Below are 50,470 nucleotides of genomic sequence, written 5' to 3'. Positions count from 1 at the left end.
ACCCGGATCGTCACCGACCTGGCCGTGATCGACGTGACCGGGGACGGGCTCGAGCTGGTCGAGACCGCCCCCGGCGTCAGCGCGGACGAGGTCCGTGAGAAGACCGGGGCACCGCTGCACTGACTGCCGCAGCACTGACGCGGCGTGTGTGCGGTTCGGCGGGCCACGGACCGCCGAACCGGTTCACCGGGCCGCGGGTCCCGCGACGACGGGCATGCTCGTGAGCCCGCGGACCAGGCTCGACTCCCGGTAGGTCAGCTCCTCCGGGGCCACGGCCAGCGCCAGCTCCGGCCGCTGCTCGAGCAGCATCCCGATCGCCGCGCGGCCCTCGTTCCGGGCGAGCTGGGCCCCGAGGCAGAAGTGGATGCCGTGGCCGAAGAACACCCCGGCCGAAGAGTCCCGCCCGAGGTCCAGCTCCTCCGGACGCTCGGCCCACTCCGGGTCCCGGTTGGCCGCGGCCAGCCCGAGCATGACGGTCGACCCGGCCGGGATCGTCACGCCCGAGTAGGTCACGTCCTCGCTCGTGAACCGCATCGGGGCGTTCGACACCGGCGACTCGAACCGCAGGAACTCCTCGACCGCCGACGTGATCAGCGACGGATCGGCCGCCAGCTGCGCACGCTGCTCGGGATGGGTCAGCAGGGCGAGCACGCCGTTGCCGATGAGGTTCACCGTCGTCTCGTGCCCGGCGATCAGCAGCAGCATCGCCATCGCGACCAGCTCCTCGGACGAGAGCCGGTCACCGTCCTCGTCGCTGACCGCGAGCAGCGACGACAGCAGCGCCTCGTCGGGCTCGGTGCGCTTGCGCTCCAGCAGCTCGGTCAGGTAGCCGTGCAGCTTCCCCATCGCCGCGAACTTCTCCTCGGCCGGTGACTCGTCGACCATCACCGACGACCACGCCGAGAAGTCGTCCCGGTCCTCGGCCGGCACGCCGAGCAGCTCGCAGATCACCAGCACCGGGACCTGGAAGGCGTACTCGCGCATCAGGTCGACGGTGCCCTCGGACGGCAGCCGGTCCAGCAGCTCCTGGGCGATCTCCTCGACCCGCGGCCGCAGCTCGTTCATCCGGCGGACGGTGAACGACCGGCTCACCAGCTTGCGCAGCCGCGTGTGGTCCGGCGGGTCCATCAGGATCATCATCGGGGTGGGCGCGGCCGGCTGCCCCGCCCGCTGGTCCTCGGGCAGCGTGTAGCGCCAGTCCTTGCTGAGTCGCGGGTCGACGAACGCCTCGCGGACGTCGGCGTAGCGGGTGATCAGCCACGCCTCGCCGTCCGGCAGCGCGACCTTGCGCACCGGCTCCTCGTCGCGCAGCGCGGTGTACGCGGGGTGGGGGTCCTGCCAGAACGCACCCGAGAACAGGTCGTGCTGTTCGGTGCCGGTGGTGGTCAGCGCCATGCCCCCATGGTGCCAGCGCCGGGTAAGCGCTCGCTTACATCACCCGAATCGTGTGACCGAGCACACGGCGGGGTCCACCGCGACATCGCCGGGGGTCGCCCGCCCGAGGATCACCGACGCGGCCAGCGCGGCCAGCGCGGGCGCCGACTCGATACCGGACCCGCCCTGTCCCGCGACGAAATGGAACCCGGGATGGTCCGGCCACTCCCCCAGGACGGGTGCGCGGTCCGGGGCGAACGTCCGCAGGCCCGCCCAGGCGGTGCGCACCGACCGCAGCCCGAGCGTGGTGGCCTCGCCGACCCGGTCGAGGGCGAGCGCCACGTCGAGCTCGTCGGGCCGGGCGTCGCCGGGGTCCTGCGGGGTCTCGTCCGCCGGGGACACCAGGACGGTGTCGGCCTCGGGCTTGAGGTACCAGCGCTCGGCCGCGTCGGCGATCATCGGCAGCGGGGCGCCCCCGGGCGTCAGCACCGACGGGTCCGGCGCCGGGCAGGCGGCGATCGTCCGCCGGTACGGGGTGAGCCCCGCCCGCGGGACGCCCGCGAGCGCGGCGATCTCGTCGGCCCACGCCCCCGCGGCGTCGACGACGGCGCCGGCCCGGACGACGTGACCGGCGTCCGTCCGGACCACCCAGCCGGCGCCGTCGCGGGCCGGCTCGCACACCCGGGCCCCGCGCAGCACCGTCCCGCCACGGGCACGCAGGCCCCGGCGGTAGCCGTCGTGCAGGGCGGTGGCGTCGACGTCGGCCGCGTCGGCGACCCAGGCCGACGCACGCGGCGCCCGGCGCAGGACGGGTGCGCGCCGGAGCGCCTCCGCCGGCTCCAGCCCGACGGGGGCGCCCGGCTCGCCGCGCTGCTCGTCGAGCATGGCCTCGATCCCGGCCACGCCCGCGTCGTCGTCACCGAGGTGCAGCACCGGCCGCGGGGCGAGCAGCGGGGGCGTGCCGAGCTCCGCCTGCAGGCGGGCGAACCGCGGCCCGGAGGCGTCGATCAGCGCGCGGAACGGGCCCGCGCCGTGCCCGGGGATGTAGGTGGCCGCGGACCGTGCGGTCGAGTGCACCGGCATGTCGGACTCGGCCTCGAGCAGCACCACCGCGGCGTGCGCAGCCAGCTCGTAGGCCACCGAGACGCCGGCGATCCCGCCGCCGACGACCACCAGATCCGTCCCGTACTCGCGCTCGTCCACCACCCGGACGGTAGCCGCGGGAAAATCGGTGGCGGCCGGTGGCGGTGCTTCCTATCCTCGTCGCCATGCTGATCCGGTTCCTCTAGAGCGCCGCGGAGCACACTCCGCGTTCCTCGCCGCCGGCCCGTGACGTCGACCTCCGGGCCCGGAACCGATCCTGCGCGCGGTCGCGCGCCCGTTCCGGAACACGTCACCGGCCCCTCGTGTCCCCGACGACCCGCACCCGTCGCGGGTGCTTCATCCACACAGGAGGCCCGTATGCGCACCACCAGCCCGCTTTCCACCCGGCCGGAGCACACCGGCGACACGGTGGTCCGTCCCGCCCCGGCCGGCACCGACGCAGCGCAGGCCGCAGGCCCCGTCGCCGGGGGCGGTGCCACGCCGCGACCGGCGAACCGTGCCGAGCGCCGCGCGGCGCGGCGCGGCCGCAGCACGGCGACCGACACCGGCCCGGCGGCTCCGCGCCACGCCGGGCCGGCGCCGCACGCGAAACCCGCGCACGTCCGCACGGACTTCGCGGCCCGCCGGACCGGCTGATCCCCTTCCGGGACCGTGCCCGTGGTCGACGCCCGGGTACGGTCCCGGCCGGGTACACCGCGTGCGAGGCTGGACGGCGTGACCGTCACCGTCTGGTGGGCCGCCCCGACCGATCCGGTGTCCCGGCCCGACCTCGTCGCCCTGCTCGACGAGCACGAGCGCACGCGGATGGCCGCGTTCCGCCGCGCGGAGGATCGCGCCCGCTACCTGGCCGCGCACGCGCTCACCCGCCTGGTGCTGGCCTCGCACCTCGACCTCGACATCGACCCTGCCGCCCTCGACCTGGACCGCACCTGCGACTGCGGCAAGCCGCACGGCAAGCCGCGGCTGGCCGGGCGGCCCGACGACCCGGGCTTCTCGCTCACCCACTCCGGCGGGCTGGTCGGGGTCGCACTCGGGGCCGGCCCGGTCGGGGTGGACGTCGAGCGGCACCGCCCGCTCTCCGATCTGGACGGCCTCGCCCGGCACGCGCTCTCCGCGGCCGAGCGGGACGCCGCGCTGCCCGGCGCCGAGGGCTTCCTGATCACCTGGACCCGCAAGGAAGCCCTGCTCAAGGCGACCGGGACCGGGCTGGCGAGCCCGATGGACGCGATCACCCTGTCCGCCCCGGGCACGCCCGCCCAGGTGCTGGACTGGCCGGACGCCGGTGGCCCCTGGTGGGTGGCCGACGTCGCCACCCCGCACGACGATCACCCCGGCGCGGTCGCGGGCGCCGGGCCGGTCGCCCCGGTGATCACGGTCGCGGACGGCGACGCCGTCCTGTCGGTGGTCCGGGGCACCATGAGCCGGTGACCCGGCCCGAGCGCAGCACCGGCGGGACGAGCCTCGACACCACCACGGCGGGCTCGGCCCGCTGGGTCCTGCACCTGGACATGGACGCGTTCTTCGCGTCCGTCGAGCAGCTCACCCGCCCGACGCTGGCCGACCGCCCGGTGCTCGTCGGCGGTGCCGGCCCGCGGGGCGTCGTCGCGGGCGCCAGCTACCAGGCACGCGTGTTCGGGGCGCGGTCGGCGATGCCGATGGGCCAGGCCCGGCGCCGCTGCCCGCACGCGACCGTGCTGCCGCCGCGGTTCCCGTTGTACAAGGCGATCTCGGACGAGGTCATGGGTGTGCTCGCCGAGTTCTCCCCGGTGCTGGAACCGGTGTCGGTGGACGAGGCGTTCATCGAGCCGCCGGCGCTGGCCGGCGCGTCACCGTCGGATGTCGAGGAGTTCGGGACGGCCCTGCGCGCGGCCGTGCGGGACCGCACCGGGCTGCCGGCATCGGTCGGGGCCGGCTCGGGCAAGCAGATCGCCAAGATCGCCTCCGAGCTGGCCAAGCCGGACGGCCTGCGGGTGGTCGCCCACGCCGAGCAGGACGACGTGCTCGCCCCGCTGCCGGTGCGGTCGCTGTGGGGCATCGGGCCGGTGTCCGGCGAGGCTCTGCGGAAGATCGGGATCGAGACGATCGGGCAGCTCGCCGCGATGGACGGGCGCGAGGTCGCCGGCGTCCTCGGCACCGCGATGGGTACCGAGCTGCACCGCCTGGCCCGCGGGATCGACGACCGCCCGGTCGCCCCGCGCGGAGCGGCCAAGCAGATCAGTGCGGAGACGACGTTCGACACCGACCTGACGACGATGACCGCGGTGCACGAGGCCGTGGAGTCGATCTGCGTGGCGGTGCACCGGCGGCTGGTCGCCGACGGCCGGGCCGCCCGCACCGTGACCGTCAAGGCCCGGACCGGGGACTTCCAGACCCACACCCGGTCCGAGACGACGCCGTTCCCCAGCCGCGAGCTGTCCACGCTGTCGGCGGTGGCGCGGCGGCTCGCCGACGCGGCCGTCGGCGAGGGCGGGGTGCGGCTGCTCGGGGTGTCGGTGTCCGGCTTCGGCGAGGAGCCGCCGCTGGCGCTGTTCGACGCGGTGCCCTCCGACGAGGGCTGGACGGCGGCACCCGCACCACCGGACGACACGGGGCTCGCCGGCACTGAGCCCGGCGCCCCAGCACCCGGCGACCCAGCACTCGACGAACCAGCACTCGGGGACCCGGCACCCGGCGGCGCAGCACCCGGTGATCCGGCACTCGATGACCTGGCGCTCGACAGCACGGGCCTCGACGATCCGGCCCCCGGCAGCACAGCGCTCGACGACCCGGCACCCGGTGGCGGCACAGCACTCGGCGGCACAGCACTCGGTGATCCGGCGCCCGGTGATCCGGCACTCGGCGGCACGGACCTCGCCGGGACCGCGCCCGGCGGCCCGGCACCCGACGGCCGGACCGTCGTCACCGCCACCCCGGTCGCCCCCGCCGCACCGGAGATCGGCCCCGGCCCCACCCGCTGGTACCGGGACCCGGATCCGGAGCGTCCGTGGCGGGCAGGCGACGACGCCCACCACCGCGAGCACGGGCACGGCTGGGTGCAGGGCGCGGGCCACGGCCGCGTCACCGTGCGCTTCGAGACGGTGTGGACCGGTCCCGGGCGCACGCGCACGCTCGACGCCGCCGACCCGGACCTCACCCGGGCGGACCCGCTGCACAGCTGGCGCCCCGCCCCCTGACCGGCGCGAACCGGGCGGTGCGGGCGCCGGTCAGCCCAGCGGGCTGCGGCGGGGCGGCGCCACCCGGGTGCCGGCGCGGACGCGGACCTCCAGGCCGGGTGCCGTACGGCCGAGCCCGTCGAGCACCGCGCCCAGCGCGACGTCCCTCGACGGGTCCCCCGCCACCAGCAACACGCCGGTGCCCGCCGGATCGGAGGTCGCCCACGCGGTGACGCGGGAGACACCGTCGCGGGGTGTGATCCGCTCGACCCGCCACGCCTCGGCGTAGAACAGGGCCACCGACTCGGGCCCGTGCGGGAAGGCGAAGACGGTGTCGGCGTCGGCGAGCAGATTCTCGACACCCTGCCCGGCCGGCACGCTCCCGTCGGCCGGCTCGGTACCGAGCACGATCAGGACGGGGTGCACGTCGTCACGCATCGCAGGCCTCCTCGAGGGTCCTCGCCCTCACCAGTGGGAACTCCGCGACGACGGCCAGTATCCTGGCTCACGGATCGACGCGCGTCCCCGGCCTTCCCGCCCGTGCGGGGCCGTGGCCGTGGGGTGGGGACGCGCTCCCCGATGACAGTGGCGGGACCGCGCCGGACTCGCACCGGCTTCCTGCACCGTCGTCGTCGGTCAGCCCATCACGCGGCGGTCCAGGGGTCAACCGGAGCTGTCCGAGGCCACATCCGGGCCACCGACGGGCGCCTCGAGACCGGCGACCGGACCGATCACGATGATCGCCGGCGGGCTGATCCCCTCGCGGTCGGCGACCTCCTCGGCGGTCTCCAGGGTGGCGCGGACGCTGCGCTCGATGCGGGTGGTGCCGTCCTGCACGATCAGCACCGGTGTCTCCGGCGGGCGGCCGTGGGTGATCAGGACGTCGGCGAACCGGCCGAGCCGCTCGACGGCCATCATGAGCACGATCGTGCCGCTCATCCGGCCCAGCGCGGCCCAGTCGGTGAGGCTGCGCGGGTCCCCCGGCGCGACGTGCCCGGACACGACGACGATCTCGTGGGCGACCCCGCGGTGACTGACCGGCGTCCCGGCGACCGCGGGCGCGGCGAACGCGCTGGTGATGCCCGGGACGACGGTGACCGGCACCCCGGCCGCCGCGCACGCCTGGACCTCCTCGAAGCCACGGCCGTAGACGAACGGGTCGCCGCCCTTCAGCCGGACGACGAACCGCCCCGCCCGCGCGTGCTCGATCAGCAGCTCGTTGATCTTCTCCTGGGCCATCGCACGGCCGTAGGGGATCTTGGAGGCGTCGATGACCTCGACGTCCGCCGAGAGCTCGTCCATCAGGTCGCGCGGCCCGAGCCGGTCGGCGACGACGACCTGGGCCCGCGACAGCATCCGGCGGCCGCGCACGGTGATCAGCTCGGGGTCCCCGGGCCCGCCGCCCACCAGGGCGACGCCGGGCGCCGGGGCCTCGGCGTCCTCGTCGACCACGCCCGCCTGCAGCGCCTCGACCAGCGCGGTCCGCACCGCGGCCGAACGACGGTGCGCGCCCCGGGCGAGGACGGCGACGGTGAGCCCGTCGTACGCACCGGTGGCCGGGGTGGCGGCCGTGCCGCGAGACCCGTCGTCGGCGCGGACGCAGAAGACCCGGTTCCGCTCGGCCTCCACGAGGATCGCCTCGTTGACCGCCGGGTCGTCGGTGGCGGCGATGGCGTACCAGGCGCCCTCGAGATCACCGTCGGTGTAGCGGCGGGCGGTCCAGGTGATCTCCCCGGCCGAGGCCATGCCCTCGACGGCCGGGGTGACCTCCGGCGAGACGACCTCGACGACCGCTCCGGCGGCGATCAGGCGGGCGACGCGGCGCTGGGCGACCCGCCCCCCGCCGACGACGACCACCCGCCGGCCGGACAGGTCCAGGCCGACCAGGTACTGCTCGTGCTGCGCGCTCAACGGCGTTCCTTCCCCGGGGGTCCGCGCCCGGCCGTGGTTCGTCGCGCCGGCGGCGAGGTCCGGCTCCCGCGCCCACGGGCGCGGTCACGGTGGCGGGACCGCCCCGGACTCGCACCGGGTTCCCACGCGACGGCGACGACCGAGGATAGCCAGCAGGGCATGCGTGTCCGAGGGATCGGAGGTCTTCCCCACACCCGAACGTCCCCCTCGGTCCGGTTCGCCCGGTTCCGATCACCCTCCCGGGTGCGGCGGAAAGGGGCGCGCCGGTCCGGGACGCCGGCGGGCGACGGCGACCGTGACGCCGTCGCCGGCGGTCTTGGGGACCACCAGCTCCGCGCCCGGCCCGGCGGCGAGCAGGGCGGCGGCCTCGGCGACGGCCGGTGTCCCCGTGGCGGCCGTGACCCGATCGTCCGGGGTCGGGACCGCGACGGCGGCGAGCTCCGCGGGCGGGTAGCCGCGCGGGGTCCGGGGCGCGACGGCCGCAACCAGCCCCGGCTCGGACGTCCGCCGGTCCAGGGTGGCGACGACCGCGTCGTCCAGGTCCAGGCCGTGCTCCCCGGCGACCCGCCGCAGCAGCTCACGGACCGCACACTCCGGCCGGCCGGGCCGCAGCCCGATCCCGACGGCGAGGGCCGCCCCCGCCGGCGCAGCGCTCACCGGCCGGGGGTCGGAGCGTGCGGCAGCCGAGTCCGGGCCTCCGCAGCCGGTGATCACCCGGCGGCCGCGGCGAACCGCGCCACGGCACCGGGCACGCCGGCCGGGTGGGTGTGCAGGAACGACGCGTGCACCCCGCCCGCGACGTGGCCCTCGGGCTCGCCACCGCGCCACGCCCACGCCGGCGCCGCCCCGGCCCGCGGGGTCACCGCGCACCGGTGGAACTCGTGCGCGGCCACCCGGGCGCCGGCCGGGAACAGCGGTGATCCGGAGACGGCGACCGCCTCGCGGTAGCCGAGGGTGAGCCGCGGCGTCATGGCGGCGGTGGCATCGAGGACCCCGCACATCGGTGTGCCGTCCAGCTCGCGGCACAGGTAGAGCAGCCCGCCGCACTCGGCGTGCACCGGCGCCCCGGACGCGGCCAGCCGCGCCACCTCCGCCCGCAGCGCGGCGTTCTCGCCGAGCGCGCCGACGTGCTCCTCGGGGAACCCGCCGGGCAGCACGAGCGCGGCCGTCCGCTCCGGCAACGCGGTGTCCCGCAACGGATCGAAGGTGACGACCTCGGCGCCGGCCGCGGCGAGCAGCTCCGCGTGCTCGGCGTACCCGAACCCGAACGCGGGCCCGCCGGCGAGCGCGACGACCGGCCGGCCCCGGGCGCCGTCCCGCGCCCCGGCAGCCGATACCCCGCCGCCCGGTGTCCTGACGTCCGGTGCCCCGACGCCTCCCCCGGCACCCTCCGATGCCCCGAGGGGCCCCCTGGTGGCGCTCGGCGCCCCGAGGGTGCCCCCGGGAGCACCCGGGCCGGGACCGGGGCCGGGGCCGGGAGCGAGGCCCGGTGCCCCGAGGGTGCCCCTGGGGGCGGTAGGCGCGGTGGCGAGCTCCCCGGAGGCAGCGGCGATCTCGGCGACGGGGTCCCAGGCCGGGCCGTCCGGGAGCGGCCGGGCGAGCGCCCGCACCGCGTCCAGGTCGACGTGCGCGGCGACCAGATCGGCCATCGCGTCCACCGCGGCGATCGCGGCGGCGCCGTGCTCGGCGGCGGTGACCAGGCCCAGGTGCCGGGACGGCACGGCCAGCTCGGCCCGGCGCGGCAGCGCCCCGAGCACCGGCAGCCCGACCTCCTCGGCTGCGGCCCGGCACACCTCGGTGTGCCGCTCGGAGCCGACCCGGTTCAGGATCACGCCCGCGACCTGCACGCGCCCGGGCACGCCCGGGTCGAACGAGCGGAACCCGTGCAGCAGCGCGGCGAGCGAGCGGGACTGGCCGCGGACGTCGACCACCAGCACCACCGGTGCGCCCAGCTCGGCCGCGACCTGCGCGGTGGACCCGGCACCGTCGGCGACCCGGCCGTCGAACAGCCCCATCACACCCTCGACGACGGCGATGTCGGCCCCGGCGGCACCGTGCCGGGCCAGCGGCGCGATCCGGTCGGGGCCCTGCAGCACGACGTCGAGGTTCCGGCCCGGACGCCCGGTGGCCAGGCCGTGGTAACCGGGGTCGATGTAGTCCGGGCCGACCTTGAACGGGGCGACCCGGGTGCCGCGCCGGTGCAGCGCCGCCATGAGCCCGGTGGCCACGGTGGTCTTGCCGCTGCCCGAGGCGGGCGCGGCGATCACGACCGAGCGGGCCGTCACCGCGCCCACCCGCTCACCACTCGATCCCCCGCTGCCCCTTCTGCCCGGCGTCCATCGGGTGCTTGATCTTCGAGGTCTCCATCACGAGGTCGGCGGCGTCGATCAGCGCCTGCGGGGCGTCCCGGCCGGTGATGATCACGTGCTGGTGGCCGGGCCGGTTCGTCAGCGCCTCCACGACCTCGTCGACGTCGATCCAGCCCCACTTCAGCGGGTAGGTGAACTCGTCGAGCACGTAGACGCCGTGGCGCTCGTCGGCCAGCCGGCGGCGGATCTCGGCCCAGCCCTCGCGGGCGTCGTCGGCGTGGTCGGTCTCGTCGCCCTTCTTCCGCGACCAGGACCAGCCCGAACCCATCTTGTGCCACTCGACGGGCCCGCCCTGCCCGGTCTGCTCGTGCACCGTCCCGAGCGCGCGGAACGCCTCCTCCTCGCCGACCTTCCACTTGGCCGACTTCACGAACTGGAACACGCCGATCGACCAGCCCTGGTTCCAGCCGCGCAGCGCCATCCCGAACGCCGCCGTCGACTTCCCCTTCATCACGCCGGTGTGCACCACCAGCAGCGGCCGGTTGCGGCGCTGGCGGGTGGTCAGCCCGTCGTCCGGGGTGACGCTCACCTGTCCCTGTGGCACGGCTCGTTCTCCCTTCAGGCCGCGACGGCGGACCGTGCGGTGCGCACGACGTCCCCCACGCTGTCGGCGGTCAGCTCGTCGAGGGTCACGCGGTCCCCGCCGGCCGCGGCGGCCAGCGGTGCGGCCAGGCCGAGCCGGACGTGTCCGCTCTCGCAGTCGACGACGACGGTGTGCACCCCGTCGGCGGCCAGCAGCCCGGCGGCGCGACGCGCGTCGGCCACCGCGTCCCCGCCCTCGCGGGCCGCGACCGTGGCCCGGCCGTCGGTGAGCAGGACCAGCAGCGGGCGGCGCCGCGGGTCGCGCCGGCGCTCGGCGGTGAGCACGGCCCGCGCCTTGAGCAGGCCCTCGGCCAGCGGGGTGCGCCCGCCGGTGCGCAGCTTCGCCAGGCGTTGCTGCGCGGTCGGGACCGACGACGTCGGCGGCAGTGCCAGCTCCGCGGCCCGGCCCCGGAACGTCACCAGCCCGACCTTGTCGCGGCGCTGGTAGGCGTCGCGGAGCAGGCCGAGGACGGCGCCGGACACGGCCGTCATCCGCTTGCGGACGGCCATCGACCCGGACGCGTCGACGACGAACAGCACCAGGTTCCCCTCGCGCCCCTCGCGCTGGGCGCGGCGCAGGTCGGTGCGGTGTACCAGCAGGCCGGGCCCGTTGCGCCCGCGTTCGGCCTGGTGCGGGGCGGCGGCGAGCACGGTCGCCGGGAGGTGCAGGTCCGCGGCCCGGGTCGCGCCGGAGCCCGCGGGGCGCACGACGCGGCCGGTGTCGGTGCGGGCCCGCGAGCGCCGCCCGGGTGCGCCCGCGCCCAGTCCCGGAACGGTGAACCTGCGGACCGTGGCGCGGTGCAGCCGGGCCGTGTCCCCGAGGACGACGGCACGGCCCTCGCCCCCGTCGCCCCCGGCCCGCGGGTCACTGTCGGCGGTGTCGGGTGCCTCCGGCACGTCCGGTGCCTCGGGGGCGTCCCCGTCCGGTGCCTCCGGGGGGTCGTTCGTGGCGTCCTGCGCCCCGGGGGTGCCCCTCGGGGCACTCCCGTCGGAGTCGGCGGCCCCGGAGGCCCCGGGGGCCCCGGAGTTCTCGGGGGGCTCGGCGTCCCCGGACTCGTCGGCGTCGGAGGACGCGTCCGGGGAACCGGGGTCCGAGCCCCCGTCCGGGCCGGAGCCGTCGGGGCCGGGGTCGTCGGGGCCGTCCGGGCCGTCGTCAGGATCCTCCGGGCCCAGGTCCTCCTCGGCGTCGCGCAGGGCCTCCTCGAGATCCTTCTCGTCGAGACCCGGCTCGTCGAACGGGTCCCGACGGCGCCGGTGCGGCAGTGCGAGGCGGGCGGCGACACGGACGTCGTCCTCGGTGACCGCGCTGCGGCCCGCCCACGCGGCGTGCGCCGCGGCCGCCCGCGAGATGACCAGGTCGGCGCGCATGCCGTCGACGTCGAACCGGGCACAGACGAACGCGATCCGGCGCAGCTCGCGGTCGGACACCCGCACCGAGCCGACCCGCGCGCGGGCGTCCCGCAGCCGTGCGGCGGTGTCGGCCTCGGCACCGGCGAAGCGCGCGGCGAACCCGGCCGGGTCGTCCTCGAACTCCATCCGGCGGCGGGTGACCTCGACCCGGGTGCCGACGTCGCGCGAGGCCCGCACCTCCACGGTCAGCCCGAACCGGTCGAGCAGCTGCGGGCGCAGCTCCCCCTCCTCCGGGTTCATCGTCCCGACCAGCAGGAACCGGGCCGCGTGCGACACCGAGACGCCGTCGCGCTCGACGTGGGCGCGGCCCATCGCCGCCGCGTCCAGCAGCAGGTCGACCAGGTGGTCGTGCAGCAGGTTGACCTCGTCGACGTAGAGCACGCCGCGGTGCGCGTCGGCGAGCAGGCCGGGCTGGTAGGCACGCCTGCCCTCGGACAGCGCGCGTTCCAGGTCCAGCGAGCCGACCAGCCGGTCCTCGGTCGCGCCGACCGGCAGCTCGACCAGCGTCGCCGGCCGCGCCCCCGACGCGGCCCCCGCCGGGTGCGGCCCGTCCGGGCAGTCCGGGTCCGGGGCCGCCGGGTCGCAGCCGAAGCGGCAGCCGTCGACGACGTCGAGATCGGGCAGCAGCGCGGCCAGCGCCCGCACGGCCGTCGACTTCGCGGTGCCCTTCTCGCCGCGGACCAGGACGCCACCGACCCCCGGGTGGACGGCGTTGAGCAGCAGCGCCAGTCGCAGGTCGTCGTGCCCGACGACGGCGGAGAACGGGAACCTCGGGGAGCTCACGGAAGTGCGCACCCGGGCGAGGCTGCCAGACCGGAGGCCAGCACCGGGAGGTCCGCCGCAGGACCGTGTCCGATCACATGTTCAAGTGTCGACGTATCGAGATGATGTTCGACCAGGTCGGCCAGCAGATCCAGCTGACGGGTCCGTTCGTCCGCGAACGACGTGTCCTCCGCCACCCGGAACCCGGTCCGGCCAGCCTCGGCCGCGAGCCGGCTCAGCAGCAGGCGGCGGAACCCGTCGTTCTCGGCGATCCCGTGCCAGTGCGTGCCGAGGACGTTCCCGCGGTCGCTGCCCTCCTCGCCCACGAACCCCGGGTCCCCGGACCGGCGCACCCGGCCGTGATGGATCTCGTAGCCGGTCACCGGCTCGCCCCAGGCCGTGGCCGCCGGGGTGGCGAGCTGCTTGACCGGGTCGAACGCGATCTCCAGGTCCAGCAGGCCGAGACCGTCGACCCGGGTCCCGGGCTCGGCCTCGGCGCCGTCGGGGTCGCTGATCGAGCGGCCCAGCATCTGGTAGCCGCCGCAGATGCCCAGCACCGGCCGGCCGGTCGCGGCGTGGGCCAGGACGGCGTCGGCCATCCCGGACGAGCGCAGCCAGGCCAGGTCGGTGACGGTGGACTTCGACCCGGGTAGCACGACGACGTCGGTGTCGGCGATCCGGGACGGTTCGGTCACGTAGCGCACGGCCACCCCCGGCTCGCAGGCCAGCGCCTCGGCGTCGGTGGCGTTGGAGATTCGCGGGAAGCGGACGACCGACACCCGAAGCCACTGCTCCCCACGCGGCGGGGCGGGGCGGCCGAGGACGCCGTCGGCGACCGCCGAGAGCGAGTCCTCGGCATCGAGCCAGAGTCCCTCGGCGAACGGGAGCACGCCCAGGGTCGGCCGTCCGGTCAGCGCCCGCAGCTGCTCCAGGCCGGGGTCGAGCAGACGCGGGTCTCCCCGGAACTTGTTGATCACGAAGCCGGTGATCAGGGCCTGGTCGGCGGGCTCGAGGACGGCGAGGGTCCCGAACAGGTGCGCGAGCACGCCGCCGCGGTCGATGTCACCGACGACGAGCACCGGCATCCCGGCGCGCCGGGCGAGGCCCATGTTGGCCAGGTCGGTGGACCGCAGGTTGATCTCGGCGGGCGACCCGGCGCCCTCGCAGACGACGACGTCGTAGCGGCGCCGCAGCCCGGCCAGCGAGTCCGCGACGACCTCGGCCAGCGCGGCCGTCCGGTGCCGGTAGGACAGCGCCGATACCTGCCCGTCGGCCCGGCCCCGCACCACGACCTGCGAGGTCCGGTCGCCGCCCGGCTTGAGCAGCACCGGGTTGAGGTCGACGCCGGGCGTGATCCCGCACGCGTGGGCCTGCATGGCCTGGGCCCGCCCGATCTCGCCACCGTCCGGCGTGACCACGGAGTTGTTGCTCATGTTCTGCGCCTTGAACGGCGCCACCGACACCCCGCGCCGGTGCAGCCACCGGCAGATCCCGGCGACGACGGCGCTCTTGCCCGCGTCCGACGTCGTCCCGGCGACCAGCACCGCTCCACGCACCACCACGGCGCCCAGTATCGCCACCGGGATCGCGGGCGGACCGGCCGGGACGGCGCGGCTACCCTGGTGGCGTGCGTTTCCTGCTGCGTCCCGGATGGATGGCCGCTGTCGTGGCGGTGCTGGCGTTCGTGGTGCTCTGCTACACGTTGCTCGCGCCGTGGCAGTTCGGCCGTGAGGCCGAGCGGGAGGCGCAGAACCAGGCCATCGCCACGGCCGACGCGACGCCGGCGGTGCCGTTCGCCGAGCTCGTCCCCGCGGGGACGGCGATCTCCGAGGACGACGTCTGGCGCCGCGTCACCCTCACCGGCACCTTCGAGCCGGGCGCGGAGACGCTGGTCCGGCTGCGCGTCGTCGACGGTGCCCCGGCCTACGAGGTGCTGACCCCGCTGCGCCTGACCGACGGGCGCCTGGTCGTGGTCAACCGCGGGTCGGTCGGTGCCGACCAGGGTGACGCCGTCCCGGAGTACGCGCCCGCCCCGTCCGGGCAGGTGAGCGTGGAGGGCCGGCTGCGGCTCAACGAGACCGACCCGCAGGACCGCGCCCCGCTCACGGAGGGCGACACCACCCAGATCTACGCCGCCGACTCCCGCGCGGTCGCGGACGCGACCGGCGCGACCCCGGTCGAGGGCGTCGTCGCGCTGGAGGAGGGGCAGGCCGGTGTGCTGAACCCGATCCCGATCGCGCCCCCCGGCGGCGGGGCGCCGTTCAGCAACTTCTCCTACGCGCTGCAGTGGCTGACCTTCGGCGTCGTCGCCCTGGTGGCGATGGGCCTGTTCATCCGGCTGGAGCTGCTGCAGCGGCGCGGGAGCCGGTCGCGCGCGGGCAGCCTGCGCGACCAGCTCTCCGGCCGGGACGGCTACGGGACGGACACGAGCACGGACACATCGGCAACGGACGCACCGGGCAGCACCGGCCGGGAGCCCGGCGGGTCGGGCAAGCAGGACTCGCTCACTTCCTGAGCGATCCCGGCGGGGTCACACGAGCAGGGCGAACAGGCCGCCCCCGACCACCGCGCCGAGGACGGCGCCCACGACGACCTGGCCGGGCGTGTGGTCGCGGACCTGCACCCGCGACCACCCGACGCCCGCGACGAGCAGCAGCGACACCCACCACAGCGGCCCGTAGGTGACGACGAGGACCACCGCGGCGCCGCTGCACACCGCGGCGTGCATCGACACCTTCCACCGGAGGGTGACCGCGCCGGTGACGCACAGCGTCGCCAGCATGATCAGATCGAGTGCGATCACGGGCCACGGGGCGCCGAGCACGACCAGGAGCCCGAGGCCGACCAGGCTCAGCACGATCAGCACGAGGAACGGCACCAGCCGTCCTTCGCGGTTGCGCACGTGCCGGCCGTCCCAGCGGCCGGAACGGGCGCCCCGGACGATGACCACCATCGGCAGGATGCTGCTGGTCAGAGCCACGAGCAGCCCCCAGCCCACGGTCGGCAGCACGGTCCGCGTGGCGGCCCAGGCCACCGCGAGCGGGAGCAACGTCACCACCACCGAGGGGGCGAGCGCCTCGGTGAACAGGCGCGCCGCTCGCGCCGACCACGGGGATCCGGTGTCCATCGCGCGGAGAGGTTACCGAGCGGTCCGGCGTTCGCCCCCCGCCGCGGCGACACCCACCGCGAGCACCCCGCTCACCCCCGCGACCAGCCGTGACAGCCGGGCCGCCCGGTGCAGGTCCGCGAGCCCGGGTGCGCGGCCGTCGCCCAGGGACGGCCGCTCCTCCGCCCCGTGGGCGTAGGTCGTGGTGCCGCCCAGCCGCAGTCCGAGCGCGCCGGCGGCGGTGGCCTCGACCGGGCCGGCGTTCGGGCTGGGGTGCCCGGCCGCGTCGCGCCGCCAGGCCCGCACGGCGTCCCGCGGCGCGCCGCCGACCAGTGGCGCGACGGCCACGGTCACCGCCGCGGCCAGCCGGGCCGGGACCAGGTTGGCCAGGTCGTCGAGCCGGGCGGCCGCCCAGCCGAACCGGGCGTGGCGCGGCGAGCGGTAGCCGACCATCGCGTCCAGGGTGTTCACCGCGCGGTACCCGAGCAGTCCGGGCACCCCGGCGACGGCGCCCCAGACCAGCGGCCCCGTGACGGCGTCGGAGGTGTTCTCGGCCAGCGACTCGACCCCGGCGCGGACCATCCCCGCGGTGTCGAGCAGCTCGGGGTCGCGGGCGCACAGGCTCGGGATGCGGGCCCGCGCGGCCGCCCGGTCCCCGGCGTCGAGGGCCTCCGCGAGCGCCTCCCCCTCCCGCACCAGCGACGTCCCGCCCAGCACGGCCCACGTCGACACCGCGGTCAGCGCGGCCCGGGCCACCGGCCGCCCGGCGAGCGCGCGCTCGGCGAGCGCACCGGCCAGCACGACACCGCCGGTGAGGATCGCCGCGTACGCCGCACCGGCGCCGCGGGAGTCGCGGTACAGCCGTCGTTCCAGCCGGCCGGCGAGCGTGCCGAACCCGGCCACCGGGTGCCCGCGGCGCGGGTCGCCCAGCGCCGCGTCGGCCACGATCCCGATCATCAACCCGGCCGCCCGGGCACCGTCGCGCATGAGCACCGACCGTAGGGGGCAGGATCGGGGCCATGCGCACGGACCTGAAACCGGAGGAGCTGGGCTCCGGCCCGTTCTACAAGCTGCTGACCAGCGTCGTCGTCCCCCGGCCGATCGCCTGGGTCTCGACCCGCTCCGCCGAGGGCGTCGACAACCTGGCCCCGCACTCGTTCTTCACGGTGTCCTGCGTCGACCCGCCGATGATCCAGTTCACCTCGGTCGGGAAGAAGGACTCGCTGCGCAACGTGTCGCAGACCCGGGAGTTCGTCGTCTGCCTGGCCGGCGAGCCGATGTTCGAGAAGATCAACGCGACGGGCACCGACTTCCCCGCCGAGATCAGCGAGTTCGCCTCCGTCGGCCTGACCCCGGAGCCCAGCGCCACCGTCGCGCCGTACCGGGTCGCCGAGTCGCCGGTCGCGCTCGAGTGCGTGCTGCACGCGAGCATCGAGCTCGGCAACTCGACGGTGGTGATCGGCCGGGTGACGCACGCCTCGATCGACTCCGACGTGTTCGTCACCGACGCTCGCGGCAACTCGCTGCCCGACGTCCACCGGCTGGCCCCGCTGGCCCGGCTCGGCCGCAACGAGTGGTCCCGCCTCGGCGAGGTCATCGAGATCACCCGCATCCCCTACAAGGACTGGCCGGGACACTACGAGCCGTGAGTGGAAAGCACGGCCGGGACCGTGCTTTCCACTCACGGGCGCGGAGCGCCTACAACGTGTACTCCGTCGGGGGCTGGGCCTGCGGGTCGGCGTGCAGCTCGCCCTCCCGGCCGCGCAGCTCCACCCGGCGGATCTTGCCGGAGATCGTCTTCGGCAGGTCGAAGAACTCGAGCCGGCGGATCCGCTTGTAGGGCGCGAGGTTGTCGTAGGCGAAGCGCAGGATCTCCTGCGCGGTCTCCTCGTTCGGCTCGTAGCCCGTGGCGAGCACCACGTAGGCCTTCGGGACGGCGAGCCGCAGCGGGTCCGGCGACGGCACGATCGCGGCCTCCGCGACCGCCGGGTGCTCGATCAGCACGCTCTCCAGCTCGAACGGGCTGATCCGGTAGTCGCTGGCCTTGAACACGTCGTCGGCACGGCCGACGTAGGTGATGTAGCCGTTCTCGTCGCGGGAGCCGACGTCGCCGGTGTGGTAGTAGCCCCCGGCCATCGCCTCGGCGTTGCGCTCGGGGTCGTCGGCGTAGCCGACCATCAGCCCGGTCGGGCGGTGGTTCAGGTCCAGGCAGATCTCGCCCTCCTCGGCGAGCTGCCCGGTCGCCGGGTCGACGAGCGCGACGACGAAGCCGGGGATGGCCCGCCCCATCGACCCGGGCTTGACCGGCTGCCCGGGCGGGTTGCCGATCTGCAGCGAGGTCTCGGTCTGCCCGAACCCGTCCCGGATCCGCCGGCCCCACGCCTTCTCGACCTGCTCGATGATCTCCGGGTTGAGCGGCTCGCCCGCACCGACGACCTTGCTCGGCGGGTTCGCCAGGGTGGTGAGGTCGGCCTGGATGAGCATCCGCCACACCGTCGGCGGCGCGCAGAAGCTGGTCACGCCGCAGTCGGCGAGCACGGAGAACACCGACTCGGCGTCGAACTTGGCGTAGTTCATGACCAGCACCGTCGACTCGGCGATCCACGGCGCGAACACGTTGGACCAGGCGTGCTTGGCCCAGCCGGGCGAGGAGATGTTGAGGTGCACGTCGCCGGGCTCCAGCCCGATCCAGTACATCGTGGACATGTGTCCGACCGGGTACGACGTGTGGGTGTGCTCCACCAGCTTCGGCTTCGCCGTGGTGCCCGAGGTGAAGTAGAGCAGCAGCGTGTCCGACGCCCGGGTGACACCGTCCGGTGCGAACCCGGGATCGGCGTCGTAGGCCTCGCCGGAGTAGTCGCGCCAGCCCTGCACCGCGCCCCGGACGGCGATCCGGGTGTAGTCGCCCTCGACGCCGTCGAACTTGCCGGCGTCACCCGCACCGACCACGACGTGCTTCGCGTTGCCCCGGTCCACCCGGTCCTGCAGGTCCGACGGGGTGAGCAGGGTGGTCGCCGGGATCACGACGGCGCCCAGCTTCATCGCCGCCAGCAGCGTCTCCCACAGCTCCAGCTGGTTGCCCAGCATCAGGATGATCCGGTCGCCGCGGGCCACGCCCTGGGCCCGCAGCCAGTTCGCGACCCGGTTGGAGCGCTCGGACAGCTCGGCATAGGTCCAGTGCGCCTGCGAGCCGTCCTGCTCGACGATCCACAGTGCACGGCGGGCGCCGCGCTCCGGGTCGGCGGCGACGACGTCGAAGTGGTCGAGCGCGAAGTTGAACTCGTCGAGCTCCGGCCAGCGGAAGTCGCGGTAGGCGGTGTCGTAGTCCTCGCGGTGGGCGAGCAGGAAGTCGCGGGCGGCGAGGAACTTCTCCGTCGCCGCCGTCCCTGCAGCACCGGTGGCCGATGTCATGTGCATGCACCTCGTCGGGCTCGTCGGTCGTGCGTGCGGGGAGCGAGCGGTCCCCGGCGGGGACACTAGCGCTCCGGAAACGGCCGGGCCGTGGACCCGCGCCGGAATCCGTCACCGGAACGTGGTCGTGGCGCCGGCCACTCTGCACGGGTCGAAGATCGTAGGGTGCCCGGGTGACCGCGCCGAACCTGCCGAGGGTGACGCCGTCCGCCGCGCCGTCCGGCCCGGGCGCCGCGCGGCGCGGCTGGTCGTCGCACGTCCGCGTCGGCCGCTACGGGCCGCGGCTGCTGCTGCGCTGCGCGTTCGTCGGGCTGGCGCTGGTGGTGCTGGTGCTCCTGCTGACCGGGTGCGGCAACGGCGAGCTCCCCGCGTCCTGGCAGACGCCGGTGCCGCCGTCGTCGTCGGCGGCACCGACGACGTCGTCGAGCCCGACCCCGTCCCCGACGCCCGCGCCGACGACCACCCGCGAGTCCCCGTCCCCGACCGCGACCCCGGACAGCACCGCACCGAGCGCGAGCCAGGCGCCGCGCACCGACGGCGGTGACGGCACCGGCGGGAGCGGCGGCGGGCAGGCGCAGCGCAACGGCGCCGGCACACCGATCTGGCCGGCCGCCGACTCCGCGGCCGCCCAGCGGATGCAGCAGCAGGCCGACCGCGGCGGCGACCCGTGGCTGCTCGACCCCGAGGAGGTCACGATCTCCTACGTCGGCGCGGAGCTGGGGTTCCGCGACCCGTCGCTGTCCCGGCTCGCCCCGGGGACCTACGCCGTGTCCGACGGCCGCTCCCCCGCCCGCGCGACGGTGACGCTGGAGCAGACGGTCCGCCAGGGCCCCGGCGGCATCTGGCTGGTCACCCACGTCGACCGCAGCTGACCTGCGGCGCAGCCGTTCCGCTGGGCCACGTGAGGCGGGCAACACCTGCGCGAACGGGTGAATCCGGGCCCGGAGTGCAGCGCGCGGGGGGTTGCGGACGATGTTCCGGATGAGGCCGCCACGCACCGGCGGCCAGGGGCGGGGTCCAGGAGGGCGAGCACGATGACCAGCGAGTCGATCCAGCAGGACGTCTTCACCGTGTTGCACGGGCAGGCGTCGCCGATCGTCAGCCGCTGGGCGTACCGCGCCTCCGATCCGTTCGCGATCTCGTTCTCGGTGCGCCGCTCGACCGACCGCTGGATCGAGTGGCTGGTCGCCCGCGACCTGGTGATCGAGGGCCTGACCGCCCCTACCGGCATCGGCGACATCCGGATGGCGCCCCGGCGGGTGGACGGCTACGACGTCGTCGAGATCGAGATCCGTTCGGACGGCGGTTCGGCGGTCCTCGAGGTCGACCGGGACCTGCTGGCGCAGTTCGTCGACGCCACCCTGGAGATCGTCGACCTCGGCGAGGAGACCGACCACCTCGACATCGACACCGCGATCGCCCGGCTGACCAGCGCGGCCTGATCGGACTGGGCGCGGCGCGTGACGGCGCCGCGCCGGCCCCGGGGGAACGCGGCGGGGCCCCGGACCGGTGGCCGGGTCCGGGGCCCCGCCGCGGCCGGTGTCACGCCGGATCGGTGTCACGCCGGATCGGTGTCGGCGTCCCACTCGGCGTCGGCGGCGGCCTCGTCGGCCCGGTCGGCGTCCTCGGCCAGCTGGGCGCTGACCTCGGGGTCCTCGGCCGGGGAGTCGTCGGCGACCGGGGTGATGCCCACCTCGACGTCGTGCACCGCGGCCTCCTCGGCGCCGGCCGCGCCCCCGTCGACACCGACATCGGCGGCGTCGTCGCTCTCCGGTCCGTCGGTGACCAGCCGCCCGGAGCGGTCGCTGTCGTCGATCGGCAGCTCGTCGGGCATCTCCCGGGCCAGCCGGTCGTCGAGGGTCTCCCCCGCGCGCTCGCCCGCCGGGGTGGTCGCGGTGTCGTCGACGCCGTACGGCCGGTCCGGCGGGATGTACCCGGAGTCCAGCGGGTCGGCGTCCGAGGGGCCGGTCAGCGCCTCGTCGGTGTCCAGCTGCAGCGCGGAGGCCATGTCGGGTGCCTCCGGCTGGGACTCGTTCCTGTCGCCTGCGGCCATGGGAAGCGTGTCTCCTCGGGTCTCGTTCGCGTACTCGCCGGGGAGGTACCCCGCCGTGCGGACGCTCATGCGCCGTCCCCGGTGCCGCGGGCGCTACGGTCGCCTACGCCGGATCCACCGGCCCGTCCGGACCGACCGAACTGCCCGAGGGGAGTCGAGGTGTGAGTGAGGCCACCCGCCGCGCGCTGCTCACCGCCGCCGGGGAGCTGTTCACCGAGCACGGCTACGACCGGACGTCGGTGCGGTCCATCGCCGACCGGGCCGGGGTCAACCAGGCCCTGCTGTTCCGCCATTTCGGCAGCAAGGACGCGCTCTACGCCCGGGTCGCGGCCGAGCGCGCGCTGAGCGTGCTGCACGGCGGGCCGCCCGGGGAGCTGCTGGAACGGCTCCTGCGCTCCATTCTCGACCGCGGCTCCGGCCCGGAGAACGACCTGTTCGGGTCGGTGGTCCGTTCGGCGGGCACCTCGGAGGCGGCCGCCGCGGTGCGCGCGGAGCTGGCCGGGGCGTTCACCGCCGCCTTCGCCGCGCGGGCCACCGGCGCCGCGGACCGGCGTGACGCGGAGCTGCGTGCGGAGCTGCTGCTGGCCTGGCTGCTCGGGCTGAGCCTGGTGCACCCGCTGCTGCCCGACGGCGCGGTGGGCCGGGCCGACCAGGCCGACGTGCACGCCCACGTCGGGCGCGCCGCCGCGGCGCTGCTGGAGGAACCGCTCAGCCGGTGAGCGCGTCGCGGACCGCGTCCAGGTTGCGTGCCATCCCGGTCCGCCACTCCTCGAGCCGGCCGGCGACGATCCGCTCCTCCTTCTCGGGCCGGTGGGCGATCGCCCCGCTCAGCCCGGACGGCCCCGGCCCCATCCGGGCCCACTGCCGCAGCCGGGTGCCGGCCCCGTCCGGGGTCAGCTCGAACCGCCAGACCGCGGCCGGGCCGCCGTCCTGGTCCGGCTCGACCGTCCACTCGAAGATCCGGCCGGGTTCCCACCCGGTGACGGTGGCCGTGGTGCGCCAGGTGCCGACCGCCTCGTGCCGGTGCTCGCCGTGGATCCGGGCCCCCGGGCCGGGCGCCGTGCCGTCGGCCCACTCGGCGTGCTGCATCTCGGTCGAGACCCGGGCCAGGAACCCGAGATCGGTGACCAGCGCCCAGACGTCCCCGGGCGCGGCCTCCACCCGGATCTCGGCCTCGGTCGTCGGTCCGTCGGCGTAGCGCATGGGCGATCTCCTCGGGTGTCCCTGGGGTGTCCCTGGGGGTGTGTCACTGTCCGGTCAGCGCTCGTCGGCGCCCCGGCGCAGCAGGTAGGTGTCCATGATCCAGCCCATCCGCTCGCGGGCCGCCGCGCGCACCGCGAGGATCTCCTCGCGCACCTCGTCCAGCGGCCCCGCGACCAGCAGCTCGTCCGGCGTGCCCAGGTAGGCGCCCCAGTAGATGTGCAGCTCGGCGCGCTGCTGCGCCGGCAGGGTCGCGAAGGCCGTGCGGCCGTCGAGCATGACGACCACGTCGTCGACGTCCGCGGGGATCCCGTCGGCGATCCGGCGGCCGGTGGTGATCAGGATCGGCCGGCCGACGCGGTTGAGGATCAGCCGGTGCGCCGCGGCGAGGGCGGCGACGCTGGAGATGCCGGCGATCGACTCGACCGCCCACTCCCCCTCGATGCCGTCGAGGACCCGGTCGAGCAGCCGGAGCGTGCCGTCGTAGAGCGACGGGTCCCCCCACACCAGGAAGGCGCCGGTCGCGCCCTCGGCGAGCTCGGTCGTGAGCATCTCGCGGTACAGATCGGCCCGGCGGTCCTGCCAGTCGACGACGACGTCGCGGTAGCGCCCGGCGTCGCGGGCGACCTCCGCGCCGCGGTCGCGGTCGACCTCGGGCGCGGTGACCAGCCGGTAGCCGCCGTCGGGACGGTGGCGCTGCAGGATCTGCGTGCGCAGCGCGAGCAGGTCGTCGCGCGCCTCCCCCTTGTCGATGACGAACACCACGTCGGCCCGCTGCAGCGCGGCCACCGCCTGGAGGGTCATGTGGTCCGGATCGCCGGCCCCGATCCCGATCACCAACACCGTGCGCACAGCGGTGACCGTAGTGGACCCACCCGGCCCAGGGCCGCCGCGGGCGATGCCACGTCCGTCACGGACCGTCGTCACTCGGTAGTGTCTCGGGAACCGCCGACCGACGTCACCGCTGCACTTCCGGGAGGCCGAAGCTGTGAAGATCGGACATCTCGTCGAGTCCCTCGACGACCGGGGCGCCGCCGCCGCACTCGCCGACCTGGCCGGGGCCGCCCCGGCCGCCGGTTTCGAGGTCGTGGTCGTGGCCCTGACCCCCTCCGGGCACTCCGACGCCGCCACCCGGCTCGGCCGGGCCGGCGCGGCGCCGGTGGAGCTCAACGTCGCGCCGTGGGACCCGCGCGCCGTGTTCAAGGTCGTCGGGGCGCTGCGCGCGCACGGCGTCGACCTGGTCCACACCCACGGGACCCGGCCCGACGTCGTCGGCTCGGCCGCGGCGGCCCGGCTGCGGGTGCCCGCGGTCTCGACGCTGCACCACATCCACGCCGAGCCCGCCGACCGCGTCGACCACCTGCGCCGCACGGCGAAGACCCTCGCCCGCAAGCGGTTCATGACCCGCACGATCGCCACGTCGGCGCTGCAGCGCGACTGGTACCGGCGCGTCGCCGGGTCGGTGGCCGGGCTCTCGGTCATCCCCGACGGCGCCGCCGACCCGGGCACCGGCTCCCCGGAGGAGGTGCTGCGGCTGCGCCGCGGGCTCGGTGTCGACGACGACGAGGTCGTCGCCGTCTCGGTGGCGCCGATGCGCCGCGGGCAGGGGCAGGACATGCTGCTCGACGCGATCGCGGAGCTGCCGCCGGAGGAGCCGCTCACCGTGGTGCTCGGCGGCGACGGGCCGTTGCGCCGCTGGCTGGAGTCGCGGGTGGCCGGCGACGAGGCGCTGTCCGGTCGGGTCACGTTCCGCCGCAGCACCGACCCGCTCGTGCTGCTGCGCGGTGCCGACATCCAGCTGCACACGACCCGGCACGACACGATGCCGCGGATGCTCGTGCTCGGGCAGGGCACCGGGACACCGGCCGTGGCGACCCGGGTCGGCGGGATCCCGGAGATCGTCACCCGGGACACGGGCGCGCTCACCCCGGTGTCCTCGGCGCACATCTCCGACGAGCTGGTGCGGATGGTGCGCGACCCGGAGCTGCGGGCCCGGCGCGGCGCCGCGGCCCGGTCCCGGTTCCTGGACCGCTTCGAGGTGTCGCGGTGGGCGGCCCGGCTGGGCGAGGTGTACCACAGCGCGCTGGGCCACGCGGGTGCCCCGGACCCGGCCGAGCTGGACACCCCGGGCGCCCTCGCACAGGGCTGAGCAGCAGCGCTCAGTCCCCGAGCGCCGAGCGCACGAGCTCCAGCGGGTGCCACGCGGTCCGCCCGGCCCCGTGGAAGATCTGCTGGCGGCAGGAGACCCCGGTCGCCGCGACGAGCGTCCCGGCGGGCTCGGCCCCGATCGCCGGGAACAGCCGGTCCCGGCCGACGGCCATCGAGGTCGCGTAGTGCTCGGCCTCGAAGCCGAACGACCCGGCCATCCCGCAGCAGCCGGCGTCGATCTCGGCGACGTCGAGCCCCGGGACCCGGCGCAGCAGGCCCACCGTCGCCGCCGTGCCGACCTCGGCCTTCTGGTGGCAGTGCCCGTGGAACACGACCCGCCGCCCGCTCAGCCAGGACCGCTGCGGCAGCACCAGCACGCCGTCGTCGATCGCCGTGATCAGCAGCTCCTCGACCTGCCGGACCCGCGCGGCGACCTGCTCGGCCTGCGCGGTGCGTCCGAGCAGCGCCAGGGACTCGTCGCGCAGGGTGAACACGCACGACGGTTCGCACCCGACGATCGGCGTGCCGGGCCCGGTGCCGTGGGCCAGCGCGCCGACCAGGCCGGACGCCGCGCGCCGGGCCTCGTCGAGCAGGCCCTTCGACAGGGCCGCCCGGCCGCAGCAGCCGCCCGCGGCCAGCTCGACGGCCCACCCGGCCCGTTCGAGCAGCTCGATCGCGGCCCGCCCGATGTGCGGCTCGGTGTAGGTGGTGAACGAGTCGGCGAGCCAGGTCACGGTGCCGGCGGAGCCCGGCGCGGGGCGGTCCCGGCGCCGGTCCCAGCGCACCAGGTTCTCCCGCGCGAACCGGGGCAGCGGCCGGGCCGCGGTGATCCCGGCGGTCCGTTCCAGCAGCCTGCGCAGCGGGCCGATCCGGGCCGGCAGGTTCGACAGCGGCGCGGTGGCGGAGCCGATCCGGTTCAGCGCGCGGATCGCACCGAACAGGCGCGACCGCAGCGGCGTGCCGTGCTGCTCGTTCCGGTGGTGCAGCGCCTCGGACTTCAGCGCGGCCAGGTCGACGCTCATCGGGCACTCGCTCTTGCACGCCTTGCAGCCCAGGCAGAGGTCGAGGATCTCGTGCAGCCGCTCGTCGCCCAGCGCGGCGGCCGGGTCGGGTTCGGACAGCGCCTTGACCAGCGCGTTCGCCCGGCCCCGGGTGGAGTGCTCCTCCTGGAGCGTGACCTGGTACGACGGGCACATCACCCCGCCGGTCGCCTTGCGGCACAGCCCGATGTTCATGCACCGGTCGGCGGCGTCGCGCATGGTCGTGCCCCCGCCCGCGCCGATGACCTCGAACGACAGCGCGGTCCGCAGCGGCCGGGCCGGGGGCAGCGCGTCGCGGTCGCGCAGGTTGTCGGTCATCGGGGGCGCGTCGACGATCTTGCCGGGGTTCAGCACGCCGGCCGGGTCGAAGATCCGTTTGACCGCGCGCATCGCCTCGTAGAGCTCGTCACCGAAGATCTCGCGGTTGAACTCGGAGCGGGCCAGGCCGTCGCCGTGTTCGCTGGAGTTGACCCCGCCGTACTCGGCGACCAGGTTCTTGACCTTCTCCGCGACCGTCCGCATGGTCGCGACCTGCTCGGGGTCGGTGAGGTCGACGAACGGCCGGATGTGCAGGCAGCCGACCGAGCAGTGGCCGTAGAACCCGGCCTGCAGCCCGTGCTCGTCGAGGATCGCGGCGAGCCGCTCGGTGTAGGCGGCCAGGTGCTCCGGGGCGACGGCGGTGTCCTCGATGAACGCCAGCGGCCGCCGGGTGCCCTCGCCGGCCGCCATCAGCAGCCCGAGGCTCGCCTTGCGGACCTTCAGCAGCGCGGCCTGCTGCGCCGGGGTGACCAGCTTGAGCGTGTGGTAGCCGTGCCCGTGCCGTTCCCACAGGTCGGCCAGGGCGTCGACCTTGGCGACCAGCTCGTCGGTGCCGGCCTCCTCGGAGCGGGCGTCACCGGAGTGGGCGTCGCCGGAGAACGACACGAACAGCAGCGCGGCCGGGTCACCGACGAGGTGGTCACCCAGGTCGGCGTACTCGATCTTGGCCCTGGACAGCTCGAGGATCGTGCGGTCCATCATCTCGACCTGGTGCGGGTCGCAGCTCAGCGCGTCCAGGGTCGCCGAGATCGCCCCGTGCGTGGTGTCGAAGTGGCCGACGGCGTACACCGTGCGCTGCGGCTTCGGCACCAGGTCGACGACGGCGCGGGTCGCCAGCACCAGCGTGCCCTCCGCCCCGACGACGAACTTCGCCAGGTCGAACGGGTCCGCCCGGCCGCGGCCGGCGAGCCGGTCGAGCCGGTAGCCGCAGGCGCGCCGCCAGAACAGCGGCATGCCCTCGGCGATGGCCTGCTCGTGCGCGGTGACCAGCTCGGGCAGCTCGCGGTGGATCCGGCCCTCGAGGGTGTCGGCGGCCGCGCGCCGGAGCCGCTCGGTCTCGTCGACCGGCTCCAGCCGGGCGGTGGACCCGTCGGCGAGCACGACGTCGAGCGCCTGCACGTGGTCGATCGTCATCCCGAAGGTCAGCGACCCGCTGCCCGCGGAGTTGTTGCCGATCATCCCGCCGATCGTGGCCCGGTTGCTGGTGGAGGTGTCCGGCCCGAACATCAGCCCGTGCGCGGCGGCGGCCTGGTTCAGCTGGTCCTGCACGACCCCCGCCTCGACGACGGCGGTGCGCGCCTGCGGGTCGATCTCGATGATTCGGTTCAGGTGCCGGGACAGGTCCAGCACCAGCCCGGGGCCCACGGTCTGGCCGGCCAGGCTGGTACCAGCCCCGCGCGCGACGACCGGGACACCGTGTTCGGCGGCGGTCCGCACGGCCGCCGCCACGTCGTCGTGCGTGCGGGGGAACGCCACGGCCAGCGGCGTGATCGAGTACATGCTGGCGTCCCGGGAGAACAGGTGCCGGGTGTAGTCGTCGACGGCGACCTCCCCGGTCAGCCGGGCGCGCAGGGCCGCCTCCAGCCGGCGGGCCGGCTCGGTGGTGCCGGCGGGCGTGGTGGCGGCCGGCGTGGTGGCAGCGGGCGTGGTGGTGGACGGCGTGGTCGCGGACATCCGGGGGACTGCTCCTCTCGCGACGGTGCTCAGGCGGCCTGCAGGCGTTCCAGCGCCGCGTCGAGCCCGCCGGGGTCGACCGGCACACCGGAGAGCCGCAGTCCCATCTGGACGCCCGCGAGGGTCCCGGCCAGGGTGAGGTCGTTGAACGCACCGAGGTGCCCGATCCGGAACACCGTCCCGGCGAGGCGGCCCAGCCCGGCGCCGAGCGACATGTCGAACCGGTCGAGGATGAGCGCGCGGACCTTGTCGGCGTCGACGTTGGCGGGCACGAGCACGGCGGTCAGCGCGCCCGAGTGCTCCCGCTCGTCGAGGCACAGCACCTCCAGCCCCCAGCCGCGCACCGCCGCCCGGGTGGCCTCGGCGTGCCGGGCGTGCCGGGCGAACACGTTCTGCAGACCTTCCTCGTCCAGCAGCCGCAGGACCTCGCGCAGGCCGTAGAGCAGGTGGGTGTTGGGGGTGTAGGGGAAGAACCCGCGATCGTTCGCGGCGAGCATCGGGCCCCAGTCCCAGTACGTGCGGGGCAGGCCCGCGGTGCGTGACGCCTCGAGGGCCTTGTCGCTGATCGCGTTGAAGCTCATCCCCGGCGGGAGCATGAGCCCCTTCTGCGAGCCGGCCACGGTGACGTCGACGCCCCACTCGTCGTGCCGGACGTCGATCGCCCCCAGCGACGAGATCGCGTCGACCAGCAGCAGCGCCGGGTGCCCGGCGGCGTCCATCGCCGCCCGGATCTCGGCGATCCGGCTGGTCACCCCGGTCGAGGTCTCGTTGTGGACCACGCAGACCGCCCGGATCCGGTGCCCGCGGTCGGCGGCCAGCCGCTCCCCGATCGCGGCCGGGTCCACGCCGTGCCGCCAGTCCCCCGGCAGCACGTCGACGTCGAGGCCCAGCCCGCGCGCCATCTCCTGCCACAGCGTGGCGAAGTGGCCGGTCTCGTAGGTCAGGACCGCGTCCCCCGGGCTCAACGTGTTGACCAGCGCGGCCTCCCACGCGCCGGTGCCGGTGGCGGGGTAGATGACGACCGGGTTCGTCGTCCCGAACACCGGCCGGATGTCGCGCAGCAGCTCGTGGCCCAGTGCCTGGAACTCCGGCCCGCGGTGATCGATCGTCGGTGCCGCCGTCGCCCGGAGCACCGGGTCCGGGACGTTGGTCGGACCCGGGATCTGCAGGAAGTGCCGCCCTGCCGCGTACGTCATGTGCCCTCCACGGTCGGGGCCGGGTGCTGTCGCACGACGAAATCCGGCCTCGCCAGTAGACGGTATACCTGGTTACAGTCTTCCGTCGAGGAGAGCCGATCCGACGACCGCGCCGCGGAGGAGCGCACGACCGCACCACGTCCCTGGCCGGGTCAGCGTCGACCACAGAGGATTCGAGGACGCGATGTCCATCCAGCTCATCACCGTCGTGGCACTGGCACTGGTGTTCCTGATCGCCACGGTCCTCCCCGTCCACATGGGAGCGCTCGCGTTCGTCGCGGCGTTCGTCGTCGGGACCGCCTTCGTCGGGGAGGACGCCGACGACATCGTCGCGGGCTTCCCCGGCGACCTGTTCGTGATCCTCGTGGGGGTCACGCTGCTGTTCGCGATCGCGAAGGGGAACGGCACCGTCGACCGGCTGGTCCAGCTGGCAGTGCGGGCCGTGGGCGGCCGGATCGCCCTGATCCCGTGGGTGATGTTCGGTGTCACCGCGGTGCTCACCGCGGTCGGCGCCGTCGTCCCGGCCGCGGTCGCGATCATCGCGCCGATCGGGATGGCGTTCGCCGTCCGGCACCGGATCAACCCGATGCTGATGGGCCTGCTGGTCATCAACGGGGCCAGCGCGGGCGGGTTCTCGCCCATGAGCATCTTCGGCAGCATCACCAACGGCGTGGTGGAGCGCAACGGCCTGCCCGGCAGCCCGGTGCTGCTGTTCCTCGCCTCCCTGGTGTTCAACACCGTGCTCAGCGTGATCGTGTTCTTCCTGTTCGGCGGCCGCGATCTGATCCGCCGCTCCGCGACGGGCGGGAACGGCGGGCGGGAAGACGACGGCTCGATCGCCCTGGCCACCGAGCCGGGCACCTCCGTGGCCCTCGGGGGCGGCTCGACCCGCCCCGGGCGGACCCGTCCGCCGACCGGTGGCACCCCGGCAGCAGCGGGCCCCTCGGGGGTGGGCACTGTCGTCACCGCCGATACACCCGCCACCTCCGACGCACCCGCCACCACCGGGCCCCCCGTCCCCGACGGGACCGGGGAGCACGCCCCGCTGAACCGGGACCACGTCCTCACCATCATCGGCCTGGTGGCGCTCGCGGTCGGGGCGCTGGCGTTCGGCCTCGACGTCGGCTTCACCGCGCTCACGGTCGCGACCGCGCTGTCGCTGCTGTCCCCGGCGTCGGCGAAGGCGGCCGTCGGTCAGGTCGCGTGGCCGACCGTGCTGCTGATCTGCGGCATCGTCACGTTCGTGGCGCTGATGGAGCGGGTCGGGACGATCGAGTGGCTGGGCAACCTGGTGACGCGGATCGGCGCCCCGCTGCTGGCCGCGATCATCATCTGCCTGATCGGCGCGATCGTGTCGGCGTTCGCCTCCACCACCGGCATCCTCGGCGCGCTGATCCCGCTCGCCGTGCCGTTCCTGCTCGCCGGCCAGGTCGGTCCGATCGGCATGATCATCGCGCTGGCGCTCTCGTCGTCGGTGGTCGACTCGTCGCCGTTCTCGACCAGCGGTGCACTCGTCGTGGCCAACGCACCGGCGGAGCGGACCGACCAGGTGTTCCGCGGCCTGATGATCTGGGGCTTCAGCATGTGCGCGCTCGTCCCGCTGACCACCTGGCTGCTGTTCGTCGTGCCCGGCTGGGGGTGACGGCGGTGCCCGGACCGGGCCGGGTGCTATCGGCGTTCGCGCCGCGCGGCGAGCCACGCCTCGGACTCGGGCGTCCCGCCCTCGAGCTGGTCGACCACGTCGAGCAGGAACGAGCCGTGGCCGTGCTCGGCCAGGGCCCGCTGCGCCTCGTCGGGGTCCCCCGCCTCGACGACGGCGAGCAGCTCGCGGTGCCGCTCGACGTTCTCCAGCAGCGTCTCCACGTCGCGCCGGGCGGCCCGGTTCAGGGCGTAGCAGAGCAGCATCTGGAACGAGAGCGCCCGGTAGGCCTCGGTCAGCCGGGCGTGCCCGGCCAGCGCGACGAGCGTCAGGTGGAACTCGAACTTGCGCTGCATGAAGTGGGTGCCGTCGCCGGCCCGCCCCGCCTGCTCGAACGCGCGCAGCGCGGCCCGGCAGTCCTCGAGCCGGGACGGGGAGCGCACGGGCAGGGCCAGCCGCACCGCGAACGACTCCAGCTCCTCGCGCAGGGTGACGATCTCGAAGACGTCGTGCCGGGTGAGCGTGCGGACGGTGGCACCCCGGCGCGGGTGGACGACGACCAGCCCCTCGTGCGCGAGGGTCTGCAGCGCCTCCCGCAGCGGCGGGCGCGACACGCCGAGCCGCTCGGTCAGCCGGGCCTCGACCAGCCGCTCCCCGAGCTGCAGCTCGCCGGAGAAGATCATGGCGCGCAAGGCGTCGGTCGCCAGCGCCGCCATGCTCGGCGGTGCGACGATCCGCCCCGCGCCGTGTTCGACCGTGGTCATCGGCTCCACCCCCACTATCCCTGTATACCGTATATCAGCCCGGTCCGTCCGGGCCCGAGGAGGTAGTGCATGACCACCGACCCACCCCTGCAGGGCGTGCTCGTCCTCGAGGTCGGCGCGTTCATGGCGGCGCCGTTCGCGACCCTGCAGCTCGCCGACCTGGGCGCCCGCGTCGTCAAGATCGAGCCGCCGGGTGGCGGCGACCCGACCCGCTCGGCCGGGCCGTTCCTGGACGGTGAGAGCTCGCCGTTCCTGCGGCTCAACCGGAACAAGGAGTCGGTCGTGCTGGACCTGAAGACCCAGCGCGACCGGGAGGCGTTCCTCGCGCTGGCCGACCGCGCCGACGTGGTCGTGGAGAACCTGCGGCCCGGGGCGATGGACCGGCTGGGCCTGGGCTGGGCGGCGCTGAGCGCGCGGCGCCCGGAGCTCGTGTACGCGTCGGCGTCGGGCTGGGGGCAGGACGGCGCCGCGTCCGGGCGCGCCGGGCTGGACATCATGGCCCAGGCGGCGAGCGGCCTGATGAGCGTCACCGGTGACCCGGACGGCGACCCGGTCAAGGTCGGCGTCCCGGTCTGCGACCTGGTCACGGCGCTGTACGTGGCGCTGGCCGTCACCGCCGCGCTGCGCGAGCGGGACCGCTCGGGCACCGGCCAGCACATCGACGTCTCGCTGCTGGAGTCCGGGGTCTCGCTGGCCGTGTGGGAGGCCGGCATGTACTTCGGGGACGGCGAGGTGGCGGCCCGCCGGGGCTCCGCCCACCAGCGCTACGCGCCGTACCAGGCGGTGCGCACCGCCGATGGTCACGTGACGGTCGGCGCGAACACGCCCCGGCTGTGGTCGGCGCTCTGCGGGGCGCTGGGGCTGACCGCGCTGGAGTCCGACCCGCGCTTCGCCGACGCGCCGGACCGGCTCGCGAACCGGACCGAGCTGATCGAACGGATCGAGGAGGTCACGACCACGCTGGGCGCCGGCGAGGTCGTCGCGGCCCTGCAGAACGCCGGCGTGCCGTGTGCGGTCATCGCGGGCTACGACGAGGTGTTCACCGATCCGCTGCTGGACGGCCGGGAGTTCTTCTGGGACGCGACCCATCCCGGCCTCGGCCCGGTGCGTCAGCTCGGGTCCCCGATGCGCTTCTCCCGCACCCCGGTCCGCCGCGGCAGTGCAGGCCCCCCGCTCGGGTCGGCGACCGACGACGTGCTCGCGGAGCTGGGGCGGAACCGGTGACCGACGCAGCGGCCGACGCAGCGGACGACACGGTGACCGACCTCGCCGGCGGCGTCCTGACCCTGACCTTCCACCGGGCCGCCCGGCGCAACGCGCTGACCTGGGCGATGTACGACGCGCTGGTCGCGGCCTGCGAGCGCGCCGACGCCGACGACGCGGTACGGGTGCTGGTCGTGCGCGGTGCGGGCGGGCGGGCGTTCGTGGCGGGCACCGACATCGGTCAGTTCGCGGCGTTCACCTCCGGCGCCGACGGGGTGGCCTACGAGCAGCGGGTCACCGCCGTGCTGGACCGGATCCGGGCGGTCGAGGTGCCGACGGTCGCCGCGGTCGACGGGGTCTGCGTCGGTGGCGGGCTCGGCATCGCCTGCGCCACCGACCTGCGGATCGCGACCCCGGGGTCGCGGTTCGGCGCGCCGATCGCCCGGACCCTGGGCAACTGCCTCTCGGCCCGCACCCTGGACCTGCTGGCGGGGACGCTGGGCCGGGCGCTGACCGCGGACCTGCTGCTCACGGCCCGGCTGCTGGAGGTCGAGGAGGCCCGGCGGGTGCCCGGGTTCCTGCACGCGGTCGTGGACGACCTCGACGCGGGCGTGGCCGAGCTGACCGGGCGGCTGACCGCCGGGGCTCCGCTCACCGTGTGGGCGACCAAGGAGCTGCTGCGCCGCAGGGACGACGCAGCAACCGGCCCTGGAACCGACGACACCGACGTCGTCGAACGGGTCTACGGCTCGGACGACTTCCGGGCCGCGGTCGCGGCGTTCGGCACGGACCGGCCGCCCACCTGGACCGGCCACTGACGACCGACCACTGAGGACCCGCCACTGGGGACCGGCTGCCGGGGACCGGCCACTGAGCACCGACCGCTGCGGACCCGCGGCTGAGGCCCCGAGGCCGCACGCTCAGGGCCGGGCGCGGGGCGCCGTCAACGGCGGACAGGCCCCGCCCTCGGCCCGGACCTGCTGGCGGGTGCGGACGTAGAGCACCGGCCCGGAGGCGAGCCCGCGCAGCTTCCGCCCGGCGGCACCGCCGGGCATCGCCCCGGTCTCGACCCGGCGGTGCACCGGGCCCGGGCCGGGGTCCGGGCGGGACCGCGGCGCCCCCTCCCCGGGCCGGCCCGCCGATTCCCGCCGCACGATCTCGCGCAGCCGGGCGATCGCGGCCGGGAACCGGCGCATCGCCAGCCGCCGGGCCCGCGGGTCCATCGCCACCTTGCCCAGGAACGCACCCAGCCCGAGCGCGTAGCCGCTCAGCTGGTCGCGGAGCTCGTCGTCGGAGGGGCGGTGGTGGTGCCAGACGTAGGCGGCGGGCAGGTAGGCCAGCGTGCCGCCGTCGAGCACGATCCGGACCAGCAGCTCGATGTCCTCGCCGCCGCGGGTCGGGCGTCCCGGGCCCAGCGCCTCGTCGAACCCGCCCAGCCCCCGGGCCGGCCCGGTCCGCACCGCGAGGTTCGCCCCGATCCCGAACAGGCCCGGCGAGAACGGGAAGACCGGCGTGTCCGACGGCGGGTCGTCCAGCCGGAAGCGGCGCGGCACGAAGCCCTTGTTCCAGGCCAGCGCGACGTCCGCGGCCCGCTCCTGCGGGGTGTCGAGCCGGGCGGCCAGCACCGGGCCGCTCAGCCCGGTGAGCTGCGGGTCGGCCGCGAACGCCCCGGCGATGCGCGACGCCCAGCGCAGGTCCGGCTCGGTGTCGTCGTCGGTGAAGGCCACGACGCCGGTGCGGGCCTCGGCCAGGCCGCGGTTGCGCCCGACCGACGCCCCGCGCCGCGGCTCGTGGACGTAGCGGACCCGGTCGCACCCGAACCCGGTGACCACGGCCCGGGTCCGGTCGTCCGGGGGGTCGTTGTCGACGACGAGCACCGTCACGGCCGGGTGGTCGCCGGCGAGGATCGCGGCCACGCAGCGACGCACGCTCTCCGCCCGCCCCCGGGTGGCCACCACGACCGTCATCGGCTCGTCCGACCTCGGTGGCTCGGCGGGGGGCTCGACCCCCACGACGGTCGCCGCCACCCGCGCGATCTCGTCCGCGCCCGCCCGGCCCTGCCGCAGCGGGACGTCCACCTGCCCCACGGGCACCCCGCAGTCGGTGACCAGCAGCCGGGCGGTGTCGAACCGGGCGGGGACCTCCAGGTCGGCCGTGGCCGCCGGGTCGACCGTGGACACAGCACCGGGCCCGCGCAGGTGGGTCGTCTCCCCGACCCAGATCGGTCCGGGTGCTCGGTCCGGCCCAAGTCGATCCGGCCCAGGTCGATCCGGCACTGCTCGGTCCGGCACTGCGGTGGCCTCCGGTGGTCGTCGCGTCGTCCCCCGCCGGGGCGCCGCGGACAGGATCGCGCGACACCGGCCCGGCGGAGCGGTCGTGGTGGGTTCGGACCGGTGACCGGTCCGGTTCGGGGCATCAGTGGTGGGCTCGGGGCGGGGGCCGAGGACGTTTCGCGTTCGGGTGTCACGGTCCCCGCACGATCGTGGCAGAACCACCTGAACCGCTCATCACCACCGCCGCACGACCAGCCGCCCGGCGCCGCTGGACCAGCCGGTGCAATGATCATTGCGGCGTGCGGGGTGTCACCCACCCGCACCGACCGCTCGTCGCAGCCGAACGCCCGGACAACTCGAACAGCCCAACGGTTCCACCGTTCGGCGGCGGATCTGCGCGGGGATCGCGCAGGACCGCCCGTTCGTCGCACACCCGGTTGTCCCGGCGGGCATCCGCGTCACGGAGCGGTTACGTTTCTTCGTGCTGGCCGACGAGACGTCGGTCGGTGCGCCTGGTCGGCCGTCAGCTCCCCGCCGCCGACACTCCCCCTGGCGCCCACCCAGCACGTGGCGGGGGCGGACACGCGTCCGGCTCGACCCCGAGAGCCGGTGTGCCCGTGGCGGCGAGGAACGATCTTATGACCTCAGCACTGCACCCGGCCGATGCCCCCGAGGCCGACATCCCCGATACCGCGGCCCCGCGCCGTCGCCGCGACCGCGACGCGAGCGCCGGCATCTCGGCGACCGAGCTGCTCGCCCGCTACGCCGACGCCGGCTTCGACGCCCCCGCCTCCGGTGGCCGCCGCGCGGCCCGTGAGAGCGCCACCGGCTCGTTCGGCCCCGACACGTTCGGCCCGGACACGTTCGGCCCGGACATCGAGCGGATCGACACCCCGCCGAGCGGCCTCCCGGCCGTGCCCGGCGACGGCGACACCGTCGTGACCCGCGACGTCCCGGCCGGCGTGACCTCCCGGTCCGCGATCGGCCTGGTCCAGGGCACCTCCGGCACCGGCGCCTTCGGCACCCGGCCGCGCGCCGTCGCCGCCACGATGGGGGCGACCCTGGTCGGCGCCACCGCCGTGATGGGCGTCGTCACCTCCCTCGGGGCGCCGGACCAGCCCGCCGACGAGCAGTCCACCGGCGTCGACCTGGCCGGTGCGGACAACCAGGCGACGATGAAGCTGTCGGTGCCGGCCGCCGGATCCGAGCAGGGCGGCGCGGGCACCAGCGACGCCGCGACATCGGTGAGCACCGGCCTGGAGCAGGTCACCGCCGCCGTCCCGCAGGCATTCGAGCAGGCCGATGCCGCCCGGATCGCCGCGGTCGCCAAGAAGGAGGCCGACGAGCGCGCCGCGGAGGCCCGGGAGCGTGCCGCGGAAGCCGGCTCATCGGGGTCCTCCGGCTCCGGGGACGGTGCCGGGACCGGCTCGGTCGCCGGCGACCCGGTCACCGACCACAGCGGCTCCGCGAACGGCCTGCAGGCACTCGCCGCGGCGAAGAGCAAGCTCGGCACCCCCTACCAGTGGGGCGCCACCGGCCCGAGCGCCTTCGACTGCTCCGGCCTGATGGTCTGGGCGTTCGAGCAGGTCGGCGTCGACCTGCCGCGCACCTCGAAGGCGCAGGCGCAGACCGACGGCGAGTCCGTCTCCAAGGGCGACCTCAAGCCCGGCGACATGGTGTTCTTCTACTCCCCGGTCAGCCACGTGGGCATCTATGCGGGCAACGGCAAGGTCCTGCACGCCTCGACCAGCGGTGAGCCGGTGAAGTTCTCCGACGTCGACGACATGCCGTTCAACAGCGCGGTCCGGGTCTGACCGACCGGCACGGGAACGTCCGAGGCCGGTGCCCCTGGGGAGGGGCACCGGCCTCGACGCACGTCTAGAGGCCTCGCAGGCGTTCCGCGACCGCCTCGGGCAGCACGTCGGAGATGAACGCCCCTGCCCCGGACTCGGAGCCCGCCAGGTACTTGATCTTCCCCGGGGCCCGCCGGATCGAGTGCACCCGCAGGTGCAGCCGGGCGTCGGCACGCCCGTCGGCCTCGCGCACCGGGGCCTGGTTCCAGCCGGCGACGTAGGGCAGCGCGTCGTCGTAGAGCGCGTCCAGGCGGCGCAGCAGGTCCAGGTACACCACCGGGAACTCGGCCCGCTGCGCCTCGTCCAGCGCGGGCAGGTCCGGGGTCGGCCGGTTCGGGTACAGGTGCACCTCGACCGGCCAGCGTGCGGCCTGCGGCACGAACGCGGTCCAGTGCTCCCCCGCGACGACGACGCGCTCCCCCGCCCGCTCGGCGGCCAGTGTCGCGTCGAACAGGTTCTCCCCCGTCGCCTCCCGGTGCGCCGCCACGTGCGCGAGCATCCGCTGCGGGAACGGCGGGAGGTACGGGTAGGCGTAGATCTGCCCGTGCGGGTGCGCGAGCGTCACCCCGATCTCGGCGCCCCGGTTCTCGAACGGGAACACGTACCGCACGCCCGGCCGGGCGGCCAGCGCCGCGGTCCGCTCGGCCCAGGCCTCGAGCACCAGCCGCACCCGCTCCGGGGGCAGCCGGGAGAACGGGGTGGCGTGGTCGTCGGTGAAGCAGACGACCTCGCAGCGTCCCGCGGCGGCGAGCGGGGTGTCCGGGTCCACGGCCGGTGACGGCGTGCCGGGCGCCGACCCGAAGGACGGGAACCGGTTCTCGAACGCCACGACCTCGTACTCCGGCGACGGGATCTCGGTGAGCCGCCCGTCCCGGCTCGGGCACAGCGGGCACTGGTCGGCCGGGGGCTGGTAGGTGCGGTCCTGGCGGTGCGCGGCGATCGTGACCCACTCGCCGGCCAGTGCGTCGTAGCGCAGCTGGGAGGCGGGGGTGACCGCGGGCAGGTCGCGCCGGTCGACGAGCTCGGCGGGGTCCCGCGGGGGGCGCCCGGGCCCGTCGAACCAGAGGATCTCCCGGCCGTCGGCCATCCGCGTCGAGAGCGTGCGCGCGTCCATCACTGCCTTCCGGGTCGGGCGATGACCACGCGGTCGACCTCGCCCTCGAGGACCGCGCGGTCGGTGTCGGCGAGCCCGGCGTCGGTGACCAGGACGTCCGCCTCGTTGAGTTCCGCGATCGTGGAGATGCCGACCGTGCCCCACTTGGTGTGGTCGGCGACGACGACGAGCTGCTGCCCGGCGTCGACCAGCGCGCGGTTGGTGTCGCGCTCGGTCAGGTTCGGGGTCGAGAACCCGGCAGCGGCACTCATGCCGTGCACACCGAGGAAGACGATCTCCAGGTTGAGCGAGCGCAGCGCGGCGATCGCGACCGGGCCGACGAGCGCCTCGGACGGGGTCCGCACGCCACCGGTGAGGATCACGGTCGACCCGCGGCCCTCGGCGCCACCGGTGTGCAGGGCCTCCGCGACCGCCAGCGAGTTGGTGACCACGGTCAGCCGCGGGACCTTCGCGAGCCGGTGCGCCAGCCGCCACGTCGTCGTCCCGGCGGACAGCCCGACGGCCGACCCGGGCGTCACCAGGCCGGCCGCCTCGGCCGCGATCGCGTCCTTCTCCTCCAGCTCGCGCACCGCCTTCGCCGAGAAGCCGGGCTCCTCGGTGGTGTGCTCGCCGATCGCCGTCGCCCCGCCGTGCACCTTGTCCACCAGGCGCCGGCGGGCGAGCACGTCGAGGTCGCGCCGCACCGTCATCTCGGACACGCCGAGGTGCTCGGCGAGCTCGGAGACCCGGACCGCCCCGTGCGAGCGGACCCGCTCCACGATCACCTCGCGCCGCTGCTCGGCCAGCAGGCTCACGGCGCGTCGTCCGCACGGCAGATCCCGATCACCCGCACACAATGCAACAAATTCGAACGATCAGCAAGTCGCCGTCCGGGGCCGTGACCGGACCGGCGGAGGTCACCGACCGGTCTCGAAACCGCGCGATCGTGTTCACTTCTGTCCGAGTTCGGTCTATCTTGTGCGGCGGTCCGGACACACGGCCGGCCGACGTGCGCACTCGACGGCGAGGAGCTTGTTCAGATGGATCACCGCGAGACGGCCCCCGAGCGGGCCACGGAGAGGCTGCGGGAGGTCAGGGCATGACGGCCCAGGAGATCCTCCGCCTCGACCCGAACATCGTCGACTACCTGCTGGTCGCGTTCTACTTCGTGCTGGTGCTCGGCATCGGCTACGCGGCACGGCGCTCGGTGTCCTCGAGCCTGGACTTCCTGCTGTCCGGCCGGTCGATGCCGGCCTGGATCACCGGGCTGGCGTTCATCTCGGCCAACCTCGGCGCCATCGAGCTCATCGGGATGGTCGCCAACGGCGCCCAGTTCGGCATCCCGACGGTCCACTACTACTGGCTCGGCGCCATCCCGGCGATGGTGTTCCTCGGCATCGTGATGATGCCGTTCTACTACGGCTCGCAGGCCCGCAGCGTCCCGGAGTTCCTGCTCAAGCGGTTCAACCGGACCACCCAGCGGGTGCAGGCGGTGATCTTCGCGGTGGCCTCGATCCTGATCGCCGGGGTCAACCTGTTCTCGCTCGGCCTGGTGCTCGAGGCCCTGCTCGGCTGGCCGCTGTACGTGGCGATCCCGGTCGCGGCCGTCGTCGTGCTCGGCTACATCTCGCTCGGCGGGTTGTCCGCGGCCATCTACACCGAGGTCCTGCAGTTCTTCGTGATCCTCGCGCTGCTCATCCCGCTGACCGTGGCCGGACTCAACCGGGTCGGCGGCTGGGACGGCCTGACCCGCGCGGTCACCGAGGGCCCCAGCGGCGGCGCCGACCTCAACGCCTGGCCGGGCACCCCGTTGACCGAGATCGAGAACCCGTTCCTGTCGGTGCTCGGCATCGTGTTCGGTCTCGGGTTCGTGCTGTCCTTCGGCTACTGGACGACGAACTTCGCCGAGGTGCAGCGCGCGCTGTCGGCCAAGTCGATGTCCGCGGCTCGGCGCACGCCCATCATCGGTGCGTTCCCCAAGGCGCTGGTCGTGCTGGTCATCGTGACCCCGGGCATGATCGCCGGGATCATGATCCCGCAGATCAGCGCGCTCAAGGCCGAGGGCGGCGAGGCCGTCGACGGCATCACCTACAACAACGCGCTGTCACTGTTGATGAAGGAGGTGCTGCCGAACGGCATCCTCGGGGTCGCGATCGCCGGGCTGCTCGCCGCGTTCATGGCCGGCATGGCGGCCAACATCAGCTCGTTCAACACCGTGTTCACCTACGACATCTGGCAGGACTGGGTGCGCCCGGACCGGGGCGACCGCTACTACCTGCAGGTCGGCCGGCTGGTGACGATCATCGGCTGCGTCCTGGCGATCGGCACCGCGTTCATCGCGTCCGGCTCGCAGAACCTCATGGACTACATCCAGTCGCTGTTCAGCTTCTTCAACGCGCCGCTGTTCGCGATCTTCATCCTGGGCCTGTTCTGGAAGCGCATGACCGGCCCGTCGGCCTGGATCGGGCTGCTGTCCGGTACCGCCGCGGCGGTGGCGGTGGACGTCCTCGTGCGGGTCGGCGTGCTGGAGATCTCCAACCAGGCGGGCAGCTTCCTCGGCGCGATCGCCGCGTTCGTGGTCGGCGTCGGCGTGGCCGGGGCGGTGTCGATGGTGACCGCACCGCGGGCCGAGGCCGAGCTGACCGGGCTGGTCTGGAGCCTGACCCCGAAGGACGCGCGCACCCACTCGACCACGGGTGACGACGCGGGCTGGTACCGCTCGCCCGCCGTGCTCGGTGGCGCCGTGCTCGTCCTCACCGTCGTCCTCTACATCGTGGTCGGCTGAGCAGGAGGAGAACAGAGATGACCGACGAGAGCCGTCACGACCACCAGCCGGACAACGACCCGGAGAGCGACGACCCGACGGGGACCGGCACGCCGATCTCCACGACCGCGACCAACCTGTTCGACCTGCGCTCGGTGATCGCCCTGCTGTTCGGGGTGTACGGGATCGTGCTGCTGATCATGGGCCTGGTCTCCGGCAACGACCCGGAGAACCTGGCCAAGACCGGCGGGACGAACCTCAACCTCGACACCGGCATCGGCATGCTGGTGATCGGGGCCCTGTTCGTGCTCTGGGTGTGGCTGCGACCGCTGCGGGTCCCGGCCGCACCGGACGGCGGGGCCGAGCGGTCCTGACCGGAGCGCCCGGACCGGCCGGGCCGGGGGTCAGTTCCCCCGGCCCGCCGGGGTCGGGTAGACCGGGTTGAACGCCTGCAGGGTGTAGGCGTCGATCCGGCGGGCGATCCGGCCGAGGCCGGTGCGCATGCTGCGGAGGGCGGTACTCATGGGTGGAGCTCCCTTCAACGGTGCGTTGCGAGGGACCGGCCCGCCGGATGAGGCGGGCGGCCTCCTCACCGGACGCCCCCAGTCTGCACTGAATCGATCCCGTCCCGCCGTCGACAGCGAGCCGCGTCACGCTGTGAGCTGCGACGGACCGGCGCCGTGCGGGTGATCGCGCGGGACGGGGTGCACGAGGTCGAGATCCAGCGGTCCCGCTTCGTCGCCACCGTGGCCCGGGTGCCCGACGTCGAGGCCGCCGGCGCCGTGATCGACCGCGTGCGCCGGGCCGGCCCGGACGCGACCCACCACTGCACCGCGCTGCGGGTCGGCGACCCGGACACCGGAGGGCTCGGCGCACGCTCCAACGACGACGGGGAGCCGTCCGGCACCGCCGGGGTGCCGATGCTCGAGGTCCTGACCCGGCGCGACCTGACCGACGTCGTCGCCGTGGTCTCGCGCTGGTTCGGCGGCACCAAGCTCGGCGCGGGCGGGCTGGTCCGTGCCTACTCCGGGGTGCTGTCGGAGGCCCTCGACGTCGTCGGGACGCTGCGCCGGGTCCCGCACCGCGAGCTCCTGCTCGCCGTGCCGCACGACCGCGCCGGGCGGCTCGAGCACGACCTGCGCCACTCGTCGTACCGGCTGCGCGACGTCAGCCACGGTGCCGACGTGACGTTCACCGTGGCCGTCGAGGTCTCCGGGGTGGACGGTTTCACCGACTGGCTCGCCGAGCACACCGGCGGCGCCGTGGACGCCCTCGACGCCGGCCCGTGCGAGCTGTACCTGCCCTAGTCTCACGCCGTGCACATCCGCGACGCGACCGCCGACGACTGGCCCGCGATCTGGGCGGTGCTCCGCCCGATCTTCGCCGAGGGCCGCACCTACACGGTGCCGGTCGACGCCGACGAGTCGTGGTCCCGCACGCTGTGGATGCTGCCCCCGCCCGGCCGGGTCGTGGTGGCCGTCGACGAGGGCGCCGTGGTCGGCACCGCGAAGACCGGACCGAACCAGCCCGGCCCCGGCTCGCACGTCGCCACGGCGAGCTTCGCCGTCGACCCCGGCCGCGCCGGGCGCGGCACCGGGCGGGCGCTCGGCGAGCACGTGCTCGAGCTCGCCCGTGCCGGCGGGTACACCGCGATGCAGTTCAACGCGGTCGTCGAGACCAACACCCGAGCCGTCGCGCTGTGGCACGCGCTGGGCTTCGCGACCATCGGGATCGTGCCGGGCGCCTTCACCCTGCCGGACGGCTCGACCACCGGCCTGCACGTGATGCACCGCCGGCTGTGAGCTGACTCGTTTCGAGACGCACGACGGAGTTAGACGCGCCTACACTGTCGATTCGGCACACCTGTCGACACCGGGAGGGGCGGCGATGGGAGCGATCGCAGCAGCACGCGCGGAGCAGCGGCGCACCGTCACGGTCGAGCAGCTCCGCCGGCGCGGCTGGCGCGGGCGCCTCGCGGTGCTCGGGCCGGCGTTCGTGGCCGCGGTGGCCTACGTCGATCCCGGCAACTTCGCCACGAACTTCTCCGCCGGTGCCGGGTACGGCTACCTGCTGGTCTGGGTGATCGTCGTCGCCAACCTGATGGCGATGCTGATCCAGTCGCTCTCGGCCAAGCTCGGGCTGGCGACCGGCCGCAGCCTGCCGGAGCTGTGTCGCGAGCACCTGTCCCGCTGGGGGACCCGGTTCATGTGGGCGCAGGCGGAGCTGGTCGCCATCGCCACCGACCTGGCCGAGGTGATCGGCGGCGCGGTCGCGCTGCACCTGCTGTTCGGGCTGCCGCTGCTGCACGGCGGCCTGATCACCGGGGCGATCGCGTTCGGGCTGCTGGGCCTGCAGTCGCGCGGGCACCGGCCGTTCGAGCGGGCGATCGTGTTCCTGCTGGCGATCATCCTGGTCGGGCTGGTGTCGACGCTGTTCCGGACCGACGTGGACGCCGGGGCACTGGCGGCGGGCCTGGTGCCGGGCTTCGCCGGGATCGACTCGCTGGTGCTGGCCACCGGCATCCTCGGCGCGACCGTCATGCCGCACGTGATCTACCTGCACTCCGCGCTCACCCAGCGCCGCCTGGTCTGCCGCAGCGCCGAGGACACCCGGTTCCTGCTGCGCACCGGGCGGACCGACATCGTGCTCGGGATGGGGCTGGCCGGTCTGGTCAACCTGTCGATGCTGGTCGTCGCCGCCGCGCTGTTCGCCGGCACCGGCGTGCCCGGGACCGACACCCTGGAGGGCATCTTCGCCGGGCTCGGGACCCAGCTCGACGCCGTCGCCGCCTACGGGTTCGCGATCGCGTTGCTGGCCTCCGGCTTCGCCTCGTCCGGGGTCGGCACCTACGCCGGCCAGGTGATCATGGAGGGCTTCCTGCGCCGACGGATCCCGCTGCTGCTGCGCCGGCTGCTGACGCTCGCGCCGGCGCTGGTCGTGCTCGGGTTCGGCGTGGACCCGACCCAGGCCCTGGTGCTCTCGCAGGTGGTGCTCTCGTTCGGCATCCCGTTCGCGCTCGCCCCGCTGGTCTGGCTGACGGCGAAGCGCTCGGTGATGGGTGAGCTGGTCAACCACCGGGTCACCACGGCCGCGGCGATCGTGGTCACCGCGGTCGTGGTGGCGCTCAACGGCGTGCTCGTGTGGGAGACGTTCGGCGGGTGAGCCGGCCTCAGCGCCCCCGCCAGACCGGGTCGCGCTTCTCGGCGAACGCGGTGGCGCCCTCCCGGGCGTCCTCGGAGGACATGACCGGGGCGACGATCTCGTCGTGCCGGGCCCAGCGGTCCTCGCCCCAGCCGGGGCTCTCCAGCACGATCCGCTTCGAGGCGGCCACTCCGAGCGGGCCGTTGCCCGCGATCCGCGCGGCCAGCTCGCACGCGACGTCCAGCGCGGTGCCGTCGTCGACGACCCGGTTGACCAGCCCGGCGGCCTCGGCCCGGGCGGCGTCGATCGGGTCACCGGTCAGCAGCATCTCCAGCGCCAGCGCGCGCGGCACCCGGTTCGCCAGCTCGAGCGCGCCACCCGCGGCCGCGACCAGCGAGCGCTTCACCTCGGGCACCCCGAACCGGGCACTCCGACCGGCGACGACCAGGTCGCAGGCCAGCATGACCTCGAACCCACCGGCCAGCGCCCAGCCCTCGACCGCGGCGATCATCGGCTTGCGCGGCGGTGCCTGGGTGATCCCGCAGAAGCCCCGCCCCGGGACCGAGGGCCGCTCGCCGTTCAGGAACGCCTTGAGGTCCATCCCGGCGGAGAACGCCCCGCCCGCGCCGGTGAGCACACCGGCGCGCAGCTCGTCGTCGGCGTCCAGCTCGTCGACGGCCGCGGCGACGGCCTTCGCGACGTTCGCGTTCACCGCGTTCTTGGCCCGCGGACGGTTGAGGGTGATGATCTGGACGCCGTCGCGGCGCTCGACGAGCACCTCGTCCTCGGAAACGGTCAGGTCTGACTGCGCTGCCATGGCTTCACCCTAGAGGGCCGGGGCCGCGACCGGCACCGAGTGCTCCCAGTCGGCCAGCAGCGTGCGGAGCGCGGTGACCAGGGCCAGCGGCTGGTCGACCATCACGTGGTGGCCGGCACCGGGGATCTCGACGACGGGGGCGGCGCGGCCCATCCGGTCCACCACCATCTCCCCCATCCCGGCCGGGACCAGGCCGTGTTCGGCACGGAACAGGGCGATCCGGCAGCCGGGGCGCCCGAGGTCACCCGGGGTCAGGCCGATCCCGGCGAAGATCTTCGGGTCGAACTTCCAGCTCCAGCCGCCCTCGACCGCGCGGATGCTGTGCTCGGCGATGTGCCGGTGCACGTAGGGCAGGTCACCCTCCTGCTCGGGCACCGTGCGGAACCGGGCGAGCAGCGCCTCCCGGTCGGCGTGCACCCGGGCCGGGCCGAACGCCCGGCGCTGGCGGGCGGCCCGCTCCTCCGGCGAGCGTTCGCGCACCGGCGAGTCGACCGCGACGGCTCCGGCCAGCTCCTCGCCGTAGCGCAGGGCCGCGGTGAGGGTCACGAAGCCGCCCATGCTGTGCCCGATCAGCGTCGGACGCTCCCCGAGGCCGGCGACACCGAGCACCGCGCGCAGGTCGGACGCCCACCGGTCCAGGTCGTAGGACTTCGCGCGGCCGGAGTCGCCGTGCCCGGCCAGGTCGACGGCGACGACCCGGCGCGCGCCCTCGACCAGCAGCGGTGCGACGTGGTCCCACCAGTGCGCGTGTGCGCCGCCGCCGTGCACCAGCAGCACCCCTGGCCCGCCCGGTTCACCCCAGCCGCGGTAGGCGATCGACACCCCGTCCGACTCGACGCGGCCGGTGTCGCAGGGGGCGGCGATCGCCGTCGTGAACCAGGAGGGTGGCAGCTCGGACACCCGGAGAACGTACCGCGGACCGGCTCGGCCGCTTGTTGACACGTTTTCTACGATGACGGTGTGTCCAACAGTGATGTGGCCGCGCACACCGACGTGGCGGAGCGCACCCGCACGGTCACCACCCCCGACGGGCTGGAGCTGGCGGTGGCGGAGCGGGGGGACCCGTCCCGGCCGACGGTCGTCGCCGTCCACGGCTACCCCGACGACCGGCACGTGTGGGACGGCGTCGTCGAGCGGCTCGCCGCCGACCACCACGTCGTGAGCTACGACGTCCGCGGGCACGGCGGCTCGGCCGCGCCGGCCGGGCGCGCGGGGTACGACCTCGACCTGCTCGCCGCCGACCTGGCTGCGGTGTGCGACGCCGTCTCCCCCGGTGCCCCGGTGCACCTGCTCGCCCACGACTGGGGCGGGATCCAGGCCTGGCACGCGGTGACCGGCGCGGTACCCGGGGACCGGATCGCCTCGCTCACCTCGATCTCCGGGCCGTGCCTCGACCACGTCGGCCTGTTCCTGCGCCGCCGCGCGCCCCGCGACCTGCGTGCCGTGCTGAGCCAGGCCGTGCACTCCTGGTACACGCTGGCCTTCCGGCTCCCGGTGCTGCCCGAGCTCGCCGTGCGCAGCGGCGGGCTCGGCAGCATGGTCGCGCGCACGGAGCGCATCCCGCGCCCGGCGGTACGCGACGCCGTGAACGGCCTGGAGCTCTACCGGCGCAACCTGCCGCGCGGGCTGGGCGCACCGCGGCCGCGCCGCACCGGGGTCCCGGTGCAGGTCCTGGTCCCGCGCGGGGACGCCTACGTCACCGGCCCGCTGGCCACCTCGGCCGCGGAGTTCGCGCCCGACCTGCGCGTGCGCTACCTGGCCGGGGGCCACTGGGTGGTGCGCCACCGGCCCGAGGTGATCGCCCGCTGTGTCGCGGAGATCGTCGCGGAGACCGGCGGGGAGACCCCCGCCCCGGCGGTGACCCGGGCCCGGTCCCGCGGGGCCGCGCTGGTCGCTTCCGGGGGACGCCCGGACCGGGCCGTGCGCTGGGACGGCGGCCTGGCCGTCGTCACCGGCGCGGGCAGCGGCATCGGCCGGGCGACCGCGCGCGCGTTCGCCGAGCGGGGGACCCGGGTCGTCGTCGCGGACCTCTCCGCCGACGGTGCCGCCGAGACCGTCGCGCAGATCGAGCACCGGCACGGGGCCGGGCGCGCGGTCGCGCACACCGTCGACGTGTCCGACGACGCGGCCGTCGCCGAGCTGGCCGCCCGGGTCGCGGCCGAGCACGGGGTGCCCGACGTCGTGGTGAACAACGCCGGGATCGGCGTCGCGGGGCCGTTCGCCGACACCTCGCTCGAGGAGTGGCAGCGGATCGTCGACGTCAACCTGTGGGGCGTCGTGCACGGCTGCCGGCACTTCGGGGTCCTGCTCACCGAGCACGGCGAGGGCGGGCACCTGGTCAACACCGCCTCCGCCGCGGCGTACCTGCCCTCGCGGCTGCTCCCGGCCTACGCGACGACGAAGGCCGCGGTGCTGATGCTGTCCCAGTGCCTGCGCGCCGAGCTGGCCGAGCAGGGCATCGGGGTCACGGCGCTGTGCCCGGGCATCGTGCACACCCCGATCACCACCGCCACCCGGTTCGCCGGCACCGACGGGCCGGCCCAGGACGCCCGCCGGACCGCCGCCGCCGCGGCTTACGCCCGGCGCGGGTACACCCCGGAGCGGGTCGCGACCCGGCTGGTCCGGGCCGTGGAGCGGGACGTGCCGCTCGCCCCCGTCACCCCCGAGGCGCACGCCGCACTGCTCGCCTCGCGCCTGTCCCCCGGGCTGCTGCGCGCCGTCGCCCGTGTCGGCGCCGTTCGAGAGGAGCACCGCTGATGACCGCGACCGACGACGACCGGATCGCCCTGCAGGCCCGCGACGTCCGGTTCGACTTCTCCGGGCTGCGCACGGACTGGATCCCCGGCGAGCCGCTCGCCTCGCACGTCATCGACGTGCTGCACATGCTGCTGCCGGAGGGTGAGCGCTGGTTCGTGGAGGTGTTCTCCCAGGCGCTGCCACTGGTGCGCGACGCGGCGCTCGCCGAGGACGTGCGCGGGTTCATCGGGCAGGAGGCGGTGCACGCGGAGTCGCACCAGGGCGCGCAGGACCACCTGATCGACGCCGGGATCGACGTCTCCGGCTACGTCGAGCAGATCGAATGGATCTTCAGCGACCTGCTGGGCGAGCGCGGGCTGACCGGTGCCGAGGCCCGCGAGTGGCTGGTCGAGCGGGTCGGGCTGATCGCCGCGGTCGAGCACTTCACGGCGGTGCTGGGCGAGTGGATCCTGCACTCGCCCGACCTCGACGCGGCGGGCGCCGACGCGGAGATGCTGGACATGCTGCGCTGGCACGGCGCCGAGGAGGTCGAGCACCGCAGCGTGGCGCACGACCTGTACATGCACCTCGACGGCCGCTACCTGCGCCGGATCCGGGCCATGCTGATCGGTGGGCCGGCGCTGGCGAAGCTCTGGACCGACGGCACCGCGGTGCTGTGCGCCCGCGACCCGCGGCTGCGCGGCACCCCGCAGCGCCGGGTCCGGTTGCGGGACTACCTGCGCGCCGCGCGGCGCGGGCTGGTGCCCGGGCCGGGGATGTTCGCGAAGGCGGTGCTGACCTATCTGAACCCGCGGTTCCACCCGGCGCGCTACGGCGACACCGATGCCGCGATCGCCTACCTGGCGGTCTCGCCCGCGGCCCGGCGCGCCGGCGGTACGGCGTGAGCACCGCCGGCACCGCTCCCCCGCCGCACCCGACACCCGCGGCGAACGCCCTGGCGACGATCACCACCGTCGCCGCGCGGCTGGCGGTCCGCAGTGGACACCGCAGGCGCCCGGCGGGTCCGGTGGACCGGAGCCTGCCCGTGGAGGTGCGCGCGCTGCGGCGGCCGTGCCCGGACGTCGCCGTGCTCGATCTCGTCCCGGCCGGCTCGGCGCCGCTGCCCCGGTGGCGCCCGGGCGCGCACGTCGACGTCGAGCTCCCGTCCGGGCTGCTGCGCCAGTACTCGCTGTGCGGTGACCCCGCGGACCGGTCGGCGTACCGGATCGCGGTGCGCGCGGTGCCGGGCGGGGCCGGCTCGGCCGAGGTGCACGCGCTGACCGCGGGGACCCGGCTGCGCCTGCACGGGCCGCGCAACGCCTTCCCGCTGGCCACGGCGCCGTCGTACCTGTTCCTGGCCGGCGGCATCGGGATCACCCCGATCGCGCCGATGGTGCGGGCAGCGCACGCCGCCGGGATACCGTGGCGACTGGTCCACACCGGACGGGACCTGGCGTCGATGCCGCTCTCGGACGAGCTGGCCGCGCTCGCCCCGGGCCGGGTGCACCGCCGCCCCGATGACACAGCCGGCGTCCCCACCGCCGCCGATCTTCTGTCCGGGATGGACGACGGTGCGGCGGTCCACTGCTGCGGGCCGCCGCCGATGATCGAGGCGGTGCGCCGGGCGGTGCCCGCCGGGCAGCGGTTCCACGCGGAGCGGTTCTCCCCGCCACCGATCCGGGAGGGCCGCCCGTTCACGGTGCGGATCGTGGGCGGTCCGGACGTCGCGGTCCCCGCGGACCGCAGCGCCCTGGACGCGGTCCGGGCGGTGCGCCCGGACGTGCCGTACTCGTGCCGGCAGGGCTTCTGCGGGACCTGCCACGTCCGGCTGGTCGCCGGGACGACGCAGGTCGACACCGCGACCCCGGACCCGGCCGGGCCCGGCCGCACCGCTCTGTGTGTCGGGCGGGCGGCGGGCGACGAGGTCGAGGTGGACCTCGGCCGCTGACAACGCTCAGCCCTCGGGGGCGAGGTAGGTGTGCCCGGTCGGGGTGGTGGTCTGCACGCCGTCGGGGGTGCGTGCCACGTTCCATCCGGGTTGTTCGCGGATGTAGTTGTGGAACTCGCAGACGGCTCGCCCGTTCTCGAGCGCGGTCGGCCCGTGCTCGGCGGAACGGTCGATGTGATCGACGTGCCGGGCCGGGGCGTCGCAGTACGGCTCGGTGCAACGACGACGGGCGCGGGCCTTCACCAACTCCGCGAGCAGCCCGGTGAAGAACCGCTGCCGGGACCCGCCGCCGATGATGAACCCGTCGCGGGTCAACAACCGGCGCAGCGCTTTCCGGCCGGTGGTGGTGGCCAGCAGGTCGACCGGGACGGGGCCGTGGCCGGGGACCTCCGCCGGCAGCGGGCTGTCGGGGTCGATCAACGCCTCGACCGGCACCAGCACCTGGACCTCGATGTCGACGTCGGTCGCGGCGGACTTCCCGGTGGCACGTTCGACCAGGGTGTCGGCCATGACCTGCCCCCGGGAGCGGGTCAGCGGTGCCGGGTCGACCGAGACCTCACTGAACGCCTTACGCAGCGCGGCCAGACACGCGACACCCTGCTCGACCGGCAGGTAGGCGGTCAGGTAGCTCATCCCGTCCGGGGCCGGACGCAGCGTGACCCGCCGCTCGGCGCGGGCGGCCTCGACCCGGGACCGGAACTTCTCCGGGGCGATCTCGGCGACCAGCCGGCGCACCAGGTCCCGCAGCCGCCCAATGCCGAGCCGGGTCAGCTCGTGCGCGGCGAGCCGGGCATCGACCGCAGCCCGCTGGCCGGCGTCGAGGTCGGCGGTGGCGGTGACGATCGCGGCGACCTTGTCCCGGCTCAGCTCCCCGGCCACGAACAGGCCACGGATGTGGTCGAGGCCCTCGCGCAGGTCCCGCGCGGTACGCAGCCGGGAGCGGGCCTCGGTCGGAGACACCCGGCACGCCAGCCCGAGCTGGGCGATCACCCCGCGTTCGAGCTTGTCCGGGTCGACCACCCCGCTCCTGATCCGTTGCTCGACGTGGGTGCGGGCGAAGGAGCGGACCCGGTTCGCCTGCAACGCGGCGAGAGAATTCTGCAGGGATTCGATCTGCTGGATCTGATCGATCAACTCGGATTCGCCACACGATTCCGCGTCAACCGTGGCGGCCTCTTCGACCGCTACCTGCATCAACACGAGATCGACCTGCGGGAATCCGGGCTCACCGGCACCCGGGTGGGTGCCGGGAATCGGGGGATCATGAACTGCGGTCACGCACCCATTCTAGTCGAACTCGTGTTCGACGTCACCTTTCGTTCGCGGTCGTACATTGAATGTTTCCCAGTAGCGAGTTGATCAGGCCGTCCGGTCGTGTTCGTGGTGGAGCAGGACCAGGGCGGCGGCGGTGATCGCGCCGATCCGCCAA

General features: G+C 75.0%; 45 protein-coding genes and 1 riboswitch. Of the genes, 21 read left to right on the top strand and 24 right to left on the bottom strand.

Translation table 11 applies throughout. The features are described from left to right. Positions 1 to 183: 183 nt before the first annotated feature. Positions 184 to 1,395: a cytochrome P450 family protein gene (locus BM093_RS27980; protein WP_093352816.1), complete on the bottom strand. Its 1,212-nt coding sequence runs from the start codon at positions 1,393 to 1,395 to the stop codon at positions 184 to 186. A gap of 39 nt (positions 1,396 to 1,434) precedes the next feature. Next, complete coding sequence (locus BM093_RS27975) at positions 1,435 to 2,577, bottom strand: NAD(P)/FAD-dependent oxidoreductase (RefSeq protein WP_177238747.1); 1,143 nt, start codon at positions 2,575 to 2,577, stop codon at positions 1,435 to 1,437. Positions 2,578 to 2,835: 258 nt separating this feature from the next. On the opposite strand from BM093_RS27975, the gene BM093_RS27970 reads away from it, so the two are divergent. The 3 genes from BM093_RS27970 (at position 2,836) to BM093_RS37605 (ending at position 5,651) form a co-directional block, all read left to right on the top strand. Further along, positions 2,836 to 3,114, top strand: a complete 279-nt coding sequence (locus BM093_RS27970; protein WP_093352806.1) for a hypothetical protein — start codon at positions 2,836 to 2,838, stop codon at positions 3,112 to 3,114. A 78-nt stretch (positions 3,115 to 3,192) separates the two neighbouring features. Further along, complete coding sequence (locus BM093_RS27965; protein WP_245773852.1) at positions 3,193 to 3,906, top strand: 4'-phosphopantetheinyl transferase family protein; 714 nt, start codon at positions 3,193 to 3,195, stop codon at positions 3,904 to 3,906. Then, on the top strand, positions 3,903 to 5,651 hold the full coding sequence (locus BM093_RS37605) for a DNA polymerase IV (RefSeq protein WP_245773851.1): 1,749 nt from the start codon (positions 3,903 to 3,905) through the stop codon (positions 5,649 to 5,651). The genes BM093_RS27965 and BM093_RS37605 overlap by 4 nt, the downstream gene beginning before the upstream one ends. Positions 5,652 to 5,681: 30 nt before the next feature. Here the strand turns inward: BM093_RS37605 and BM093_RS27955 are convergent, their stop codons facing one another. The 7 genes from BM093_RS27955 to BM093_RS27925 all read right to left on the bottom strand — a co-directional run bounded on the left by BM093_RS27955 (position 5,682) and on the right by BM093_RS27925 (position 14,220). Further along, positions 5,682 to 6,068 carry a hypothetical protein gene (locus tag BM093_RS27955; protein ID WP_093352801.1) on the bottom strand — a complete coding sequence of 129 codons (387 nt, stop codon included), beginning with the start codon at positions 6,066 to 6,068 and terminating at the stop codon, positions 5,682 to 5,684. A gap of 35 nt (positions 6,069 to 6,103) precedes the next feature. After that, positions 6,104 to 6,273, bottom strand: a riboswitch (cobalamin riboswitch). A 20-nt stretch (positions 6,274 to 6,293) separates the two neighbouring features. Further along, on the bottom strand, positions 6,294 to 7,541 hold the full coding sequence (gene cobA, locus BM093_RS27950) for a uroporphyrinogen-III C-methyltransferase (protein WP_093352796.1): 1,248 nt from the start codon (positions 7,539 to 7,541) through the stop codon (positions 6,294 to 6,296). A gap of 231 nt (positions 7,542 to 7,772) precedes the next feature. After that, complete coding sequence (locus BM093_RS27945; protein WP_177238746.1) at positions 7,773 to 8,198, bottom strand: cobalamin biosynthesis protein; 426 nt, start codon at positions 8,196 to 8,198, stop codon at positions 7,773 to 7,775. Positions 8,199 to 8,251: 53 nt separating this feature from the next. Continuing rightward, positions 8,252 to 9,835, bottom strand: a complete 1,584-nt coding sequence (locus tag BM093_RS27940; RefSeq protein ID WP_245773850.1) for a cobyrinic acid a,c-diamide synthase CobB — start codon at positions 9,833 to 9,835, stop codon at positions 8,252 to 8,254. 4 nt (positions 9,836 to 9,839) lie between these two features. After that, positions 9,840 to 10,454, bottom strand: coding sequence for a cob(I)yrinic acid a,c-diamide adenosyltransferase (gene cobO / locus BM093_RS27935; protein ID WP_093352792.1), 615 nt, complete (start codon positions 10,452 to 10,454; stop codon positions 9,840 to 9,842). A 14-nt stretch (positions 10,455 to 10,468) separates the two neighbouring features. Further along, a complete protein-coding gene (locus BM093_RS27930; protein ID WP_245773849.1) occupies positions 10,469 to 12,697 on the bottom strand; it encodes a putative cobaltochelatase in 2,229 nt (742 codons plus the stop codon). Further along, positions 12,682 to 14,220, bottom strand: a complete 1,539-nt coding sequence (locus tag BM093_RS27925; protein ID WP_093352847.1) for a cobyric acid synthase — start codon at positions 14,218 to 14,220, stop codon at positions 12,682 to 12,684. Before BM093_RS27925 ends, BM093_RS27930 begins: the two co-directional genes overlap by 16 nt. Positions 14,221 to 14,291: 71 nt before the next feature. Between BM093_RS27925 and BM093_RS27920 the strand changes: the two genes are divergently transcribed. Further along, the gene (locus tag BM093_RS27920; protein WP_093352783.1) at positions 14,292 to 15,179 is read left to right on the top strand and encodes an SURF1 family cytochrome oxidase biogenesis protein; all 888 of its coding nucleotides are present in this window, start codon (positions 14,292 to 14,294) and stop codon (positions 15,177 to 15,179) included. A gap of 15 nt (positions 15,180 to 15,194) precedes the next feature. Here the strand turns inward: BM093_RS27920 and BM093_RS27915 are convergent, their stop codons facing one another. Together BM093_RS27915 and BM093_RS27910 are read right to left on the bottom strand one after the other, a co-directional pair. Continuing rightward, positions 15,195 to 15,791: a hypothetical protein gene (locus BM093_RS27915; protein ID WP_093352779.1), complete on the bottom strand. Its 597-nt coding sequence runs from the start codon at positions 15,789 to 15,791 to the stop codon at positions 15,195 to 15,197. Between the two features lie 12 nt (positions 15,792 to 15,803). Then, on the bottom strand, positions 15,804 to 16,757 hold the full coding sequence (locus BM093_RS27910; protein ID WP_093352774.1) for a cobalamin biosynthesis protein: 954 nt from the start codon (positions 16,755 to 16,757) through the stop codon (positions 15,804 to 15,806). 32 nt (positions 16,758 to 16,789) lie between these two features. Between BM093_RS27910 and BM093_RS27905 the strand changes: the two genes are divergently transcribed. After that, entirely contained in the window at positions 16,790 to 17,419 is a 630-nt protein-coding gene (locus tag BM093_RS27905) for a flavin reductase family protein (protein ID WP_093352769.1), read from the top strand. Positions 17,420 to 17,468: 49 nt separating this feature from the next. On the opposite strand, the gene BM093_RS27900 is transcribed toward BM093_RS27905, so the two are convergent. After that, positions 17,469 to 19,181, bottom strand: a complete 1,713-nt coding sequence (locus BM093_RS27900; RefSeq protein ID WP_093352764.1) for an AMP-binding protein — start codon at positions 19,179 to 19,181, stop codon at positions 17,469 to 17,471. Between the two features lie 173 nt (positions 19,182 to 19,354). Between BM093_RS27900 and BM093_RS27895 the strand changes: the two genes are divergently transcribed. Together BM093_RS27895 and BM093_RS27890 are read left to right on the top strand one after the other, a co-directional pair. Further along, a complete protein-coding gene (locus tag BM093_RS27895; protein ID WP_093352760.1) occupies positions 19,355 to 20,053 on the top strand; it encodes a hypothetical protein in 699 nt (232 codons plus the stop codon). 162 nt (positions 20,054 to 20,215) lie between these two features. Then, positions 20,216 to 20,623: an SsgA family sporulation/cell division regulator gene (locus BM093_RS27890; RefSeq protein WP_093352754.1), complete on the top strand. Its 408-nt coding sequence runs from the start codon at positions 20,216 to 20,218 to the stop codon at positions 20,621 to 20,623. Between the two features lie 116 nt (positions 20,624 to 20,739). On the opposite strand, the gene BM093_RS27885 is transcribed toward BM093_RS27890, so the two are convergent. Then, positions 20,740 to 21,303, bottom strand: a complete 564-nt coding sequence (locus tag BM093_RS27885; protein ID WP_177238745.1) for a DUF5709 domain-containing protein — start codon at positions 21,301 to 21,303, stop codon at positions 20,740 to 20,742. A 92-nt stretch (positions 21,304 to 21,395) separates the two neighbouring features. Between BM093_RS27885 and BM093_RS27880 the strand changes: the two genes are divergently transcribed. Continuing rightward, positions 21,396 to 21,953: a TetR/AcrR family transcriptional regulator gene (locus BM093_RS27880; protein ID WP_177238744.1), complete on the top strand. Its 558-nt coding sequence runs from the start codon at positions 21,396 to 21,398 to the stop codon at positions 21,951 to 21,953. Here the strand turns inward: BM093_RS27880 and BM093_RS27875 are convergent. After that, entirely contained in the window at positions 21,943 to 22,437 is a 495-nt protein-coding gene (locus BM093_RS27875) for an SRPBCC family protein (protein ID WP_093352744.1), read from the bottom strand. The two genes, BM093_RS27880 and BM093_RS27875, sit on opposite strands and share 11 nt — an antisense overlap. Before the next feature lie 54 nt (positions 22,438 to 22,491). Further along, the gene (gene cobF / locus BM093_RS27870; protein ID WP_218162961.1) at positions 22,492 to 23,286 is read right to left on the bottom strand and encodes a precorrin-6A synthase (deacetylating); all 795 of its coding nucleotides are present in this window, start codon (positions 23,284 to 23,286) and stop codon (positions 22,492 to 22,494) included. A 136-nt stretch (positions 23,287 to 23,422) separates the two neighbouring features. Here cobF and BM093_RS27865 point away from each other — a divergent pair, with 136 nt between their 5' ends. Further along, on the top strand, positions 23,423 to 24,583 hold the full coding sequence (locus tag BM093_RS27865) for a glycosyltransferase family 4 protein (RefSeq protein WP_093352739.1): 1,161 nt from the start codon (positions 23,423 to 23,425) through the stop codon (positions 24,581 to 24,583). 10 nt (positions 24,584 to 24,593) lie between these two features. Here BM093_RS27865 and BM093_RS27860 read toward each other — a convergent pair whose 3' ends face one another. Together BM093_RS27860 and BM093_RS27855 are read right to left on the bottom strand one after the other, a co-directional pair. Further along, positions 24,594 to 27,614 carry an FAD-binding and (Fe-S)-binding domain-containing protein gene (locus BM093_RS27860; protein ID WP_093352734.1) on the bottom strand — a complete coding sequence of 1,007 codons (3,021 nt, stop codon included), beginning with the start codon at positions 27,612 to 27,614 and terminating at the stop codon, positions 24,594 to 24,596. Positions 27,615 to 27,643: 29 nt separating this feature from the next. After that, positions 27,644 to 28,810 carry a pyridoxal-phosphate-dependent aminotransferase family protein gene (locus BM093_RS27855; RefSeq protein WP_093352730.1) on the bottom strand — a complete coding sequence of 389 codons (1,167 nt, stop codon included), beginning with the start codon at positions 28,808 to 28,810 and terminating at the stop codon, positions 27,644 to 27,646. A 184-nt stretch (positions 28,811 to 28,994) separates the two neighbouring features. Between BM093_RS27855 and BM093_RS27850 the strand changes: the two genes are divergently transcribed. Continuing rightward, positions 28,995 to 30,452, top strand: a complete 1,458-nt coding sequence (locus BM093_RS27850; protein WP_093352726.1) for an SLC13 family permease — start codon at positions 28,995 to 28,997, stop codon at positions 30,450 to 30,452. A 26-nt stretch (positions 30,453 to 30,478) separates the two neighbouring features. On the opposite strand, the gene BM093_RS27845 is transcribed toward BM093_RS27850, so the two are convergent. After that, the gene (locus tag BM093_RS27845; RefSeq protein ID WP_093352837.1) at positions 30,479 to 31,213 is read right to left on the bottom strand and encodes a GntR family transcriptional regulator; all 735 of its coding nucleotides are present in this window, start codon (positions 31,211 to 31,213) and stop codon (positions 30,479 to 30,481) included. 69 nt (positions 31,214 to 31,282) lie between these two features. Here BM093_RS27845 and BM093_RS27840 point away from each other — a divergent pair, with 69 nt between their 5' ends. Further along, positions 31,283 to 32,437: a CaiB/BaiF CoA transferase family protein gene (locus BM093_RS27840; RefSeq protein WP_093352722.1), complete on the top strand. Its 1,155-nt coding sequence runs from the start codon at positions 31,283 to 31,285 to the stop codon at positions 32,435 to 32,437. Then, complete coding sequence (locus tag BM093_RS27835; protein WP_093352718.1) at positions 32,434 to 33,234, top strand: enoyl-CoA hydratase; 801 nt, start codon at positions 32,434 to 32,436, stop codon at positions 33,232 to 33,234. The genes BM093_RS27840 and BM093_RS27835 overlap by 4 nt, the downstream gene beginning before the upstream one ends. A 102-nt stretch (positions 33,235 to 33,336) precedes the next feature. Here the strand turns inward: BM093_RS27835 and BM093_RS27830 are convergent, their stop codons facing one another. Further along, a complete protein-coding gene (locus BM093_RS27830; protein WP_093352713.1) occupies positions 33,337 to 34,596 on the bottom strand; it encodes a glycosyltransferase family 2 protein in 1,260 nt (419 codons plus the stop codon). Positions 34,597 to 35,327: 731 nt separating this feature from the next. Between BM093_RS27830 and BM093_RS37600 the strand changes: the two genes are divergently transcribed. Continuing rightward, on the top strand, positions 35,328 to 36,503 hold the full coding sequence (locus tag BM093_RS37600; RefSeq protein ID WP_245773848.1) for a C40 family peptidase: 1,176 nt from the start codon (positions 35,328 to 35,330) through the stop codon (positions 36,501 to 36,503). Between the two features lie 64 nt (positions 36,504 to 36,567). On the opposite strand, the gene galT is transcribed toward BM093_RS37600, so the two are convergent. Beyond that, entirely contained in the window at positions 36,568 to 37,656 is a 1,089-nt protein-coding gene (gene galT / locus BM093_RS27820; protein ID WP_093352708.1) for a galactose-1-phosphate uridylyltransferase, read from the bottom strand. Then, positions 37,656 to 38,444 (bottom strand): DeoR/GlpR family DNA-binding transcription regulator, encoded by a 789-nt coding sequence (locus tag BM093_RS27815; RefSeq protein WP_245773853.1) that lies wholly within the window; start codon positions 38,442 to 38,444, stop codon positions 37,656 to 37,658. Before BM093_RS27815 ends, galT begins: the two co-directional genes overlap by 1 nt. A 290-nt stretch (positions 38,445 to 38,734) precedes the next feature. Here BM093_RS27815 and BM093_RS27810 point away from each other — a divergent pair, with 290 nt between their 5' ends. From BM093_RS27810 to BM093_RS27790, 5 genes are all read left to right on the top strand, one after another. Then, the gene (locus BM093_RS27810) at positions 38,735 to 40,420 is read left to right on the top strand and encodes a sodium:solute symporter family protein (RefSeq protein ID WP_093352698.1); all 1,686 of its coding nucleotides are present in this window, start codon (positions 38,735 to 38,737) and stop codon (positions 40,418 to 40,420) included. Positions 40,421 to 40,437: 17 nt separating this feature from the next. Next, positions 40,438 to 40,773, top strand: a complete 336-nt coding sequence (locus BM093_RS27805) for a hypothetical protein (RefSeq protein WP_342743046.1) — start codon at positions 40,438 to 40,440, stop codon at positions 40,771 to 40,773. A 306-nt stretch (positions 40,774 to 41,079) separates the two neighbouring features. Beyond that, positions 41,080 to 41,706, top strand: a complete 627-nt coding sequence (locus tag BM093_RS27800; protein ID WP_093352693.1) for an IMPACT family protein — start codon at positions 41,080 to 41,082, stop codon at positions 41,704 to 41,706. A 9-nt stretch (positions 41,707 to 41,715) separates the two neighbouring features. Then, positions 41,716 to 42,201, top strand: a complete 486-nt coding sequence (locus BM093_RS27795; protein WP_093352688.1) for a GNAT family N-acetyltransferase — start codon at positions 41,716 to 41,718, stop codon at positions 42,199 to 42,201. Between the two features lie 85 nt (positions 42,202 to 42,286). Further along, the gene (locus tag BM093_RS27790) at positions 42,287 to 43,561 is read left to right on the top strand and encodes an Nramp family divalent metal transporter (protein WP_093352683.1); all 1,275 of its coding nucleotides are present in this window, start codon (positions 42,287 to 42,289) and stop codon (positions 43,559 to 43,561) included. 7 nt (positions 43,562 to 43,568) lie between these two features. Here the strand turns inward: BM093_RS27790 and BM093_RS27785 are convergent, their stop codons facing one another. Beyond that, the gene (locus BM093_RS27785) at positions 43,569 to 44,357 is read right to left on the bottom strand and encodes a crotonase/enoyl-CoA hydratase family protein (RefSeq protein WP_093352677.1); all 789 of its coding nucleotides are present in this window, start codon (positions 44,355 to 44,357) and stop codon (positions 43,569 to 43,571) included. 9 nt (positions 44,358 to 44,366) lie between these two features. Further along, entirely contained in the window at positions 44,367 to 45,257 is an 891-nt protein-coding gene (locus tag BM093_RS27780; protein WP_093352673.1) for an alpha/beta fold hydrolase, read from the bottom strand. 60 nt (positions 45,258 to 45,317) lie between these two features. On the opposite strand from BM093_RS27780, the gene BM093_RS27775 reads away from it, so the two are divergent. The 3 genes from BM093_RS27775 to BM093_RS27765 are packed head-to-tail and all read left to right on the top strand — an operon-like array spanning position 45,318 to position 49,041. Next, positions 45,318 to 47,114, top strand: coding sequence for an SDR family oxidoreductase (locus BM093_RS27775; RefSeq protein WP_245773847.1), 1,797 nt, complete (start codon positions 45,318 to 45,320; stop codon positions 47,112 to 47,114). Beyond that, on the top strand, positions 47,114 to 47,998 hold the full coding sequence (locus BM093_RS27770) for a metal-dependent hydrolase (RefSeq protein WP_093352667.1): 885 nt from the start codon (positions 47,114 to 47,116) through the stop codon (positions 47,996 to 47,998). The genes BM093_RS27775 and BM093_RS27770 overlap by 1 nt, the downstream gene beginning before the upstream one ends. Further along, entirely contained in the window at positions 47,995 to 49,041 is a 1,047-nt protein-coding gene (locus BM093_RS27765) for a PDR/VanB family oxidoreductase (RefSeq protein ID WP_093352662.1), read from the top strand. Before BM093_RS27770 ends, BM093_RS27765 begins: the two co-directional genes overlap by 4 nt. A 6-nt stretch (positions 49,042 to 49,047) precedes the next feature. Here BM093_RS27765 and BM093_RS27760 read toward each other — a convergent pair whose 3' ends face one another. Beyond that, entirely contained in the window at positions 49,048 to 50,175 is a 1,128-nt protein-coding gene (locus BM093_RS27760) for an HNH endonuclease (RefSeq protein ID WP_245773846.1), read from the bottom strand. Positions 50,176 to 50,470: the final 295 nt, after the last annotated feature.

It is taken from the genome of Pseudonocardia ammonioxydans, from assembly GCF_900115005.1.
Lineage (GTDB): Bacteria > Actinomycetota > Actinomycetes > Mycobacteriales > Pseudonocardiaceae > Pseudonocardia > Pseudonocardia ammonioxydans.
The sequence above is the reverse complement of the archived record's forward strand: the minus strand, read 5'-3'. Positions and strand labels throughout refer to the sequence as shown.

Coding starts and splice junctions, on each gene's coding strand:
- BM093_RS27915 (WP_093352779.1), bottom strand. CDS start 15,791: ATGGACACCGGATCCCCGTGGTCGGCGCGAGCGGCGCGCCTGTTCACC.
- BM093_RS27840 (WP_093352722.1), top strand. CDS start 31,283: ATGACCACCGACCCACCCCTGCAGGGCGTGCTCGTCCTCGAGGTCGGC.
- BM093_RS27910 (WP_093352774.1), bottom strand. CDS start 16,757: ATGCGCGACGGTGCCCGGGCGGCCGGGTTGATGATCGGGATCGTGGCC.
- BM093_RS27805 (WP_342743046.1), top strand. CDS start 40,438: ATGACCGACGAGAGCCGTCACGACCACCAGCCGGACAACGACCCGGAG.
- BM093_RS27890 (WP_093352754.1), top strand. CDS start 20,216: ATGACCAGCGAGTCGATCCAGCAGGACGTCTTCACCGTGTTGCACGGG.
- BM093_RS27855 (WP_093352730.1), bottom strand. CDS start 28,810: ATGACGTACGCGGCAGGGCGGCACTTCCTGCAGATCCCGGGTCCGACC.
- BM093_RS27980 (WP_093352816.1), bottom strand. CDS start 1,395: ATGGCGCTGACCACCACCGGCACCGAACAGCACGACCTGTTCTCGGGT.
- BM093_RS27790 (WP_093352683.1), top strand. CDS start 42,287: ATGGGAGCGATCGCAGCAGCACGCGCGGAGCAGCGGCGCACCGTCACG.
- BM093_RS27875 (WP_093352744.1), bottom strand. CDS start 22,437: ATGCGCTACGCCGACGGACCGACGACCGAGGCCGAGATCCGGGTGGAG.
- BM093_RS37600 (WP_245773848.1), top strand. CDS start 35,328: ATGACCTCAGCACTGCACCCGGCCGATGCCCCCGAGGCCGACATCCCC.
- BM093_RS27970 (WP_093352806.1), top strand. CDS start 2,836: ATGCGCACCACCAGCCCGCTTTCCACCCGGCCGGAGCACACCGGCGAC.
- BM093_RS27785 (WP_093352677.1), bottom strand. CDS start 44,357: ATGGCAGCGCAGTCAGACCTGACCGTTTCCGAGGACGAGGTGCTCGTC.
- BM093_RS27845 (WP_093352837.1), bottom strand. CDS start 31,213: ATGACCACGGTCGAACACGGCGCGGGGCGGATCGTCGCACCGCCGAGC.
- BM093_RS27900 (WP_093352764.1), bottom strand. CDS start 19,181: ATGACATCGGCCACCGGTGCTGCAGGGACGGCGGCGACGGAGAAGTTC.
- BM093_RS27770 (WP_093352667.1), top strand. CDS start 47,114: ATGACCGCGACCGACGACGACCGGATCGCCCTGCAGGCCCGCGACGTC.
- BM093_RS27955 (WP_093352801.1), bottom strand. CDS start 6,068: ATGCGTGACGACGTGCACCCCGTCCTGATCGTGCTCGGTACCGAGCCG.
- BM093_RS27905 (WP_093352769.1), top strand. CDS start 16,790: ATGCGCACGGACCTGAAACCGGAGGAGCTGGGCTCCGGCCCGTTCTAC.
- BM093_RS27860 (WP_093352734.1), bottom strand. CDS start 27,614: ATGTCCGCGACCACGCCGTCCACCACCACGCCCGCTGCCACCACGCCG.
- BM093_RS27810 (WP_093352698.1), top strand. CDS start 38,735: ATGACGGCCCAGGAGATCCTCCGCCTCGACCCGAACATCGTCGACTAC.
- BM093_RS27885 (WP_177238745.1), bottom strand. CDS start 21,303: ATGAGCGTCCGCACGGCGGGGTACCTCCCCGGCGAGTACGCGAACGAG.
- BM093_RS27850 (WP_093352726.1), top strand. CDS start 28,995: ATGTCCATCCAGCTCATCACCGTCGTGGCACTGGCACTGGTGTTCCTG.
- galT (WP_093352708.1), bottom strand. CDS start 37,656: ATGGACGCGCGCACGCTCTCGACGCGGATGGCCGACGGCCGGGAGATC.